At 62.5% G+C, this 57480-nt stretch carries 47 protein-coding genes, 2 rRNA genes and 1 pseudogene (1 of these 50 only partly in view); 31 read left to right on the forward strand and 19 right to left on the reverse strand.

Translation table 11 applies throughout. The annotated features are described in order from the left end of the window. From JFT44_RS17665 to JFT44_RS17700, 8 genes are all read left to right on the forward strand, one after another. Positions 1 to 224, forward strand: a 23S ribosomal RNA gene (locus JFT44_RS17665); the annotation flags it as partial. A 172-nt stretch (positions 225 to 396) separates the two neighbouring features. Next, a 5S ribosomal RNA gene (rrf, locus tag JFT44_RS17670) occupies positions 397 to 512 on the forward strand. A 155-nt stretch (positions 513 to 667) separates the two neighbouring features. Continuing rightward, on the forward strand, positions 668 to 4117 hold the full coding sequence (gene recC / locus JFT44_RS17675; protein WP_198830969.1) for an exodeoxyribonuclease V subunit gamma: 3450 nt from the start codon (positions 668 to 670) through the stop codon (positions 4115 to 4117). Further along, positions 4114 to 7791: an exodeoxyribonuclease V subunit beta gene (recB, locus tag JFT44_RS17680; protein WP_198830970.1), complete on the forward strand. Its 3678-nt coding sequence runs from the start codon at positions 4114 to 4116 to the stop codon at positions 7789 to 7791. The genes recC and recB overlap by 4 nt, the downstream gene beginning before the upstream one ends. Beyond that, the gene (gene recD / locus JFT44_RS17685; protein ID WP_057960633.1) at positions 7788 to 9836 is read left to right on the forward strand and encodes an exodeoxyribonuclease V subunit alpha; all 2049 of its coding nucleotides are present in this window, start codon (positions 7788 to 7790) and stop codon (positions 9834 to 9836) included. The genes recB and recD overlap by 4 nt, the downstream gene beginning before the upstream one ends. Positions 9837 to 9975: 139 nt before the next feature. Further along, positions 9976 to 10548, forward strand: a complete 573-nt coding sequence (locus JFT44_RS17690) for a YfiR family protein (protein WP_057960632.1) — start codon at positions 9976 to 9978, stop codon at positions 10546 to 10548. Next, positions 10545 to 11813, forward strand: coding sequence for a diguanylate cyclase domain-containing protein (locus JFT44_RS17695; protein WP_198830971.1), 1269 nt, complete (start codon positions 10545 to 10547; stop codon positions 11811 to 11813). Before JFT44_RS17690 ends, JFT44_RS17695 begins: the two co-directional genes overlap by 4 nt. Then, positions 11794 to 12309, forward strand: a complete 516-nt coding sequence (locus JFT44_RS17700; protein WP_374068249.1) for an OmpA family protein — start codon at positions 11794 to 11796, stop codon at positions 12307 to 12309. The genes JFT44_RS17695 and JFT44_RS17700 overlap by 20 nt, the downstream gene beginning before the upstream one ends. A gap of 106 nt (positions 12310 to 12415) precedes the next feature. Here JFT44_RS17700 and JFT44_RS17705 read toward each other — a convergent pair whose 3' ends face one another. Beyond that, positions 12416 to 13363, reverse strand: coding sequence for a LysR family transcriptional regulator (locus JFT44_RS17705; protein WP_057439324.1), 948 nt, complete (start codon positions 13361 to 13363; stop codon positions 12416 to 12418). A gap of 131 nt (positions 13364 to 13494) precedes the next feature. Here JFT44_RS17705 and JFT44_RS17710 point away from each other — a divergent pair, with 131 nt between their 5' ends. Further along, a complete protein-coding gene (locus tag JFT44_RS17710; protein WP_057439323.1) occupies positions 13495 to 15021 on the forward strand; it encodes a CoA-acylating methylmalonate-semialdehyde dehydrogenase in 1527 nt (508 codons plus the stop codon). Between the two features lie 14 nt (positions 15022 to 15035). Beyond that, entirely contained in the window at positions 15036 to 15923 is an 888-nt protein-coding gene (gene mmsB, locus JFT44_RS17715) for a 3-hydroxyisobutyrate dehydrogenase (RefSeq protein ID WP_198830972.1), read from the forward strand. A 48-nt stretch (positions 15924 to 15971) separates the two neighbouring features. On the opposite strand, the gene JFT44_RS17720 is transcribed toward mmsB, so the two are convergent. Then, the gene (locus tag JFT44_RS17720) at positions 15972 to 16316 is read right to left on the reverse strand and encodes a cupin domain-containing protein (protein ID WP_057439321.1); all 345 of its coding nucleotides are present in this window, start codon (positions 16314 to 16316) and stop codon (positions 15972 to 15974) included. Positions 16317 to 16679: 363 nt separating this feature from the next. Here JFT44_RS17720 and kynB point away from each other — a divergent pair, with 363 nt between their 5' ends. Beyond that, positions 16680 to 17330 (forward strand): arylformamidase, encoded by a 651-nt coding sequence (gene kynB / locus JFT44_RS17725; protein WP_057439320.1) that lies wholly within the window; start codon positions 16680 to 16682, stop codon positions 17328 to 17330. Continuing rightward, positions 17327 to 18184 carry a tryptophan 2,3-dioxygenase gene (gene kynA, locus JFT44_RS17730; RefSeq protein ID WP_057960627.1) on the forward strand — a complete coding sequence of 286 codons (858 nt, stop codon included), beginning with the start codon at positions 17327 to 17329 and terminating at the stop codon, positions 18182 to 18184. Before kynB ends, kynA begins: the two co-directional genes overlap by 4 nt. Before the next feature lie 206 nt (positions 18185 to 18390). Here the strand turns inward: kynA and JFT44_RS17735 are convergent, their stop codons facing one another. The 4 genes from JFT44_RS17735 to antA all read right to left on the reverse strand — a co-directional run bounded on the left by JFT44_RS17735 (position 18391) and on the right by antA (position 22819). Beyond that, a complete protein-coding gene (locus JFT44_RS17735) occupies positions 18391 to 19794 on the reverse strand; it encodes an amino acid permease (protein ID WP_057439319.1) in 1404 nt (467 codons plus the stop codon). 71 nt (positions 19795 to 19865) lie between these two features. Next, positions 19866 to 20873 carry an anthranilate 1,2-dioxygenase electron transfer component AntC gene (antC, locus tag JFT44_RS17740; protein ID WP_057960626.1) on the reverse strand — a complete coding sequence of 336 codons (1008 nt, stop codon included), beginning with the start codon at positions 20871 to 20873 and terminating at the stop codon, positions 19866 to 19868. A 63-nt stretch (positions 20874 to 20936) separates the two neighbouring features. Then, a complete protein-coding gene (gene antB, locus JFT44_RS17745) occupies positions 20937 to 21428 on the reverse strand; it encodes an anthranilate 1,2-dioxygenase small subunit (RefSeq protein ID WP_128593733.1) in 492 nt (163 codons plus the stop codon). Beyond that, positions 21428 to 22819: an anthranilate 1,2-dioxygenase large subunit gene (gene antA / locus JFT44_RS17750; RefSeq protein WP_057960625.1), complete on the reverse strand. Its 1392-nt coding sequence runs from the start codon at positions 22817 to 22819 to the stop codon at positions 21428 to 21430. Before antA ends, antB begins: the two co-directional genes overlap by 1 nt. A 309-nt stretch (positions 22820 to 23128) precedes the next feature. Between antA and JFT44_RS17755 the strand changes: the two genes are divergently transcribed. Continuing rightward, positions 23129 to 24130 (forward strand): helix-turn-helix domain-containing protein, encoded by a 1002-nt coding sequence (locus JFT44_RS17755; RefSeq protein ID WP_057439316.1) that lies wholly within the window; start codon positions 23129 to 23131, stop codon positions 24128 to 24130. 44 nt (positions 24131 to 24174) lie between these two features. On the opposite strand, the gene JFT44_RS17760 is transcribed toward JFT44_RS17755, so the two are convergent. Beyond that, on the reverse strand, positions 24175 to 25050 hold the full coding sequence (locus JFT44_RS17760; protein ID WP_057960624.1) for a LysR family transcriptional regulator: 876 nt from the start codon (positions 25048 to 25050) through the stop codon (positions 24175 to 24177). A gap of 114 nt (positions 25051 to 25164) precedes the next feature. Between JFT44_RS17760 and JFT44_RS17765 the strand changes: the two genes are divergently transcribed. The 3 genes from JFT44_RS17765 to catA are packed head-to-tail and all read left to right on the forward strand — an operon-like array spanning position 25165 to position 27568. Continuing rightward, positions 25165 to 26292: a muconate cycloisomerase family protein gene (locus JFT44_RS17765; protein WP_057439315.1), complete on the forward strand. Its 1128-nt coding sequence runs from the start codon at positions 25165 to 25167 to the stop codon at positions 26290 to 26292. Between the two features lie 13 nt (positions 26293 to 26305). Further along, a complete protein-coding gene (gene catC / locus JFT44_RS17770; RefSeq protein WP_029299901.1) occupies positions 26306 to 26596 on the forward strand; it encodes a muconolactone Delta-isomerase in 291 nt (96 codons plus the stop codon). A 42-nt stretch (positions 26597 to 26638) separates the two neighbouring features. Next, positions 26639 to 27568 (forward strand): catechol 1,2-dioxygenase, encoded by a 930-nt coding sequence (catA, locus tag JFT44_RS17775; RefSeq protein WP_057439314.1) that lies wholly within the window; start codon positions 26639 to 26641, stop codon positions 27566 to 27568. 153 nt (positions 27569 to 27721) lie between these two features. Here catA and JFT44_RS17780 read toward each other — a convergent pair whose 3' ends face one another. Continuing rightward, the gene (locus tag JFT44_RS17780; RefSeq protein ID WP_029299899.1) at positions 27722 to 28195 is read right to left on the reverse strand and encodes an Lrp/AsnC family transcriptional regulator; all 474 of its coding nucleotides are present in this window, start codon (positions 28193 to 28195) and stop codon (positions 27722 to 27724) included. A gap of 143 nt (positions 28196 to 28338) precedes the next feature. On the opposite strand from JFT44_RS17780, the gene kynU reads away from it, so the two are divergent. Both kynU and JFT44_RS17790 read left to right on the forward strand, forming a co-directional pair. Continuing rightward, positions 28339 to 29589: a kynureninase gene (gene kynU, locus JFT44_RS17785; protein ID WP_169989847.1), complete on the forward strand. Its 1251-nt coding sequence runs from the start codon at positions 28339 to 28341 to the stop codon at positions 29587 to 29589. A gap of 178 nt (positions 29590 to 29767) precedes the next feature. Further along, positions 29768 to 31174, forward strand: coding sequence for an amino acid permease (locus tag JFT44_RS17790; protein ID WP_057439312.1), 1407 nt, complete (start codon positions 29768 to 29770; stop codon positions 31172 to 31174). Here JFT44_RS17790 and JFT44_RS17795 read toward each other — a convergent pair. Further along, positions 31120 to 32016 carry a LysR substrate-binding domain-containing protein gene (locus JFT44_RS17795; RefSeq protein WP_057960621.1) on the reverse strand — a complete coding sequence of 299 codons (897 nt, stop codon included), beginning with the start codon at positions 32014 to 32016 and terminating at the stop codon, positions 31120 to 31122. The two genes, JFT44_RS17790 and JFT44_RS17795, sit on opposite strands and share 55 nt — an antisense overlap. A 191-nt stretch (positions 32017 to 32207) precedes the next feature. Here JFT44_RS17795 and JFT44_RS17800 point away from each other — a divergent pair, with 191 nt between their 5' ends. The 4 genes from JFT44_RS17800 (at position 32208) to JFT44_RS17815 (ending at position 36146) form a co-directional block, all read left to right on the forward strand. Then, a complete protein-coding gene (locus JFT44_RS17800; protein ID WP_198830973.1) occupies positions 32208 to 32972 on the forward strand; it encodes a sulfite exporter TauE/SafE family protein in 765 nt (254 codons plus the stop codon). Positions 32973 to 33095: 123 nt separating this feature from the next. Then, entirely contained in the window at positions 33096 to 33686 is a 591-nt protein-coding gene (locus JFT44_RS17805; RefSeq protein ID WP_115127335.1) for an NAD(P)H-dependent oxidoreductase, read from the forward strand. A gap of 41 nt (positions 33687 to 33727) precedes the next feature. Further along, complete coding sequence (locus JFT44_RS17810) at positions 33728 to 34624, forward strand: LysR family transcriptional regulator (protein WP_057960618.1); 897 nt, start codon at positions 33728 to 33730, stop codon at positions 34622 to 34624. A gap of 76 nt (positions 34625 to 34700) precedes the next feature. Then, positions 34701 to 36146: a SulP family inorganic anion transporter gene (locus JFT44_RS17815; protein ID WP_057960617.1), complete on the forward strand. Its 1446-nt coding sequence runs from the start codon at positions 34701 to 34703 to the stop codon at positions 36144 to 36146. 24 nt (positions 36147 to 36170) lie between these two features. On the opposite strand, the gene JFT44_RS17820 is transcribed toward JFT44_RS17815, so the two are convergent. Continuing rightward, positions 36171 to 36554, reverse strand: a complete 384-nt coding sequence (locus tag JFT44_RS17820; RefSeq protein ID WP_198830974.1) for a lysozyme inhibitor LprI family protein — start codon at positions 36552 to 36554, stop codon at positions 36171 to 36173. Between the two features lie 195 nt (positions 36555 to 36749). On the opposite strand from JFT44_RS17820, the gene JFT44_RS17825 reads away from it, so the two are divergent. The 5 genes from JFT44_RS17825 to JFT44_RS17845 all read left to right on the forward strand — a co-directional run bounded on the left by JFT44_RS17825 (position 36750) and on the right by JFT44_RS17845 (position 41441). Then, positions 36750 to 38153, forward strand: coding sequence for a gluconate:H+ symporter (locus JFT44_RS17825; RefSeq protein WP_057440211.1), 1404 nt, complete (start codon positions 36750 to 36752; stop codon positions 38151 to 38153). Between the two features lie 26 nt (positions 38154 to 38179). After that, positions 38180 to 39040 (forward strand): MurR/RpiR family transcriptional regulator, encoded by an 861-nt coding sequence (locus JFT44_RS17830; protein WP_057960615.1) that lies wholly within the window; start codon positions 38180 to 38182, stop codon positions 39038 to 39040. A gap of 1 nt (position 39041) precedes the next feature. Next, positions 39042 to 40505 carry an amidohydrolase family protein gene (locus JFT44_RS17835; RefSeq protein WP_198830975.1) on the forward strand — a complete coding sequence of 488 codons (1464 nt, stop codon included), beginning with the start codon at positions 39042 to 39044 and terminating at the stop codon, positions 40503 to 40505. A gap of 106 nt (positions 40506 to 40611) precedes the next feature. Beyond that, entirely contained in the window at positions 40612 to 40983 is a 372-nt protein-coding gene (locus tag JFT44_RS17840; RefSeq protein ID WP_198830976.1) for a dermonecrotic toxin domain-containing protein, read from the forward strand. Positions 40984 to 41072: 89 nt separating this feature from the next. Then, a complete protein-coding gene (locus JFT44_RS17845; protein ID WP_057960612.1) occupies positions 41073 to 41441 on the forward strand; it encodes a glyoxalase superfamily protein in 369 nt (122 codons plus the stop codon). Between the two features lie 155 nt (positions 41442 to 41596). Here JFT44_RS17845 and JFT44_RS29195 read toward each other — a convergent pair whose 3' ends face one another. From JFT44_RS29195 to JFT44_RS17865, 5 genes and pseudogenes are all read right to left on the reverse strand, one after another. Then, positions 41597 to 42460, reverse strand: a complete 864-nt coding sequence (locus tag JFT44_RS29195; RefSeq protein WP_370694600.1) for a methyl-accepting chemotaxis protein — start codon at positions 42458 to 42460, stop codon at positions 41597 to 41599. A gap of 39 nt (positions 42461 to 42499) precedes the next feature. Next, positions 42500 to 43516 (reverse strand): annotated as a pseudogene (locus JFT44_RS29200) (methyl-accepting chemotaxis protein); the annotation flags it as partial. A 327-nt stretch (positions 43517 to 43843) separates the two neighbouring features. Continuing rightward, positions 43844 to 45664 (reverse strand): CocE/NonD family hydrolase, encoded by a 1821-nt coding sequence (locus JFT44_RS17855; RefSeq protein ID WP_198831008.1) that lies wholly within the window; start codon positions 45662 to 45664, stop codon positions 43844 to 43846. A 19-nt stretch (positions 45665 to 45683) separates the two neighbouring features. Then, positions 45684 to 47123, reverse strand: a complete 1440-nt coding sequence (locus tag JFT44_RS17860; RefSeq protein ID WP_198830977.1) for an AbgT family transporter — start codon at positions 47121 to 47123, stop codon at positions 45684 to 45686. A gap of 197 nt (positions 47124 to 47320) precedes the next feature. Beyond that, entirely contained in the window at positions 47321 to 48223 is a 903-nt protein-coding gene (locus JFT44_RS17865) for a LysR family transcriptional regulator (RefSeq protein ID WP_198818185.1), read from the reverse strand. A gap of 172 nt (positions 48224 to 48395) precedes the next feature. Here JFT44_RS17865 and JFT44_RS17870 point away from each other — a divergent pair, with 172 nt between their 5' ends. Beyond that, a complete protein-coding gene (locus tag JFT44_RS17870) occupies positions 48396 to 49619 on the forward strand; it encodes an OprD family porin (RefSeq protein ID WP_170045357.1) in 1224 nt (407 codons plus the stop codon). Positions 49620 to 49622: 3 nt separating this feature from the next. Here JFT44_RS17870 and JFT44_RS17875 read toward each other — a convergent pair whose 3' ends face one another. After that, on the reverse strand, positions 49623 to 51035 hold the full coding sequence (locus tag JFT44_RS17875; protein WP_198830978.1) for a glycosyltransferase family 39 protein: 1413 nt from the start codon (positions 51033 to 51035) through the stop codon (positions 49623 to 49625). A gap of 193 nt (positions 51036 to 51228) precedes the next feature. Here JFT44_RS17875 and JFT44_RS17880 point away from each other — a divergent pair, with 193 nt between their 5' ends. From JFT44_RS17880 to JFT44_RS17890, 3 genes are all read left to right on the forward strand, one after another. Next, the gene (locus JFT44_RS17880; protein WP_128593725.1) at positions 51229 to 51687 is read left to right on the forward strand and encodes a GNAT family N-acetyltransferase; all 459 of its coding nucleotides are present in this window, start codon (positions 51229 to 51231) and stop codon (positions 51685 to 51687) included. Positions 51688 to 51777: 90 nt separating this feature from the next. After that, positions 51778 to 53280 (forward strand): PLP-dependent aminotransferase family protein, encoded by a 1503-nt coding sequence (locus tag JFT44_RS17885; RefSeq protein WP_198830979.1) that lies wholly within the window; start codon positions 51778 to 51780, stop codon positions 53278 to 53280. A gap of 53 nt (positions 53281 to 53333) precedes the next feature. Next, positions 53334 to 54536, forward strand: coding sequence for a benzoate/H(+) symporter BenE family transporter (locus JFT44_RS17890; protein WP_057960606.1), 1203 nt, complete (start codon positions 53334 to 53336; stop codon positions 54534 to 54536). On the opposite strand, the gene JFT44_RS17895 is transcribed toward JFT44_RS17890, so the two are convergent. The 3 genes from JFT44_RS17895 to JFT44_RS17905 form a co-directional block, all read right to left on the reverse strand. Continuing rightward, positions 54533 to 55036, reverse strand: a complete 504-nt coding sequence (locus JFT44_RS17895; protein WP_057960605.1) for a hypothetical protein — start codon at positions 55034 to 55036, stop codon at positions 54533 to 54535. The two genes, JFT44_RS17890 and JFT44_RS17895, sit on opposite strands and share 4 nt — an antisense overlap. A gap of 177 nt (positions 55037 to 55213) precedes the next feature. Then, a complete protein-coding gene (gene dsdC, locus JFT44_RS17900) occupies positions 55214 to 56149 on the reverse strand; it encodes a DNA-binding transcriptional regulator DsdC (protein WP_198830980.1) in 936 nt (311 codons plus the stop codon). Between the two features lie 33 nt (positions 56150 to 56182). Continuing rightward, positions 56183 to 57480 carry the 3' portion of a D-serine ammonia-lyase gene (locus tag JFT44_RS17905; protein ID WP_198830981.1) on the reverse strand. The gene runs 58 nt beyond the window's last position, so only the last 1298 of its 1356 coding nucleotides appear in the window; its start codon lies off the right edge, out of view; the stop codon is at positions 56183 to 56185.

Raw genomic sequence — 57480 nt, forward strand, 5'->3', positions numbered from 1 at the left:
CTCTGGTGTTCCGGTTGTCACGCCAGTGGCATTGCCGGGTAGCTATGTTCGGAATAGATAACCGCTGAAAGCATCTAAGCGGGAAACTAGCCTCAAGATGAGATCTCACTGGAACCTTGAGTTCCCTAAAGGGCCGTCGAAGACTACGACGTTGATAGGTTGGGTGTGTAAGCGCTGTGAGGCGTTGAGCTAACCAATACTAATTGCCCGTGAGGCTTGACCATATAACACCCAAGCAATTTGACTACTCTTGACTTGGAAACAAGCAAAAGCATCAGATTGCGGTGTGTGAAGACGAAATGAACCGAAAGTTCGAATCTCACAAAACACCGAAAGCTATCACATACCCAATTTGCTGAAGCGAGACCATCTGGTCACGACTCAGTACCCGAATTTCTTGACGACCATAGAGCATTGGAACCACCTGATCCCATCCCGAACTCAGTAGTGAAACGATGCATCGCCGATGGTAGTGTGGGGTTTCCCCATGTGAGAGTAGGTCATCGTCAAGATTAAATTCCGAAACCCCAATTGCGAAAGCAGTTGGGGTTTTGTTTTGGGCGGGCGAAAAGCGCTGAGGCGATTTGGCGCGCAGTCCAACTCCGCCTGTAACGCCCTTCAATGCTAAAGTCGCTCCCTCGATTTTGCTTTTCCCAAGGAAGCCGTTATGCCGGATGCAACGTCCCTCAGTGCTGGATTTATGGTCGTCCACGGCAATCGCCTGGATGAACTGCGCAGCCTGGTCGTCAGTTGGATGCGTCGTTATCCATTGGCTCCCCTGGAAAACGAAATCGCTCTGGTGCAAAGCAACGGCATCGCCCAATGGCTCAAGCTGGCCCTTGCTGAAGACCCGGAAGAGGACGATCTGGGAGGGTGCGGCATAGCCGCGGCAATCGACGTGCAACTGCCCGGCAGCTTTATGTGGCAGCTCTATCGCATGGTCCTGGGCCGCGATGAAATCCCGGCCAAATCCTTGCTGGATAAAGCCCCACTGACGTGGCGCCTGATGCGCCTGTTGCCCGAGCTGATCGACCAGCCGCACTTCGAGCCCCTGCAACGCTTCCTCACCCATGACACTGACCTGCGTAAACGCTACCAACTGGCGGAGCGCCTGGCCGACCTGTTCGATCAATATCAGGTGTACCGTGCCGACTGGCTGGAAGACTGGGCCGCTGGCCGCCACCAGTTGCGCAATGGCCGAGGCGAAGCCAAGCCCTTGAGCCCGGCCAACTGCTGGCAGGCCGAGTTATGGCGCGCGTTGCTGCTGGACGTGGGTGAGGAAGGCATGGCGCAAAGCCGTGCCGGGGTTCACCAGCGTTTTATCGAACGCATTAATAACCTGGACACCGCCCCCCAAGGCCTGCCGTCCCGCGTCATCGTGTTTGGCATTTCTTCCTTGCCCGCCCAGGCCCTTGAAGCCCTGGCCGGCCTGGCCCGTTTCAGCCAGGTGTTGCTCTGCGTGCACAACCCTTGCCGTCACCATTGGTCCGACATCGTCGCCGACAAAGACCTCCTGCGAAACGAATACAAACGCCAGGCGCGCAAGACCGGGATGCCTGTCACCATCGACCCGCAAACTTTGCACCAGCACGCCCACCCCTTGCTGGCCGCCTGGGGCAAGCAAGGTCGCGACTACATCAACCTGCTGGACAGCTACGACGATCCCAACAGCTACCGGTCGGCCTTCCGTGACGGGCGCATCGACCTGTTCAGCGACAGCGAGCCGACCACCGTTCTCAACCAGCTACAGGACGATATCCTCGAACTGCGCCCGCTCCCGGAAACCCGCGAGCGCTGGCCGGCCGTCGATCTGCAGCACGACACCTCGATCCGCTTCCACATCGCCCACAGCGCCCAGCGCGAAGTGGAAATCCTTCACGACCAACTGCTCCAACGCTTCAGCGCGGACCCGACGTTGCGCCCCCGCGACGTTATCGTCATGGTCCCGGACGTTGACAGCTATGCACCGCATATCCGTGCGGTGTTCGGCCAGTTGGACAAGAAAGACCCACGTTTCATCCCCTTCACCCTGACGGACCAGGGCCAACGGGGCCGCGACCCGCTGTTGATCGCCGTCGAACACCTGCTGAAACTCCCGGACAGCCGTTTCCCGGTCAGCGAAATCCTCGACTTGCTGGACGTTCCCGCCTTGCGCGAACGCTTCGCCATCCAGGAGCGCGACCTGCCCACGCTGCACCTTTGGATAGAAGGCGCAGGCATCCGTTGGGGGCTCGATGCTGAACAGCGCGCAGGCCTGGGCCTGCCCAGTGCGCTGGAGCAGAACAGCTGGAGATTCGGCCTGCGCCGCATGCTGCTGGGCTACGCCGTCGGCAGTGGCGCAGCCTGCGCCGGCATTGAGCCCTATGACGAAATCGGCGGCCTCGACGCGGCGCTGATCGGGCCCTTGGTCGCCCTGCTTGACGCATTGCACGATGCCCACCAAGCCCTGTCACAGCCCGCGACCCCGCAAGCCTGGGGCACACGCCTGCAAGACTTGATGCAGCGCTTCTTCCTGCCCAGCAATGAACACGATGACTATCTGCTGGGTCAGTTGGAGCAACTGCGGGAAGACTGGCTGGAGACCTGCGAGTCCGTCGGCCTGTACGACGAATTACCGCTGACTGTCGTGCGTGAGGCCTGGCTCGCCGGTCTCGATCAGGGCCGCTTGTCCCAGCGCTTTCTCGCCGGTGCCGTGAACTTCTGCACCCTGATGCCGATGCGGGCCATCCCCTTCAAGCTGGTGTGCCTGCTGGGCATGAACGACGGCGACTATCCCCGCGCGCAACCGCCGCTGGATTTCGACCTGATGGGCAGCGACTACCGCCCCGGCGACCGCTCCCGGCGTGAAGACGACCGATACCTGCTGCTCGAAGCCCTGCTCTCGGCGCGCGACCAGCTCTACATCAGTTGGGTCGGCCGCAGCATCCGCGATAACAGCGAGCGCCCGGCGTCCGTGCTGATCGGCCAACTGCGCGATCACCTCGCCAGCGGCTGGCAGCATGCCCAGGAGCAACCGTTGCTGGAGGCGATGACCCAGGAGCACCCATTGCAACCCTTCAGTGCGCGTTACTTCCACGAGGGCGATCCACTGTTCAGCTACGCCCGCGAATGGCAACTGTTACACGAAGTTCAAGACCAGCCCCTCGAAACGACCGGTCTGGCACCCCACATCCAGGAAGAACCCCTGAGCCTGGGTCAGTTGCAGGACTTTTTGCGTAACCCTGTCAGGCATTTCTTCAGCCAGCGCCTCAAAGTATTTTTCGAAGCCGCTGAAGTGCCCCTGGCCGATGAAGAACCCTTCGTCCTCGACGCCTTGCAGCGCTACACCTTGAGCGACAGCCTGCTCGCCGCCGCGCTGACCGACCCGGATCATCTCGAACAAGCCCTGCAGGCCCAAGCGCAACGTCTTCAAGGCAGTGGCCTGCTGCCCATGGTCGGTTTCGGCGAATGCCTGCGCAACGAGCTGATCGAACCCTTGCCTGACTTGCTGCAACGCTACCAGCAACTCCTGGCACTCTGGCCCACGCCACACAATACGGCGGAGCCCGTCAGCTTCGCGCACCAGGGTATTCAACTCGACGGCTGGGTCAGCGGCTTGCACCGGCGCAGAGATGGCGGCTTGCTCAGCGTGACCACCATCCCCAACAGCATCGGCTCGATCAAGACCCGCAAGTGGCATCGCCTGATCCGCCCATGGGTCAACCACCTGGTGGCCTGCGCCTGTGGCCTGCCCTTGAGCACCGGCCTGGTGGCGAGTGATGACACGCTCCTACTGGCGCCACTGGAGCAAAACCTTGCCCAGGATGTGCTTGGCAACCTGCTCCTGGCCTGGCGGGCCGGCATGAGCGAACCACTACCGATCGCGGTGAAGACCGCCTTCGCCTGGCTCGGCCAGACTGACCCGGACAAAGCCCAGACCGCCGCCCTTAAAGCCTACGAAGGCGATGGCATCACCAGCGATGGCGAGCGCCGCGAAAGCCCGGCCCTCACCCGGCAATTCCCCGACTACGCGGCCCTGGTCGCCAGTGAAGATTTCGAAGGCTGGTGCGAAACCCTGTACCGCCCACTCATCACCGCCCCCTGGCGATCACTGACCAGCGAGGAGGCCCGCTCATGAGCACCAAACCCCTGGCCCTGGCCTTCCCCCTGCGTGGCAGCCAACTGATCGAAGCCAGCGCCGGTACCGGCAAGACCTTCACCATCTCCGCGTTATACCTGCGCCTGGTTCTGGGCCACGGTGGCGATGAGGCGGGTTTTGGCCGCGAATTGCTGCCGCCGCAAATCCTCGTGGTGACCTTCACCGATGCCGCCACCAAAGAGCTGCGTGAACGCATCCGCACCCGCCTGGCACAAGCGGCGCGTTTCTTTCGTGACGAAATCGAACAGCCCGATGCCCTGATCGCCGAGCTGCGTGATCAGTACAGCGCCGAGCAGTGGCAGGGTTGCGCCAACCGCCTCGACATCGCCGCGCAATGGATGGACGAGGCCGCCGTCTCGACCATCCACAGTTGGTGCCAGCGCATGCTGCGCGAGCACGCTTTCGACAGTGGCAGCCTGTTTACCCAGACCCTGGAAACCGACCACAGCGACTTGCTTGGCGAAGTGTTGCGCGACTACTGGCGGCTGTTCTGCTACCCGATGCACGGCGATGCCCTGAACTGGGTCCGCAGCAACTGGGGTGGCCCTGCGGCGCTGATGCCCCGAGTGCGCGCGTTGTTCGGTAGCGAGCGCCCCGGTGATGAACCCCGTGAGCCCGCCGAGTTGATCGAGGCCTGCTTGCACGAGCGCCGCGAGGCCCTGGTGGCGCTCAAGGCCCCCTGGCAGCAATGGGCCGCCGAGTTGCGCGAGATCTGCCTGCAAGCTGTCGCCGCCAAGGCTGTGGACGGCCGCAAGATGCAGGCCCGTTATTTCGAGTCCTGGTTCGAGAAAATCAGCGCCTGGGCCGCTGACGAAACCCTGGAACAACTGGACATCGGCACCGGCTTCACCCGCCTGACCCCCGAGGGTATGGCCGAAGCCTGGAAGGGCGACGCCCCCCGTCACCCCGGCCTGGATGCCATGGCGGGCCTCAAAGCCAGCCTCGACGCCTTGCCCACGCCCGATGCTGCAGTGTTGCAACACGCGGCGGCCTGGGTCGGCAAACGCTTTGAAGAAGAGAAACGCCGGCGTGCCGAGATGGGTTTCGACGACATGCTCATCCGCCTCGACGCCGCCCTGCAAACCGAGGGTGGCGAACGTCTGGCAAGCGTAATCCGCGAGCAGTTCCCGGTGGCCCTGATCGACGAATTCCAGGACACCGACCCGGTGCAGTACCGGATCTTCGAAAGCATCTACCGCATCGAAGACAACAGCCCGCGCAGCGGCCTGTTCCTGATCGGCGACCCCAAGCAGGCGATTTATGCGTTTCGCGGCGCCGATATCTACACCTACCTGCGCGCCCGCCAGGCCACCGCCGGGCGCTTGCATACCCTGGGCACCAACTTTCGCTCCAGTCATGCGATGGTCGAGGCGGTCAACCACGTGTTCGAGCGTGCGGAGTCCGGGCGTGGGGCGTTTCTGTTTCGTACGCCCGACGGCGACAACCCGGTGCCTTTCCAGCCAGTGTCGTCCCAGGGTCGCAAGGAGCAGTTGCAGGTCGATGGCCACACACTGCCAGCCCTGAATATCTGGCACCTGCCCACCGACCAGCCGATCTCCAATGTGCGGTATCGCCAGCAATTGGCAGGCGCGTGCGCCAGCCAGATTGTCGCGTTGCTCAATGGCGGTCAGCAGGGCACGGCAGGGTTTATCAAGGGGGCAGACTTCACTCCCGTGCAACCGTCGAACATCGCCATCCTTGTGCGTGACGGCAAGGAAGCCCAGGCCGTACGCGGTGAGCTGGCCGCGCGGGGTGTGCGCAGCGTGTACCTGTCCGATAAGGACTCGGTATTCGCCTCCCAGGAAGCCCATGACCTGCTCGCCTGGCTCAAAGCCTGTGCCGAACCGGATGTCGAGCGCCCGCTGCGCGCGGCCCTGGCCTGCGTCACCCTCAACCTGTCGCTGCCCGAGCTGGAACAACTGAACCAGGACGAACTGGTCTGGGAGCAGCGAGTCATGCAGTTCCGCGATTACCGCGTGATCTGGCGCACCCAGGGCGTGCTGCCGATGCTGCGGCGTCTGCTGCATGACTTCAAGTTGCCGCAAACCCTGATTGCCCGCAGCGATGGCGAACGGGTGCTGACGAACCTGCTGCACCTGTGCGAGTTGCTGCAACAGGCCGCCGCAGAGCTGGACGGCGAACAAGCGCTGATCCGCCATCTTGCGGAGCACCTAGCGCTCTCGGGCCAGGCCGGCGAAGAGCAGATCCTGCGCCTGGAAAGCGATGAGCAACTGGTCAAAGTGGTGACTATCCACAAGTCCAAGGGCCTGGAATACGACCTGGTCTTCCTGCCGTTTATCTGCTCGGCCAAGCCGGTCGACGGCAGCCGCCTGCCGCTGCATTACCACGATGCCAACGGCAAGTCCCAGGTCAGCCTGAAACCCACCGTCGAACTGATCGCCCAGGCTGATGACGAGCGCCTGGCCGAAGACCTGCGTCTGTTCTATGTGGCGCTGACTCGGGCCAAGCATGCCTGTTGGCTGGGCGTGGCCGACCTCAAACGCGGCAATAACAACAGTTCGGTGTTGCACCTGTCAGCCCTGGGCTATCTGCTGGGCGGCGGCGCGGCCCTGGGTGAGTCCGCAGCCCTGGCCCGCTGGCTGATGGATTTGCAGGACGGCTGCGCGGCGATTGCCTACGGGCAAATGCCGGAAGCTGACACCAGTACCTACCAACCACCGCGCAATGACGCGACCTTGCTTGCGCCGCTGCTGCCCAAGCGCAAGGCCGCGGAAAACTGGTGGATCGCGTCCTACAGCGCCCTGCGCATCGGCGAAAGCATGAGCGCCGCCAGCCTGGAAGCCCCGGAAAGCCCCCAGGCACAGAAGCTGTTCGACGACGAACGCCTGGACCCGGATGCACCGCGCGAAGTCGCCGCGTCTGGCGGGGATATTCACCGTTTCCCACGGGGCCCCAACCCCGGGACCTTTCTCCACGGCCTGCTGGAGTGGGCCGGTAACGAAGGCTTCAACGTAACGGCCGAAGCCATCGAAGATGCCGTCGCCCGGCGCTGCAACCGACGTGGTTGGGAAGGCTGGATTGGCACCCTCAGCGGCTGGCTCGGGCACCTGTTGCAAGTGCCGTTGGGCCTGGGCCATGGGCAGGCCTCCGTGACCCTGAGCGACCTGCAGCAGTATCAGATTGAAATGGAGTTCTGGTTCGCGAGCCACAAAGTCGATGTGCTCGCCCTCGACCAACTGGTCTGCCAATACACCCATGACGGCGTGTCGCGGGTCGCCGCCGAGCCGGTGTTGCTCAATGGCATGTTCAAGGGCTTTATCGACCTGACCTTCGAACATGACGGCCGCTACTACGTGGCTGACTACAAATCCAACTGGCTCGGCGCCGACGACGCGGCCTACACCCGTGAGGCCATGGAACAGTCGATTCTCGACCATCGCTACGACCTGCAATATGTCCTCTACCTGCTGGCCCTGCATCGCCAACTCAAGGCGCGCCTGCCGGATTACGATTACGACCAGCATGTGGGCGGCGCGCTCTATCTGTTCCTGCGCGGTAGCCAAGCCGTGAGCCAGGGCGCGTATTTCACCCGGCCGCCACGGGAGCTGATCGAACGCCTGGACCTGCTGTTCCAGGGCAAGCCGCAACCGCCCAAGGTCGAACCGGCCTGGGAACAAGGAGTCCTGCTATGAGCCTCTCGACAATGCCGCTGGAGGCACTGGCACCGCTGGATCGCGCTGACGACCTAATGCACCTGCTGGAGCGCTGGGTCGAGCGCGGCTGGCTGCGGGCGCTGGACAAGGCGTTCGTCGGCTTTCTCCACGAACTGGATCCACAGGCCGATCCCCTGGTGCTGCTGGCCGCCGCCCTGACCAGTCACCAACTGGGCCACGGCCATGTGTGCCTGGACCTGTTCGAAACCCTGAAGGCCCCGGATTTCGCTCTGTCGCTGCCCCCAGAAGGGGATCTTTCAAGTGGCGTGATGCTGCTGCCCTCGCAATTGCTCGAGGGCCTGGACGGCGCCCATTGGTGCCATGCCCTGGCCGCAAGCCCGCTGGTGGCGCTGGCCGTCGATGGCAGTGCGGCGGCGCAAAGCCGGCCATTGGTATTGTCGGGCAAGCGCCTGTATCTGCGGCGTTACTGGACCTATGAGCGACGCATCGACAGCGCCTTGCGTCAGCGTCTTGCCGTGCAGGAAGCGGTCTCGGCCGACCTGCCCCAGCGCTTGAATGGCCTGTTCGACCAACCGCCCCCGGACGGCGTGGTCGATTGGCAGAAACTCGCCTGTGCCCTGGCCACGCGCGGTGCGTTCAGCATCGTCACCGGCGGCCCCGGCACCGGCAAGACCACCACGGTGGTGCGCCTGTTGGCCTTGCTGCAGGCACCCGCAGTGGAGCAGGGCACGGCCTTGCGCATCCGCCTGGCGGCGCCTACCGGCAAGGCGGCGGCACGCTTGACCGAATCCATCAGCCAGCAAGTACGCTCGCTGCAAGTGCCCGACGCTGTGCGCGAAAAAATCCCCACCGAGGTCACCACCGTGCACCGCCTGTTGGGTAGCCGCCCCGGCACCCGGCATTTCCGCCATCACGCGGGCAACCTGTTGCCGCTGGATGTGCTGGTGGTGGATGAAGCCTCGATGATCGACCTGGAAATGATGGCCAACCTGCTGGATGCCTTGCCGCCCCATGCGCGCCTGGTACTGTTGGGGGACAAGGACCAATTGGCCTCGGTGGAAGCCGGCGCGGTGCTCGGCGATTTGTGCCGCGATGCCGAAGCGGGTTGGTACAGCCCCGACACCCGCCAATGGCTGGAAAACGTCAGTGGCGAGACCCTGGCGGGCAGCGGCCTGCTGGAGGATCTCGAGGCCAGTCATCCGCTGGCGCAACAAGTGGTCATGCTGCGTTATTCCCGGCGTTTCGGCGAAGGCAGCGGCATCGGCCAACTGGCGCGCTGGGTCAACCAGCAAAACCCCGAGCAGGCTCGCCAACTGCTGGACGCCGGCAGCCACGACCTGTTTTGCCTGCACCTCAAGGGCGAGCATGACCGCGCCCTGGAGCGCCTGGTGCTGGACGGGCAGGGCAGCGATGCCCAGGGCTATCGCTACTACCTGAACCTGTTGCGCACCACGCGCCCGGCAGCCGAGACACCCCGCGACGACTCGCGCTGGACCGACTGGGCGCGCCAGTTGTTGCAAGCCTTCGATGCCTTCCAGTTGCTGTGCGCGGTGCGCAAGGGCCCTTGGGGCGTGGAAGGCCTCAACCAGCGCATCACCGCGGCGCTGCTCAAGGCCCGGCTGATCGACAGCGACCAGCAATGGTACGAAGGCCGCCCGGTGCTGATGACCCGCAACGACTATGGCCTGGGCTTGATGAACGGTGACATTGGTATCGCCTTGAAGCTGCCCGAAAGCGACGGTGGGCCGCAGGTGCTGCGCGTGGCCTTCCCGCGCAACGATGGCCAGGGCGGAGTGCGCTTTGTGCTGCCCAGCCGCCTCAATGATGTGGAAACCGTCTACGCCATGACCGTGCACAAGTCCCAGGGCTCGGAGTTTGCCCACACGGCCTTGATCTTGCCGGATGCACTGAACCCGGTACTGACCAAGGAGCTGATCTACACCGGCATCACCCGCGCCAAGGATCGCTTCAGCTTGATCGAGACCCGTGGCGGGGTTTTCGAAGAGGCGGTGCGGCGCAAGGTAAAACGGTTGAGCGGGCTGATGTTGGAGTTGGGTGCGTGAGAATGTGGGAAAAACCTGACCGATATGTCGGGTTTTTCGTGATGAATGGCAGAATCTACCTAGAGCCCGTCTCGATGGGGTTTCCGCCAATATGCTATCGTTGCGGCATTATCCCGAGAAGATCATAGAGAATCGCTGCATGAACGTGGCTGTCTCGCCCGCAGAGCGTAGTTGGAGCTGGAGACGATTGCTGCTATCGGCCGTTTTGTGTCTCGTCACGCCTCTGGCTTTTGCCCAGGCGCCCACAGCCAGTGCAGCCGACCAGCGGGCCCAGGCCGTCACCCAGGTGGTACTGGGGATTCTCAGCTACGCCCGTTGGCCGGTGGAGCCCGCACAACTGCGGTTGTGCATCGTTGGCCCGACCCAATACACCGACGACCTGGTCAAGGGTACCACCCAGGCCACCGGCCGGCCGGTGGTGGTCCAGCGCTTGCTGGCGGACAACCCCAATATCGTCAATGCGTGCGACGCGCTGTACATCGGCAAGCTCACTCCTGACGAGCGTGGCCGCCTGTTCACCGCGTTGACTGGCCATCCGGTGCTGAGCATCAGCGAAGGCGGCGATCAATGCACTGTGGGTAGCCTGTTTTGCCTGCGGGTCACTGATGAGCAAGTCTCGTTCGAGGTCAACCTCGACTCCGTCGCCCGCAGCGGTGTGCGCATCCATCCCAGCGTCCTGCAGTTATCCCGTCGTCGGGCGCCGGAGCCATGAAGCTGCGTAACGCCAAAACCCGCCCTACATTACGTTCGGTCCTTGGTCGCGGGCACCTGAGTGTGGCGCTGGTGGCCGTAGCCATGGCCAGCGTCTCCCTGACCCTGCTGGGGGTGCTGGCCCTACGGGTATATGCCGACCACAACCTGCACCTGATCGCCCGCTCGATCAACTACACCGTAGGAGCCGCAGTGGTGTTCAAGGACCGCGTGGCGGCCACCGAAGCCCTGGCGCTGATTGCCTCCACTGAAGAAGTCGCTGAAGCCCGGGTGCTGGACCTCAACGGCAACACCCTGGCCCATTGGGTGCGTCCGGAAACGGGGGTGCTGTCCAGGATCGAGCTGGAGTTGGCCCACACGCTGCTGGAAGAGCCCATCAGCCAGCCGATCCTGCATCAAGGCCAGAAAATTGGCACCGTCGAGTTGAGTGGCCACGGCGGTAGCCTGTTGCGCTTTTTGCTCAGTGGCCTGGCGGGGATCATCATCTGTACCGCTATCAGTGGCTGGGTCGCGATTTACCTGGCACGGCGCATGTTGCGCGGCATTATCGGCCCCCTGCACAGCCTGGCCGACGTCGCCCACGCTGCGCGCAGCGAGCGGGCCTTCGACCGCCGTGTGCCGCCGGCGCAGATCGCCGAGCTCGACAGCCTGGGCAACGACTTCAATGCCCTGCTTGACGAGCTGGAAGCTTGGCAAACCCACCTGCAAAGCGAAAACGAAACCCTTGCCCACCAGGCCAGCCATGACAGCCTGACCGGGCTGCCCAACCGCGCCTTCTTTGAGGGCCGCCTGATTCGCGCCTTGCGCAGCGCGGCCAAGCTCAACGAGCGAGTGGCGGTGCTGTTCCTCGACAGTGACCGCTTCAAAGACATCAACGACAATTTCGGGCATGCCGCCGGTGACGCCGTCCTGGTTGCGGTCGCCGCGCGCGTGCGGGCGCAACTGCGCGAGAGCGACCTGGTGGCCCGCCTGGGCGGTGACGAGTTCGCCATCCTGCTCTCGCCCCTGCACAAGCTCGAAGATGCCCAGCGCATCGCCGACAAAATCATCGCCAGCATGGACCAGCCCATCCCGCTGCCGGGCAACACCGAAGTGTTGACCTCACTCAGTATCGGTATCGCGGTATATCCCGATCATGGTGCCACTCCCGGCGCCTTGCTCAATGCCGCCGATGTGGCGATGTACCAGGCCAAACGCCTTTCCCAGGGCGGCCAGCACACGGCGGAGTCGGAGCACTCGGCCGCCAATGTTCAACACAGGAGTTGATCCCTTGTTTGCTAACACACGCGTTCTGTTTATCACCTTGTTTATTGCGCTACTGGCCCTGAGTGGCTGCCAGACTCCCCCCCCCAAAGGCCTGACCCCGGTGCAAGTGGCGGTGCTCAAACAACAAGGCTTCGAACTGACCGACGAAGGCTGGGCGTTTGGCCTGTCGGGCAAAGTGCTGTTTGGCAGCGACGTCGAAAAACTCAACACGCCCAGCACCGAGATCGTCGAACGCATCGGCAAGGCCCTCACCGGCGTGGGCATCGAACGCGTGCGCGTAGACGGCCACACCGATGCCTCGGGCAAGGAAGCCTACAACCAGCAACTGTCCCTGCGCCGGGCGAAAAGCGTGGGCAAGGTCTTGGTGGGCGTGGGTATGAAGGAAGAAAACGTACAACTGCGCGGCCTGGGCAGCAGCGAGCCGGTGGCCTCCAACAGCACCTCCGCGGGCCGTACCGAAAACCGCCGGGTGTCGATTGTAGTGATCGCCGACTGAGCCGACAGGCCGGTCTGAATTTCAAACACGCTCAACTGTGGGAGCGGGCAAGCCCGCTTCCACACTTATTAGTGCCGGCCCAAAGTTCTGTCCCCGCAGCAGCCATTCAGTCGGCAAACACCATCTCCCGCGTTTCCCCCATCAACAACCCCTGGTTCTGCTCCGTCACCTCACGGATGTAATCCCACAACAACGTAATCCGCTTCAACTTGCGCAAATCCTCCCGGCAATACATCCAGAACTGCCGCGTAATATTGATCTCCTCCCCCAACACCGGCAGCAACCGCGAGTCCTGCGCCGCCAGGAAGCACGGCAAGATCGCCAGCGAACGCCCCTGCTGCGCCGCCACGTACTGCGCAATCACGCTGGTGCTGCGCAGGCTGGCGCTGGCGCCCGGGACGACATTGGCCAGGTACAGCAGCTCTGAGCTGAACGCCAGGTCATCCACGTAGCTGATAAACGGATGGTCGGCCAAATCGGCCGGGCGGCGGATGGGTGGGTGCTGGTCGAGGTATTCCTGGGTCGCGTACAGCTGCAACTTGTAGTCGCACAGTTTGCAGCACACGTAGGGCCCGTGTTCCGGGCGTTCCAGGGCGATGACGATGTCGGCTTCGCGCTTGGACAGGCTGATGAAGTGGGGCAGGGGCAGGATGTCGACCGAGATCGCCGGGTAGGTATCGACGAAGTGGCTCAGTTGCGGGGTGACGAAAAAACTACCGAACCCTTCGGTACAGCCCATGCGCACATGCCCCGACAGCGCCACGCCGGAGCCCGATACTTGTTCGCAGGCCATGTGCAGGGTGCTTTCGATGGACTCGGCGTAACCCAGTAAACGCTGGCCTTCATTGGTCAGCACAAACCCGCTGGTCCGGGATTTCTCGAACAGCAGGGTGCCCAGCGAGCCTTCCAGCGAGCTGATGCGCCGCGACACGGTGGTGTAGTCCACCGCCAGGCGCTTGGCAGCGACGCTGGCCTTGCGGGTACGCGCCACTTCGAGGAAAAACTTCAGGTCATCCCAGTTCAGCGAGCCTAAAGACGTGATGTTTTTTTGCATGTTGGACCGGCTTTTATGTGGGTTCTTATTGGAAGTTTGCACATCTATACTCCAAAAATCGTCCGAACGCCTCATCCTCAAGGCGCTTCACGCCTTGGCTCTCTGCATAACTACAAGATCTGGAGACCACAATGAACGCATCGCTTACGTCTGCCGATACCACCGTCAAACAGGCCAAACTGTTGATCAACGGTGAATGGGTCGAGTCCAAGACCACCGAATGGCAAGACATCGTCAACCCGGCGACCCAACAAGTCCTGGCCCGTGTGCCCTTTGCCACGGCCGATGAAGTCAACGCGGCCATCGACGCTGCCCATCGCGCCTTCCAGACCTGGAAGCTGACGCCGATCGGCGCGCGCATGCGCATCATGCTCAAGCTGCAGGCGCTGATTCGTGAACACTCCAAACGCATTGCCGTAGTCCTCAGTGCCGAGCAGGGCAAGACCATTGCCGATGCCGAGGGTGATATTTTCCGTGGCCTGGAAGTGGTCGAGCACGCGTGCTCCATCGGCACCCTGCAAATGGGCGAGTTCGCCGAGAACGTCGCCGGTGGCGTCGACACCTACACCCTGCGCCAACCCATTGGCGTCTGCGCCGGCATCACCCCGTTCAACTTCCCGGCGATGATCCCGCTGTGGATGTTCCCGATGGCCATCGCCTGCGGCAACACCTTCGTGCTCAAGCCTTCGGAACAGGATCCGCTGTCGACCCTGATGCTGGTGGAACTGGCGCTGGAAGCCGGGGTGCCGGCCGGTGTGTTGAACGTGGTCCACGGTGGCAAGGATGTGGTGGATGCTCTGTGCACCCACAAAGATATCAAGGCCGTGTCCTTTGTCGGCTCGACCGCCGTCGGCACCCACGTCTACGACCTGGCGGGCAAGCACGGCAAGCGCGTGCAGTCGATGATGGGCGCGAAGAACCATGCGGTGGTGCTGCCCGATGCCAACCGTGAACAGACGCTTAACGCACTGGTTGGCGCTGGTTTCGGCGCGGCCGGCCAGCGCTGCATGGCCACCTCGGTGGTGGTGCTGGTGGGCGCGGCCAAGCAGTGGCTGCCGGACCTCAAGGCCCTGGCGCTGAAGCTTAAAGTCAACGCCGGCAGCGAAGCCGGGACCGACGTGGGCCCAGTGATTTCCAAGCGCGCCAAGGCGCGTATCCTCGACCTGATCGAAAGCGGCGTGAAAGAAGGCGCCAAGCTGGAACTGGACGGCCGCGACATCCAGGTGCCGGGCTTCGAGCAAGGCAACTTCGTCGGCCCGACCCTGTTCTCGGGCGTGACCACCGATATGCAGATCTACACCCAGGAAATCTTCGGCCCGGTGCTGGTGGTGCTGGAAGTCGATACCCTCGACGAAGCCATCGCCCTGGTCAACGCCAACCCGTTCGGCAACGGCACCGGCCTGTTCACCCAGAGCGGTGCGGCGGCGCGCAAGTTCCAGAGCGAAATCGACGTCGGCCAGGTCGGCATCAACATCCCGATCCCAGTGCCAGTGCCGATCTTCAGCTTCACCGGTTCCCGTGGTTCGAAACTCGGCGACCTGGGCCCGTACGGCAAGCAAGTGGTGCAGTTCTACACCCAGACCAAAACCGTCACCAGCCGCTGGTTTGACGACGACAGCGTCAATGATGGCGTCAACACCACCATCAACCTGCGTTGATCAAGGAGACGACCATGAAGATTGCATTTATCGGCCTGGGCAACATGGGCGCACCCATGGCCCGCAACCTGATCAAGGCTGGCCACGCGCTGAACCTGTTTGACCTGAACCAGACCGTGCTCAAGGAACTGGCCGAATTGGGCGGCACCATCAGTGCCTCACCGCGCGCAGCATCAGAAGGCGCCGAACTGGTGTTGACCATGCTGCCCGCTGCCGCCCATGTGCGCAGCGTCTGGCTGAGTGAAGACGGCGTGCTCGCCGGTATCGGCAAAGGCGTGCCGGCCGTGGATTGCAGCACCATTGACCCTCAGACCGCCCGCGATGTGGCGGCTGCGGCAGCCAAGCACGGCGTGGCGATGGCCGATGCGCCGGTCTCCGGCGGCACGGGCGGGGCGCAGGCGGGGACGCTGACCTTTATGGTCGGCGCCACCCCGGAACTGTTCGCCACCCTGCATCCGGTGCTGGCGCAGATGGGCCGCAACATCGTGCATTGCGGTGAAGTCGGCACCGGGCAAATCGCCAAGATCTGCAACAACCTGCTGCTGGGCATCAGCATGGTCGGCGTCAGCGAGGCCATGGCCCTGGGCGATGCGCTGGGCATCGACACCCAGGTGCTGGCCGGCATCATCAACAGCTCCACCGGGCGCTGCTGGAGCTCCGACACCTACAACCCATGGCCGGGCGTGATCGAGACCGCGCCGTCATCCCGGGGTTATACCGGGGGGTTTGGCGCTGACCTGATGCTCAAGGACCTGGGCCTGGCGACCGAAGCGGCACGCCAGGCGCACCAGCCGGTGATCCTGGGGGCGGTGGCGCAGCAGTTGTATCAAGCGATGAGCCAGCGTGGGGAAGGGGGCAAGGACTTCTCGGCGATCATCAACAGCTATCGCAAGCTCCAATAGGGGATTTTCCGGGAGCCCGCGTCGGGTGGGCTCCCGGGTTTTTCGTGCTCAGGCAAACACGAAGTACTTACGCACCGTCTCGACCACTTCCCACGTGCCCTTCATGCCGGGCTCCACCACAAAGATATCCCCAGCGCGCAAATGGATCGGCTCCAGGCCGTCCGGGGTGATCACGCAGTAGCCTTCCTGGAAATGGCAGTATTCCCACTTCACGTACTCCACGTACCACTTGCCCGGAGTGCAGATCCAGGTGCCCATGATCTTGCTGCCGTCTTCGCTGGTGTAGGCGTTGAGGTTGACGGTGTGCGGGTCACCTTCGAGTTTCTCCCACTTGCAGGCATCCAGGACCGGCAGGGGATGGGTATCGCGCAGTACGGTGATCGGCTGGGACATGATGGCTCCAAGGCAGGGAAATGAAGCCCCACCCTATAGCCCCAGGCCAGATGCCAGTGGTCTGAACTCGACACTGGGATGCCCAGAAGCGCATTGGAATACGATCTTAAAACCTACACCGTCCCTGTGGGAGCGGGCTTGCCCGCGATGGCGGTGTGTCAGGTGACACATTTTTCACTGGTCCACTGCTATCGCGGGCAAGCCCGCTCCCACATTTGATCTGGGGTGGCTGATGGATCCATTCAATAATCAGGCGTTTCTTCGCAGTAACTACGAAAGAAATCAGCCTTCGCGCTGGAATTCGCAAGAATATTTACCGCTGGCCCTCGTATCATTCACCTTAGAAACGACCGAGAGCCTCGTATGAACCCAATAAAAACGTGGTGGGATATCAGCCCACCCTTGAGCACCGCCACCCCGACCTGGCCGGGCGATACGCCCTTCCAGGAAGAGCGCGTCTGGCAGTTCGGCCCCGAATGCCCGGTCAACGTCGGCCGCATTACGCTGTCGCCCCACACCGGCGCCCATGTCGATGCGCCGTTGCACTACAGCGCCGACGGTGCGCCCATCGGCGAAGTTTCGCTGGATGTGTACCTGGGGCCGTGCCGGGTGCTGTATTGCCTGGACAGCGGCGCGCTGGTGCAGCCCGAGCAGTTGCAAGGTCGCCTGGATAACCTGCCGGAGCGCGTGCTGCTGCGCACTTATCAACAGGCACCGTTGACCACCTGGGACGCGAACTTCACCGCCGTCGCCAAGGAAACAATCGAGCTGCTGGCCAGCCTCGGTGTGCGCCTGATCGGCATCGACACGCCGTCCCTGGACCCGCAGCAGTCCAAGACCATGGATGCCCACAACGCCGTCGCCCGTCATGGCATGGCGATTCTCGAAGGCATCGTGCTCGATGACGTCCCGCAGGGCGATTACGAGTTGATCGCCCTGCCGCTGCGTTTTGCCAACCTCGATGCCAGCCCGGTACGAGCAATCCTGCGCCCGCTCAAGGAGCCCACGCGATGAGCCAGTGTCCTTTCTCCCCTGATTACCAGCCGCCGGAAGAATGGCATAACGCCGAGCTGAATTTTTCTGAGTCCATGAGCTATGGCGACTACCTGGACCTGGGCAAAGTGCTCACGGCCCAGCACCCGCTGTCGCCGGACCACAACGAAATGCTGTTTATCATCCAGCACCAGACCTCCGAGCTGTGGATGAAGCTGATGCTCCACGAACTCAAGGCTGCCCGCGAACATGTGCGCCTGGGTGAGCTGGCGCCGGCGTTCAAGATGCTGGCGCGGGTCTCGCGGATTTTCGATCAACTGGTGCACGCCTGGGCGGTCCTGGCGACCATGACGCCGTCGGAATACAAGGCGATCCGCCCGTACCTGGGGCAGTCGTCGGGCTTCCAGTCGTTCCAGTACCGGGAAATCGAGTTCATCCTCGGCAATAAAAGCGCGGCGCTGTTGCGGCCCCACGCCCATCGCCCGGAGTTGCTCAAGGAGCTGCAAGTGGCGATCGCCACGCCGTCGCTGTATGACGAAGCGATCAACCTGATGATCAAGGCGGGCCTGGCGATTGACCCGCAGCGTGCGCAACGCGATCCGACGGCGCCTACGGTTCATGACGAATCCGTGGAGGCGGCGTGGCGCGAGGTGTACCGCGATCCGACCCGTTACTGGGACCTGTATCAGTTGGCCGAGAAGTTTATCGACCTGGAAGACTCGTTCCGCCAATGGCGCTTCCGCCATGTGACCACGGTGGAGCGGATCATTGGCTTCCAGCCGGGCACCGGTGGTACTGAGGGCGTGGGTTACCTGCGCAAGATGCTCGACACCGTGCTGTTCCCCGAGCTGTGGCGGGTGCGTTCGACGCTCTGATTGAAACCCAACAAAAAGCCCCGGCACTCATTGAGTACCGGGGCTTTTTGTTGGTAATGCATTCCTATTGTGGCCCCGTTCATGTGGGAGCCGGGCTTGCCCGCGATGCAGGCGGCTCGGTCATTCAGTTAGACCGAGTCGATGCCATCGCAGGCAAGCCAGCTCCCACATAAGCCAGCTCCTACACAAGCCGGCTTCTACACAGGTTATTGCGCGACAGCCAAGGCCTTGTTCTTCCTGGAGCGCAACCAGTACGCCAGGAAGAGAATCCCCACCCACACCGGCATCGCATACACCGATGGGCGCATGTCCGGGATTGCCAGCATCACGCCAACGATCACCAGCATGAACGCCAGGCACAGGTAGTTGCTGAACGGGAACCAGAAGGTCTTGAACGACGGCACCACGCCTTGCTCGCCCATGGCCTTGCGGAACTTGATGTGCGTCAGGCTGATCAGCGCCCAGTTGATCATCAGCGAAGCAACCACCAGGGCAAACAACAGCACCAGTGCATCCTTGGGTGCCACGTAGTTGATCACCACGCACAGCAACGTCACCAGGGCCGAAATGCCCAGGGCGCGCAACGGTACGCCTTGCTTGTTGAGCTTCATCAGCGCCTTGGGCGCGTCGCCTTGCTCGGCCAGGCCGAACAGCATGCGGCTGTTGCAGTACACGCCGCTGTTGTACACGGACAGTGCCGCGGTCAGCACCACGAAGTTGAGGATGTGCGCGGCGGTGTCGTTACCGATCAACGAGAAGATCTGCACGAACGGGCTGGCACTGTAGGCATCGCCGGACGCGCCGAGGGTTTGCAGCAGTTGATCCCATGGGTACAGCGACAGCAGCACGGTCAGGGCGCCGACGTAGAAAATCAGGATCCGGTACACCACCTGGTTGATCGCCTTGGGGATCACCTTGCGCGGCTCGCTGGCTTCGGCGGCGGTAATACCCACCAGCTCCAGGCCGCCGAACGAGAACATGATGAACGCCATCGCCATCAGCAGGCCCATGCCGCCGTTGGGGAAGAAACCGCCGTGGTCCCACAGGTTGCTGATCGAGGCTTGCGGGCCACCGGTACCGCTGAACAGCAGGTAGCAGCCGAGCACGATCATGCCGATGATCGCCACCACCTTGATGATCGCGAACCAGAACTCGGTCTCACCGAAGAACTTCACGTTCAGGGTGTTGATCAGGTTCACCGCAACGAAGAACACCACTGCGCTGACCCAGGTCGGCACTTCAGGCCACCAGAACTGGATGTACTTGCCCACCGCTGTCAGCTCGGCCATGCCCACCAGTACATACAGCACCCAGTAGTTCCAGCCGGCGAGGAAGCCGGCATAGCCGCCCCAGTACTTGTGGGCGAAGTGGCTGAAGGAACCGGCGACCGGTTCCTCGACGATCATCTCGCCCAACTGGCGCATGATCAGGAACGCGATAAACCCGGCTATCGCATAGCCCAGGATCATCGACGGCCCCGCCGATTTCAGCACCCCGGCCGAACCGAGGAACAAACCCGTACCAATCGCCCCGCCCAGGGCAATCAGCTGAATATGCCGGTTTTTCAGGCCACGCTTGAGGCCAACCGGGTTAACCATGTCATCCGCCATTAACATTCCCTTCTACTTGTTTTTTTCAGGGTTGATCCTGCACGCCAGATCCGCCCCTCACTGCTGAGGGGTCAGATATTACTCTCGGTAAACTTTTCGTAATACAGCTGAACGCCATCAAGTGCCTGATCTTGCAGCCAGTTCTTGATGGATTCGACCATTGGAGGGGGGCCGCACACGTACATATCGGCCGATCTATCCCGCAATTCGGCCACGTCGAAATGTTCGGTCAGATAACCGCGCTTGCCGGACCACTGCGGCGATGGGTCGCTGAGCACTTCGGTGTAGCGAAAACCACGGATCGTTTGTGCATACGCCTTGATGCGCTCGGCCTCGCACAAATCCTCGGCCCCGCGCACCCCGTAGTACAGATGCACCGGTTGCTCGCAGCCGCGCTCGGCCAATTCATCGAGCATCCCCAACAGTGCCGACAACCCGGTGCCGCCGGCCACCAGCACCAGGGGCTGGGTGACGTGTCGCAGATAAAACGCGCCCAGCGGTGCCTGCAGCTTGATTTCATCGCCGACCTGGCAGCGCTCGCGCACGTAATTGCTCATCACCCCGTCCGGCAGCAAGCGGATCAGGAACTGCAAGCGGTTGCCCGGGCGGTTGGCGAAGGAGTAGGAACGCTGATGCTCGGTACCGGGGATCGACAGCCGCGCATATTGCCCCGGCAGAAAGTCCAGGGCGCGCTCCAGTTGCACCGACAGGATCGCGGTGCTGGCCGACACCTGCTGCACCTCGCACACCGTGGCGCTGAGTTGTTCCGGGCCCGGTGCGTTGCACAGGCTTGAGTCGAAATCGAAGTAAAACGCCGCGTCGGATTGGACCCGGGTCTGGCAACTGAGCATCTTGCGTTGTTGCAGGTCGAGGCTGGACAGGGCCTCGTCATCCACATAGTCCTGGCTGTAGTCGCCGGACTCGCAGCGTCCCTGGCAGGTGCCGCACACGCCTTCGCGGCAATCCAGGGGGATCTTGATGCCGTTGCGCAACGCCGCGTCCAGCAGGATTTCATTGCTGGCCACCGGAAAGAACAAGGTTTTGCCGTCGGCAAAACTGAAGGCCACTTTGTGATTCATCCACCGCACTCCGCGTAGATACATTGATGACTGGCGAGGTTGCCCCTCGCCACAGGGGCACGGTCAGAGGTGATAGAAGTCCAGCACCGAGTTGATGGTGTCGTTGAGCAGCAGCGCATGCTTGCGCGTGATCAGCCAACTGTCGCCTTGGGGCTTGAGGCTGTAGGTGGCGTGGCCATAGAACTGCTCCGACATCGCCAGCCGATAAAACAGCGTGTGCCAGTTCAACCGCACCTCCAGGCAGCCATCAGCCTGCTCGGCAATCCGTACGTTATTGATCAGGTGCAAGGTGCGCGGCATCGGCGTGGCGGACGCGGCCTTGCCGGTGCGCAGGCGGAACACCCGGTCTTCCAGGCCCGAGCGGTTGGCGTAGTAGATCAGCGACATCTCGCGCTTGGGGTCGCGGGTGTAGACGTGCTCGGAGTCCCATTGCGGCAGGTGGAACTCACTCTGCGGGTCGAACAACTGCACGTAGGCGTCCCAGTCCTGGGCGTCGCACAGCTCGGACTTGCGGTAGAAAAACTGCTCGATCTGATACTGCAATTGCGCGTTCATCATTTCACCTCGTGCAGTTTCAACGATTGCGCCTCAAGCCCGTCCAGCAGGAATGTCTGCCAGTTGCGGTGCTGGTTGACGTACAACCCTTCGTGGGTGAATTCGGTACCGGTCATGGCCGGTTGGATGCCGATGGCCTCGCTGTTGGGCGTCGGCCCGGTTTCCCAGCGATGGCTGCCCCGGGAGATATCGCTCCAGCGTTCCAGGCGGCCCTGGAAGCCGCGCTGGGCTTCGCGAAATTCCACCAGGTCATCCGGGGTGCCCATGCCGGACACGTTGAAAAAGTCTTCAAACTGGCGGATACGGTTTTCGCGGTCGGCGTCGGACTCGTGCTTGACCCCCAGGCACTGGCTGATGATCTCGGTCTTGTTCCACGCCACCGGGCGGATGATGCGCAGTTGCGAGCTGATCTGGTCGAGAAAGAACAGGCTGGGGTACACGTTGAGGTTGCGCAGGCGGTGCATCATCCACTCGGCCTTTTGCTGGCCGTGTTCTGCCACCAGGCGCGGCATGATGGTGGCGTAGCCGGAGCGCACGCTGGGGTTGGGCATGTCGCTGAACAACACGCTGTGGCCGTTGTTGAAGGCAAACCAGCCGTCATCGGTATTGGCATCGCCGGCGCCGAGTTTGCTGTAGTCCAGGGTGCTGCCGGAGGCGCTGCCGTTTTCCGTATTGACCTGCTGGCGATGCTGCACCGTGGCCACGTAGTTATAGTGCACGGTGCTGACATGGTAGCCGTCCAGGCCGTTTTCGTTCTGCAGCTTCCAGTTGCCGTCGTAGGTGTAGGCCGACTTGCCGGGCAGCACTTCCAGCTCGCCGGTGGCGGACTGCGCGACCATCATGTCGAAGAACACTTTGGAGTCGCCGAGGAAGTCTTGCAGGCTGTTGCTGCCGTGCACGTCGAGGCTGATAAACACAAAGCCCTTGTAGCTTTCGATGCGCGCCTTCTTCAGGCCGCGGGTGGCCTTGTCGAAACCTTCCGGGTATTCCCCCGGCGCCTTGACCTTCACCAGGCGGCCGTCGCTCTTGTAGCACCAGGCGTGGAACGGGCAGGTAAAGGTCGACTGGTTGCCCTTGCCGACCCGGGTCAGGGTGGTGCCGCGATGCTGGCAGGCGTTGATCAGGGCGTTGAGCTGGCCTTCACCGTCACGGGTGATGATCATCGGCTGGCGCCCGGCGCGCATGGTTACGAAGTCGTGGTTATTGGCCAGTTCGCTTTCGTGGCAGGCGTAGATCCAGTTCTTTTCGAAGATCAGTTCCATCTCCAGGTCGAACAGCTCAGGTTCGGTGAACATGTCCCGGGCGATGCGGAACACACCCTCGGCCGGACGGAAATCCAGGCAGCTTTCGATAAACGTTTTCCATTGCTCGACGCTTCTTGCACCACTCATGGGAGGCACCTTTTATTGGGTAGCTAATCGGTGGTTCATTAGAGGCGGGCAGGGGGGCGGCCAGCTATCCGCTTAATGGGGGAAGATGGGCCGCATAGTTGGGGCGCAAATACCCACATCCGTGCAACGACGCCGGGGAATGCGCTACTGTCAGGCTAGGCAATTGTCGAAAAAGCCGGCTTCTTATCCACATAGTCGACGCTCACTATCCACCCAGTGGCCAAGTGCGCGACGTGGCGCAGAACTTGCCTTGATCCACCGGACGCGCCGTCAGAGCGCGCTGGCCACAACCGCCGTGAGTGCACCCTGATGAGTAGCCATACACGCGATATCCGTATTGAACGTTTCGACCTTGAAGGCGCCCGCAGCTGGATGTCCGGCATCTGCGGGCCCCACCGGCTGGAAACCGCCACCCCGGAGCGCCTGCGCTTCCACCACAGTGCCAATGTGTTCAAGTCCCGCGCCACCACCCTGGGGGTGATCGAATACGGCACCGACGTGACCATCGATATCGAAGACGCCGAGCACTTCAGCAGCTACAGTCTGAGCCTGCCGCTGGTGGGCGAGCAGGAGCTGAGCAAGGGTGGCCAGCGCCTGAGTTCCAATCGCGACCAGGGCGTGATCATTTCGCCCAATGAACACCAGGTGCTGGCGATCTCCGGCGACTGCCGCAAGCTGCAAGTGGTGATCACCCGTGCGGCGATGAGCGAAACCCTGGAGGGCTTGTTGCAGCGGCCGATTGATGCGCCGCTGCGCTTTGAGTCGGTGATGGATGCGGTGCAGGGCGCGCCGGCAGCGTGGTGGCGTATGGCAAGGCACTTCATCGCGGAGCTGGAGCACAGCAGCGAACTGTATGACCAGGCCGCGTTTACCCGCGACCTGGAAAGCTCGCTGATCAAGGGCCTGATCCTGGCCCAGCCGAACAACTATTCCGAAGAACTGCGCGACGTGCTGGGGGTCAAGCTGCCCCACTACCTGATCCGCGCCCGCCAGTACATCCACGCCAACGCCCGCGAAGCGCTGCACCTGGAAGACCTCGAGGCGGCCACCGGGGTGTCGCGGTTCAAGCTGTTCGATGCGTTTCGCAAATACTTCGCGCTGTCGCCCATGGCCTACTTGAAGAAGTACCGCTTGAGCGCGGTGCGCCAGGAAATTCTCGAGCATGGCGCCACCCGCACCATCTCCGAAATCGCCCTGGGCTGGGGCTTTACCCACCTGGGAAGGTTTTCGGCGGAGTACCGCAAGCTGTTCGACGAATCCCCCAGCCAGACGCTGCAGCGCAACGATGCGCGGCGCATGCGGGGTGCCTGAACACAATGCAGCTCCCACAGGGTATTGGAGGTGACTGGGAGATTTCAGATCAGTTCTTCTACCAGTTGCAGGCAATGACCCAGCCCCGGCGACTGATCATTGATCCGCCGGCTGAGAATGATCGGCGAGGTCGCCGTAACCTCGACAATCGGCGTATAGCCGATATCCGCCCGATGCAGTATCTGCACCGACGCCGGCACCAGCGTCACCCCCATGCCGGCCCCGACCAGGCCGATGGCGGTCTGCAACTCATTGGTCCATTGCGCGACCTTGATCGCCAGGCCATGGGTGTCGAACAGTGCGATCACATGGTCGGCATAGCTGGGGCGCGGGTTGCCGGGGTACAGCACCAGCGGTTCGGCGGCCAACTGCGCAAGGGTCACCGGTGCGCCCAGCAGCGGGTGCCCGGCCGGCAACACCGCCACCAGCCGATCCTCGACCAACACCCGCTGGACAATGGCCGGGTCATCAATGCGAATCCGCCCGAAGCCCACATCAATGCGCCCGGCCTTGAGCGCTTCGACCTGTTGCAGGGTGGTCATCTCCGACAGCCCCAGCTCCAGCTCCAGCGCGTCATGGCTGCGCAGGCGGCGGATCAGTTCCGGCAGCACGCCATACAGGGTCGAGGGGGCAAAGCCGATGCCCAGCCAGGTCTTCTGCCCCAGGCCGATGCGCCGGGTGTTGTCGCAGGTCTTGGCCAACTGCTCCAGCAGCACATTGGCGTGTTCATAGAAGTACCGCCCGGCCTCGGTCAGCCGCAACGGCCGGCCACGCTCCAGCAGCACCACACCCAACTCATCTTCCAATTGCTGGATCTGCCGGCTCAACGGCGGCTGGGCGATGTGCAGGCGTTCGGCGGCGCGGGTGAAGTTCAGGGTTTCCCCCAGCACCTGGAAATAACGCAGGTGGCGCAGTTCCATACGGATTCCTCTCATACCTTGAGGGTATTGTTCGAGACCAATTCTATATTGGAAGCCAGCAACAATGGGCGACAGAATCGGGCAAGACCTATAAAGAACCCAACGGGTATTGCCATGCCGATTTGCGCCATCGAGTCGATCGAGACCATCATCGTCGATCTCCCCACCATCCGCCCGCACAAGCTGGCGATGCACACCATGCAAAACCAGACCCTGGTGATCATCCGCGTGCGGTGCGCCGACGGTATCGAAGGGATCGGCGAGTCCACCACCATCGGTGGCCTGAGCTACGGCAACGAAAGCCCCGACAGCATCAAAATCAATATCGACCAACACTTTGCGCCGCTGTTGATTGGCCAGGATGCCAGCAACATCAACGCCGCCATGTTGCGCCTGGAGCGCAGCATCCGTGGCAACACCTTTGCCAAGTCCGGCATCGAAAGCGCCTTGCTCGATGCCCTCGGCAAGCGCCTGAACCTGCCGGTCAGCGAGCTGCTCGGCGGCCGTGTGCGCGATGCCCTGCCGGTGGCCTGGACGTTGGCCAGCGGCAATACGCAAAAGGACATCGACGAAGCCGAAAAAATGCTCGACCTGCGCCGTCACCGCATCTTCAAGTTGAAGATCGGCGCCGGTGAAGTCAGCCAGGACCTGGCCCATGTGATTGCGATCAAAAAAGCCCTGGGCGAGCGCGCCAGCGTGCGCGTCGACGTCAACCAGGCCTGGGACGAAGCCGTGGCCCTGCGCGCTTGCAAGGTGCTGGGCGATAACGCTATCGACCTGATCGAGCAGCCGATCTCGCGCAATAACCGTGGCGGCATGGCCCGGCTCAACCTCTCGAGCCCGGCGCCGATCATGGCCGACGAGTCCATCGAGTGTGTCGAAGATGCCTTCAACCTGGCCCGCGAAGGCGCGGCCTCGGTGTTCGCCTTGAAGATCGCGAAAAACGGCGGCCCGCGCGCCGTACTGCGCACGGCGGCGATTGCCGAGGCGGCGGGTATTGGCCTGTATGGCGGCACCATGCTTGAAGGCGGTATCGGCACCCTGGCCTCGGCCCACGCGTTTCTCACCCTCAATAAACTGGCGTGGGACACCGAGCTGTTCGGGCCGCTGCTGCTCACCGAAGACATTCTTACCGAGCCGCTGCTGTATCGCGATTTCCACCTGCATGTCTCGACCGCCCCGGGCCTGGGCCTGGCCATTGATGAGGAGCGCCTGGCGTTCTTCCGTCGCGACAAACATTAAGAGGACGCCTGCGATGTTGTTCCACGTAAAGATGACCGTAAACCTGCCTGTCGATATGAACCCCGAGCGCGCAGCGGCCCTCAAGGCCGACGAAAAAGCCCTGGCCCAACGCCTGCAGGCGCAAGGCAAGTGGCGCCACCTGTGGCGCATCGCCGGGCTGTACGCCAACTACAGCGTGTTCGATGTCGACAGCGTGCAGGAACTGCATGACCTGCTGATGCAACTGCCGCTCTATCCCTACATGGCTATTGAAGTGAATGCCCTGTGCCGGCATCCGTCGTCGATCCATGAGGATGACCGCTGAGCCTGTCTAGCCCCCTAATAATTACAAGATGAGGATTGCACCATGTCCATTCGACTGTCCCAGACTGCCCACGCCCAGCGCTTCCTCGAAGAAGCCAGCGGCAACCTCAATGACGCCGGCAACCCACGGGCCAAGGCGCTGATCTACCGGATCCTGCGCGATACGGTGAATATCATCGAAGACCTGGAAGTGACCCCGGAAGAGTTCTGGAAGGCGGTCAACTACCTCAACGAACTGGGCAAAAACCAGGAAGCCGGGCTGCTGGCCGCAGGCCTGGGCCTGGAGCATTACCTGGACCTGTTGATGGACGCCGCCGACGAGGAAGCCGGCAAATCCGGCGGCACCCCGCGCACCATCGAAGGGCCGCTGTACGTGGCGGGTGCGCCGCTGTCCAAATACGAAGCACGCCTGGACGATGGCCTGGATGCGGCCGTGCCGCTGTTTATGCGCGGGCAAGTGCGCGACATCAACGGCAAGCCGTTGGCCGGGGCGATTGTGGATGTGTGGCAGGCCAATACCGGCGGCACTTACTCCTGGTTCGACCCATCGCAATCGGAGTTCAACCTGCGTCGCCGGATCGAGACCGATGCCCAGGGCAATTATCGTTTCCGTAGCATCGTGCCGTCAGGCTACGGCTGCCCACCGACCGGCCCGACCCAGCAGTTGCTCGATCAACTGGGGCGTCACGGCCAGCGGCCAGCGCATATCCACTTCTTTATCTCGGCACCGGGGCATCGGCACCTGACCACGCAGATCAACCTGTCGGATGATCCGTACCTGCATGATGACTTTGCCTACGCCACTCGGGATGAGCTGATTGCCGAAATTCGCTTCAGCGAAGACCCGCAACTGGCGCGGGAGTTTGGCGTGGAGGGCAAGTTTGCGCAGATCGACTTTGACTTCGAGTTGCAGCCGGCGGTGGCACCGGTCGAGCAAAAACGCATGCAACGCGTGCGCGCCCTCGAAGACTGAATACGGTCAAAAATGTGGGCGCTGGCTTTTGTGGGAGCTGGCTTGCCTGCGATAGCCTCGCCTCGGTAGTGCAGATAAACCGAGGGGTCTGTATCGCGGGCAAGCCCGGCTCCCACAAAAGCCAGCGCCCACAGTTGATCAGCAGTGCTTTGCCTATTTGCGTACGACCAGGTCCAGCACCTCATCCCGGTCCTTGATCTTCTGCAACACGATCTCCGAACGGATATCCATCACCCCCGCCGTGCGGTTGAGGTGGTTCACGATAAAGTCGGAAAAGTGCTTGAGGTTGCGCGCCTGCACCCGCAGCACGTAGTTGCTGGCGCCGGTGATCACATAGGCACTGGCCACTTCCGGCCAGCCCTGGACCTTCTTGATAAAGGTCTCGTGCCAGTCCTCCATGTCCTGGCGCAACGACAGGTGGACGATGGCTTCCAGCTCGATCCCCAATTGCTCGGCATTGAGCACCGCGCGATACCCGCTGATCACCCCCTCACTCTCCAGCAGGCGCAAGCGGCGCAGGCAGGCGGACGGCGACAGGGCGACTTTCTCCGCCAGTTCCTGGTTGCTGATACGGCCATCCTGTTGCAGGAAATGCAGGAGGCGCAGGTCGGTGGCGTCGAGAATCATGCTTAGAATTAATCCGCGTATTTAGAGGTTAAATTCGAATTTCCTACAGCTTATTAAGCCAGTTGTAGCGCACTTTGCACGAAAATTCTGCAAATCTTCGTTCATTATTTGGTCCATCGTCATCTATAAAAACAGGACTTTCCATGACCAGCCGAACTCATTGCCAGACCCTCGACGCCCAAGACCCGCTGGCGCCCCTGCGCGATCAATTCGCCCTGCCGGAAGGGGTGATCTACCTCGATGGCAACTCCCTCGGCGCACGTCCGGTGGCGGCGCTTGCGCGGGCACAAGCGGTGATTGCCGAGGAGTGGGGCAATGGGTTGATCCGCAGCTGGAACAGCGCCGGCTGGGCCGACCTGTCCCAGCGCCTGGGCAACCGCCTGGCGCCGCTGATCGGCGCGGGTGAGGCTGAAGTGGTGATTACCGATACCACCTCGATCAACCTGTTCAAGGTGCTCAGCGCCGCCTTGAGCGTGCAGCGCCAACGCCAGCCGCAGCGCAAGGTGATTGTCAGCGAGGCAAGCAACTTCCCCACCGACCTGTACATCGCCGAAGGCCTGGCGGCGCTGCTGCAACAGGGCTACAGCCTGCGCCTGGTGAACAGCCCCGACGAACTGCCGGCGGCCATCGACCAGGACACTGCCGTGGTGATGATCACCCACGTCAACTACAAGACCGGCTACATGCACGACATGCAAGCGCTGACCGCCCTGAGCCATGAGTGCGGCGCGCTGGCGATCTGGGACCTGGCGCACTCGGCGGGCGCGGTGCCGATTGACCTGCACCAGGCCGGCGCCGACTACGCCATTGGCTGCACCTACAAATACCTCAACGGCGGCCCAGGTTCCCAGGCGTTTGTCTGGGTCAACCCGGCGCTGGTGGAGTTGGTGACGCAGCCGTTGTCGGGCTGGTTCGGCCATAGCCGCCAGTTCGCCATGGAGTCCAACTACGTGGCCGGCAAGGGCATCACCCGCTACCTGTGCGGCACCCAGCCGATCACCTCGCTGGCGATGGTCGAGTGCGGGCTGGATATCTTCGCCCAGACCGACATGGCCAGCCTGCGCCGCAAATCCCTGGCGCTCACCGACCTGTTTATCGAGCTGGTACAAAGCCGCTGCGCGGCCCATGACCTGACGTTGATCACCCCGCTCGAGCATGCCAAGCGCGGCAGTCATGTGAGCTTTGAACACCCCGAAGGCTACGCCATCGTCCAGGCCCTGATCGCCCGTGGCGTGATCGGTGATTACCGTGAGCCGAAGATCATGCGCTTTGGCTTCACCCCGCTATACACCAGCTTCACCGAGGTGTGGGATGCGGTAGAAATCCTTGGCGAAATCCTCGATGAGAAATCCTGGGACCAGCCGCAATTCAAAGTGCGCCACAGTGTCACCTGAGTAAACACCGAACCCAATGTGGGAGCGGGCTTGCTCGCGATAGCGGTGGGTCAGTCAAAGAATCTGGTGACTGACCCACCGCTATCGCGAGCAAGCCCGCTCCCACAGGGGGACAGTGTTCCCATCGAGATGGATATCGGCCAAAAAAGTGCAATCACAATAATAAAGGGGCACGCACGTGACCACGCCAGACAACGGCTTTGCAGCAATCACCAACCGCGAACTGGGCCTGCGGCGCCAGCTCACTTCCGGGCAGATGAGCATGATCGCCATCGGTGGCGCCATTGGCACCGGGCTGTTTATGGGCAGCGCCTATGCCATCGGCTATGCCGGGCCCAGCGTGCTGGTCAGCTACGCCATCGGCGCGTTGATCACCCTGCTGTTGATGGGCTGCCTGGCGGAAATGACGGTGGCCCATTCCACCTCCGGCTCTTTTGGCGCCTATGCCGAGTTCTATATCAGCCCCCTGGCCGGGTTCCTGGTGCGCTATGCCTATTGGGCGGCGATTGTGCTGGCTGTGGGCGCCGAGGTCACCGCGGTGGCGATGTACATGAAGTACTGGTTCGCCAACGTGCCGGAATGGGTGTGGATCGTCTCGTTCTCCAGCGTGCTGATCGTGCTTAACGCCATCAGCGTCAAGACCTTCGGCAACTTCGAATACTGGTTTTCGACGATCAAGATCAGCGCGATTGTCGGCTTTATCATCCTCGCGGTGTATGTGGTGTTCGGCTCTGGCAACCCGGATTACGGGGTGCAGAACTACACGGCCCACGGCGGGTTTTTCCCCAATGGCCTGAGTGGCATGTGGATCGCGGTGATTGTGTCGATCTTCAGCTACCTGAGCGTGGAGATGATCGCGGTGGCGGCGGGTGAAGCGGCCGACCCGGAGCAGGCGGTGAAAAAAGCCTTCCGCGCGACGATTGTGCGGCTGGTGGTGTTCTACCTGCTGACCCTGGCGCTGATGCTGGCCATCGTGCCGTGGAACCAATCCGGGCAGAGCCAGAGCCCGTTTGTCACGGTGATGCAGACCATCGGCATTCCCGGCGCCACCGGGGTGATGAACTTCGTGATCCTGATTGCCGCGCTGTCGGCCATGAACAGCCAGCTCTACATCACCACGCGCATGATGTTCAGCCTGTCCCGCGCCGGCTTTGCGCCAAAATCCATGGGCGCCCTGAGCAAGAGCGGGATCCCGCTCAATGCCCTGTTGCTGTCCAGTTCGGGCATCGCCTTGGCGACCCTGCTCAACGTGGTGTACCCGGAAAGCTCCTTCACCTTGATGATGGCCATCTCGATGTTTGGCGCGATCTTCACCTGGTTCATGATCTTCCTCACGCACCTGTTCTTCCGCCGCTACCGCAAGCGCCACGGCGGGCCGAAGTTGTCCTTCCAACTGCGGCTGTTTCCCTACAGCACGCTGCTGGGGCTGGTGCTGATGGGCGCGGTGATGATCACCACGTACTTCACCGAGGCGTTCAAGATGACCCTGGTGTTTGGCGTGCCGTTCCTGCTGATTCTCTCGGTGGTGTATTACGTGTTTTTCCGTAAAGGCACGGACAAGGCATCGAGCAAGGCCTTGGCGTAAGCCGGCAATTGCTCGAACGAACGCGCGCACAACAGCAGTCTGCGACAGGCCCAGTCTTCCGTCAGCGGCTGGGCCTGGAATGGCTGCGCGTGGGGCCAGCGTTGTAACGCGGCCAGCGGCACGATTCCCAGGCCCGCGCCACGGGCGACCATGCGCATCACCCCATCAAAGCCATCGGCCCGCACCCGGGTCTGCAAGCGAAAACCCGCGTGCAGCGCCTGTTCCTCCAGGTACACCGCCAACGCGCTGTCGGCGGCCAGGCCTACATAGTCGTAGGGCAGGCTGTCGATAAAACTCACTGCGCCGGCCGTCAGTGGGTGGCCTGTCGGCAGGATCAGCACCAACGGGTCGTCGCGAAACGGCCGGGTCTGCAAGCCGTGGCTGTCCACTGCATCGGAAATAATCCCCAGGTCCGCCGCGCCCTGGCGCAAGGCATGGGTGATGCGCAGGCTGGGCAGTTCCTGCAGGTCGATATCGAGGTTGGGGTGGGTGCAGAGAAAATCCGCCAGCAACTCCGGCAGGTATTCGCTGAGGGCGGTGGTGTTGCACAGCAGGCGCACCTGGCCTTTGACGCCGTTGGCGTACTCCGCCAGCTCCTGTTGCAGACGTTCGGCCTGTTGCAACAGCAGGCGTGCGTGGCGGGCCAGGGCGTTGCCGGCGGCCGTCGGGGTCACGCCTCGGCGGCCGCGCTGCAGGAACTCGACGCCCAGTGAAGCCTCCATTGCGCGAATGCGCGCACTGGCGGCGGCCAGGGATAGGTGGCTGCGGGCGGCGCCGGCGGTGATGTTGCCGGTGTCGAGGATGTGCAGGTAGAGGCGCAGGTCGATCAGGTCAAAGTGCATGGCCGGGGTTCTCGGGTGCCTGGACGGGCCTTATCGCAGGCAAGCCAGCTCCCACATTTGGAGGGGTGATCACATTCAGAATGTGGGAGCTGGCTTGCCTGCGATAGCGGTCTCAGCCTCACGCAAAACAAGAGGCTGCCTCAGTATATGGCGAATTTCCAACCCCACGCCAAACCCGCAAACTCCCCCCCATGACAACCTTCCTCGCGTTCTACCAACACCTCGGCCCAGCCCTGACCCTACTGGTGATCGGCACCTTCCTGCTGGCCGGCACCGTCAAGGGCGTGATTGGCCTGGGCCTGCCCACCGTCGCCATGGGCCTGCTCGGTCTGGCTATGTTGCCGGCGCAGGCTGCGGCCCTGCTGATCATTCCTTCGACCATCACCAACCTCTGGCAACTGAGCTTCGGTGGGCACTTGGGCGCACTGAGCAAACGCCTGTGGCCCATGCTGCTGCTGATTTTTCTGGGGACCGGGCTCGGTTCGCTGTGGCTGGGCATGGACGGCGGTCCCTGGGTGGTGCGGGCCTTGGGCGGGGCGTTGCTGGTGTATGCGCTGTGCGGGCTGTTGCTGCCGACGTTGCGGGTGCCCGCCGGCAGCGAGCGTTGGCTGGGCCCGCTGTGTGGTCTGCTGACGGGGATCGTCACTTCGGCCACCGGCGTCTTCGTGATCCCGGCCGTGCCCTACTTGCAAGCACTGGGCTTGCACCGTGACCAACTGGTGCAGGCGCTGGGCCTGTCCTTCAGCGTGTCCACCCTGGCCCTGGCCGCCGGGCTGTTCTGGCGCGGCAATCTCGGTGCCGGCGAACTGAATGCCTCGCTGCTGGCGTTGGTGCCGGCGCTGCTGGGCATGTGGCTGGGGCAAAAGCTGCGCCAGTGCATCAGTGCTGTGCTGTTCAAGCGCGTGTTTTTTATGGGCATGGCGGCCCTGGGCGGGCACCTGCTGATGGGTGGTTGACGCAATAATCAGATGGTTACTCGTGCCTGAGGGTCAAAAGTGTTTTGCCGGTCCGTGGCTTACTCACCCGAGGGGTTGCCCGTAGCCTGCGCTCATCCATTTTCAACCTTCAGGTACAACCCCATGAAAAAAGTTCTGTTGCTCAACGGCGGCAAGAAATTCGCCCACTCCGATGGCCGCTACAACAACACCCTGCATGATGCGGCGCTGGCCGTGCTGGACCGGGGTGGGCTTGACGTGAAAGTCACCCATATCGACGCCGGCTACGACGTGGCCGAAGAAGTCGCCAAGTTCCTCTGGGCCGACGTGATCATCTACCAGATGCCCGGCTGGTGGATGGGCGCCCCATGGATCGTCAAGAAGTACATCGACGAAGTCTTCACCGAAGGCCACGGCAGCCTGTACGCCAGCGATGGCCGCACCCGTTCCGACGCGTCGCAGAAGTACGGCAGCGGCGGCCTGATCCAGGGCAAGCAGTACATGTTGTCGCTGACCTGGAATGCACCACAGGCAGCATTCGATGACCCGAGCGACTTCTTCGAAGCCAAGGGCGTGGATGCGGTGTACTTCCCGTTCCACAAGGCCAACCAGTTCCTCGGTATGAGTGGTCTGCCGACGTTCCTGTGTGTGGACGTGATGAAGCGCCCCTCCATCGAGGCTGATGTGCTGCGCTATGAGCAGCATCTGGCCCAGGTGTTTAACCTGACGCTGTAATACGGCTAGTATCCACGCAGCCGTATTCACGAGGATTCACGTTGAAAGCCCGATCCGATGAGCTCCAGATCTTCGTCTGCGTGATTGAATGCGGTTCGATTTCCGCTGCCGCCGAACAAGTCGGGCAGACGCCTTCGGCGGTCAGCCGCACTTTGTCGCGGCTCGAAGCCAAGCTCGACACCACCCTGATCAACCGCACCACGCGGCGCATGGACCTGACCGAAGAGGGCAAGTACTTCTTCGAGCAGGCCAAGCTGATCCTGGAGCAGATGGACGAGCTGGAAGAGCGCCTGTCGTCACGGCAGAAAACCCCGTCCGGGCGCTTGCGGATCAACGCCGCCTCGCCGTTCATGCTGCATGCCATCGTGCCGTACGTCGCCGAGTTCCGCCGTCTGTACCCGGATATCCAGCTGGAGCTCAACAGCAACGACCTGATCATCGACTTGCTGGAACAGAGCACCGACATTGCTATCCGCATCGGTGCCCTGGCGGACTCGACCCTGCATGCTCGCTCCCTGGGCTGCAGCCCGCTGCATATCCTCGCCAGCCCGGCGTACCTTGAGCAGCACGGCACGCCAACCACAGTGGCGGACCTGGCCAATCACACCTTGCTCGGCTTTACCCAGACCGAAACCCTCAACCACTGGCCGTTGCGCCATGTGCAGGGCGACCGCTGGCAGATCGAGCCGGGCATTGCCGCGTCCAGCGGGGAAACCCTGCGCCAACTGGCGTTGGAGGGGCAGGGGATTGCCTGCCTGTCGCACTTCATGACCATCGAAGACATCAACGCCGGCCGCCTGCAGTCGATCCTGGCGCCGTTCAACAGTGGTTATCGCCAACCGATCAACGCGGTGTATTACCGCAACTCGCAGTTGGCCCTGCGTATCCAGTGCTTTTTGGACTTTATCCAGGCAAAGCTCGCGCGCTACGCCTGTTGACCGGCTCCTACTGGTCCCGGGTGGTGGTTTTCCGTACCATCGCCCCCTCATTTCCTGCAACGCCCCCGGTAAACCTATGAAACTCTCTCGTCTGCGCGCTGACGCCCTGGCCGGACTCACCACGTCTTTTGCCTTGCTGCCCGAATGCATCGCCTTTGCCCTGGTGGCCCACCTCAACCCGCTGATGGGCCTGTATGGCGCCTTTATCATCTGCACCCTGACCGCGTTGTTCGGCGGCCGGCCGGGGATGGTCTCGGGGGCGGCGGGGTCGATGGCGGTGGTGATCGTCGCGCTGGTGGTGCAACACGGCGTGGAGTACCTGCTGGCGACGGTGTTGCTCGGCGGCCTGATCATGATTGCCTTCGGCCTGCTGCGCCTGGGCAAGCTGGTGCGCATGGTGCCGCACCCGGTGATGCTCGGTTTCGTCAACGGCCTGGCGATCATCATCGCCCTGGCGCAACTGGAGCATTTCAAGAGCGGTGAGACCTGGCTCAGCGGCACGCCGTTGTATGTGATGACGGGGTTGGTGGTGGCGACCATGGCCATCGTCTACCTGCTGCCCCGCCTGACCCGCGCGGTGCCGCCGGCGCTGGTGGCGATTCTAGGTGTGGGGCTGGCGGTGTACCTGCTGGGCTTGCCCACCCGCACGCTGGGCGATATGGCCCATATCGCCGGCGGCCTGCCGACTTTTGCCCTGCCGCAGATCCCCTGGACCCTGGAAACCCTGGGCATCATCGCGCCTTACGCTTTCCTGATGGCCATGGTCGGGCTGCTGGAAACCCTGTTGACCCTCAACCTCACCGACGAAATCACCGAGACCCGTGGTTACCCCGACCGCGAAAGCGTGGCCCTGGGCGCGGCGAATATGGTCAGCGGGGTGTTTGGCGGCATGGGCGGCTGCGCGATGATCGGGCAGACGGTGATCAACCTCAGCTCGGGCGGGCGCGGGCGTTTCTCCGGGGTGTTTGCCGGGGTGATGATCCTGCTGTTTATTTTGTTCCTATCGCCGCTGATCGAGCGCATTCCCCTGGCGGCGCTGGTGGGGGTGATGTTTGTGGTGTCCCAGCAGACCTTTGCCTGGGCGTCGCTGCGGGTGATCAACAAAGTGCCGCTCAATGATGTGCTGGTGATCATCGCGGTGACGGTGATCACGGTGTTCACCGACCTGGCCACGGCGGTGCTGTGCGGGATTGTGATTGCCGCGCTCAACTTTGCCTGGCAGCAGGCGCGGGAGTTGTACGCCGATGAACATCTGGAGGCCGATGGCAGCAAGCTCTACCGGCTGCACGGCACCCTGTTCTTTGCCTCGACCACACCCTTTCTGAACCAGTTCGACCCGGCCAACGATCCGGCCCAGGTAACGCTGGATTGCCGTCACCTGAGTTTTGTCGACTATTCAGCGATTGCCGCGCTGATGACCCTGCGCGAACGCTACAGCAAGGCCGGCAAGCACCTGCGGGTGCTGCATTTGTCGGAGCGCTGCAAGAAGCTGCTCAAGCGCGCGCGAGTGCAGCACGACTGATCCTGCTGGTGTAGGCGAGGGGGGTTATGGGCCGACGAGGTTTTCCAGTTCATCGGCGCGGGTCCGGGTCATGTCCAGCACACAACCCGAGCCGTTGACTTGATCAATGCTGCCGCCGGTCGCGGAGCCGGCGAAGGCGCAATTGGCATCCCGGTATTTGATCCACAGGCGCTGTACATCTTGCAGTTGCTGCTTGCGCGGGCCTTGCTGGGCCTGCAGTGCGGTTTGGTAGGCGCTGTTCAGGCGCTTGTCCTGCACCTTGGTTTCCTGGGCGTTGCAGCCGACCATCGCGGCCGTGGTGTTGGCGGCGTCCAGGCACTTTTGCAGGGCCGGGCTGCTGTCGGCGGCCGTTGCGGTGCCGGACAAGGCCAGCAGTAACGCGCTGAGGGTAAGGGTTCTACGGTTCATGACGGGCTTCCTGAGGATGATTCGGTGTGCAATCTGAGACCGGACAGTGGCCGTTGAGTTTCCCGCATTGGGCCCGGCCTGCATGTAAGAACGATCCCCTGATTTTCATCCTGAGTCTGCGGGCATGTCCCAAAGCGACAGCGCTTATCTGTGGGCGAAAATTACTTTCATAAAATTTGAAAATGCTCCTCGGTAATGATTTATGAGTTTCACAACCAATTCGACGTGACCCTTTCCGAGGAGTACCGCATGGCCGCATCACCGGGCGTCTGGCTGTTGGCATACGCTGCCATCGCCATCATTGCATTGATCGTGCTGATTGCACGTTACCGGCTCAACCCGTTTATCGTCATCACCCTGGTGTCCATCGGCCTGGCGCTGCTGGCCGGGATGCCGGCGGATACGATCATGGGTTCCTACGAGGCGGGGGTTGGCAAGACCCTGGGGCATATCGCGCTGGTGGTGGCCCTGGGCACCATGCTCGGCAAGATGATGGCCGAGTCCGGCGGCGCCGAGCAGGTGGCGCGCACCCTGATCAACCGTTTCGGCGAGCGCAATGCCCACTGGGCCATGGTGTGCATTGCCTTCCTGGTGGGGCTGCCGCTGTTTTTCGAGGTCGGTTTTGTATTGCTGGTGCCGATTGCCTTTACCGTGGCCCGGCGCGTGGGCGTGTCGATCCTGATGGTCGGTTTGCCGATGGTCGCCGGCCTGTCGGTGGTGCATGCCCTGGTGCCGCCACACCCGGCGGCAATGATGGCGGTGCTGGCGTATAACGCCTCGGTCGGGCAAACCGTGTTGTATGCGATTTTGATCGGCATCCCCACCGCGATCATCGCCGGCCCGGTGTACGCCAAGTTCATCGTGCCGCGCATCCACCTGCCCGCCGAAAACCCGCTGGAACGCCAGTTTATCGAGCGCGAACCGCGCACCCGCCTGCCTAGCTTCGGCCTGACCATGGGCACCATCCTGTTGCCAGTGGTGCTGATGATGATCGGCGGTTGGGCCAACCTGATCTCCACGCCCGGCAGCGGCTTCAACCAGTTCCTGTTGTTTATCGGGAACTCGGTGATCGCCTTGCTGTTGGCGACCCTGGTCAGCTTCTGGACCCTGGGCCTGGCCCAGGGCTTCAACCGCGAGTCGATCCTCAAGTTCACCAACGAGTGCCTGGCGCCGACCGCCAGTATCACCCTGCTGGTGGGCGCGGGCGGCGGCTTGAACCGGATCCTGGTGGACGCCGGCGTGACCCATGAAATCCTCGGCATGGCCAACGCCTTCAACCTGTCGCCACTGGTGATGGGCTGGTTGTTTGCCGCGCTGATGCGCATCGCCACCGGCTCGGCCACCGTGGCCATGACCACCGCGTCGGGCGTTGTCGCCCCGGTGGCCCTGGGCCTGGGTTATCCACACCCGGAATTGCTGGTGCTGGCGACCGGTGCCGGTTCGGTGATCTTTTCCCACGTCAACGACGGCGGCTTCTGGCTGATCAAGGAATACTTCAATATGACGGTGATCCAGACCTTCAAGACCTGGACCGTGCTGGAGACTTTGATTTCGCTGGTTGCCTTCGGTCTGACCTACGGCCTGTCTCTTGTTTTATGAGCCTCATCCTGTAACCCGGAGACCCCATGGACATCCTCTACCAGATCCGCGCCCGCCAGGATTCCTTCAGCGCTGGCGAAGGGCGTATCGCCCGGCTGATGCTCGATGATGTGGGTTTTGCCGCATCCGCCAGCCTGGAAGAGTTGTCCCAGCGGGCCGAGGTCAGCACCGCGACCTTGTCGCGCTTTGCCCGCAGCGTCGGCTGCCGTGACTTGCGCGACCTGCGCCTGCAACTGGCCCAGGCCAGCGGTGTGGGCAGTCGTTTTCTCGACCCGGCGGGGTTGCCAGAGCAGTCGGCATTTCATCGGCAGATCCTCGGCGATATCGAAGGGACGCTGCGCCAGCACCTGTCCGGCTTCAATCAGGCTGGTTTTGTCGATGCGGTGAACCTGCTGGGCAAGGCGCGGATGATCCACGCCTTTGGCATGGGCGGCCCGTCGAGCCTGTGCAGCGAAGAGTTGCAAGTGCGTCTGGTGCGCCTGGGCTATTCGATTGCTGCCTGCCGCGATCCGGTGATGATGCGGGTCACGGCCGCCACATTGAGTGCCGAGCACGCCCTGATTGTCTGCTCCCTGACCGGCCTCACGCCCGAGTTGCTGGGCGTGGTGGAACTGGCCCGCAACTACGGCGCACGGATTGTCGCCATCACCCTGGCCGACTCGCCGCTGGCGCAGTTGGCCGACGTGCTGCTGCCGCTGCAACCGGCCGAAACCAGTTTTATCTACAAACCCACGGCGGCGCGCTACGGCATGCTGCTGGCCATTGATTTGCTCGCCACTGAACTGGCCCTGGCTATGCCGGACGACAATCAGGAGCGCCTGCGCCGGATCAAGCTGGCCCTGGACGACTATCGCGGCGGCCCTGACAGCCTGCCGCTGGGAGATTGAGATGAAGTACCACACGCTGATTCGCCAGGCGCTGATCATTGATGGCAGCAACACGCCGGGGTATCTCGCTGACGTGGGGCTGCGCGCGGGGCGTATCGAGAAGATCGGCGACTTGTCGGCGGCCCAGGGCGAGCATGAGATCCAAGCCGATGGCCGTGTACTGGCGCCGGGTTTTATCGACGTCCACACCCACGATGACACGGTGGTGATCCGCCAGCCGCAGATGCTGCCCAAGCTCAGCCAGGGCGTGACCACGGTGATCGTCGGCAACTGCGGCATCAGCGCCTCGCCGGTCAGCCTGCGTGGCGATCCGCCAGACCCGATGAACCTGCTGGGCAATGCCGAGGCGTTTGCCTATCCGCGTTTCATCGATTACCGCGCGGCGGTGGAAAACGCTCACCCGGCCCTCAACGTCGCGGCATTGATTGGCCATACCGCTTTGCGCAGTAACCATATGGACGACCTGCACCGCACCGCTACCGCCACCGAAATCGCGGCGATGCGCGAGCAACTGCAGGAAAGCCTCGCAGCGGGCGCCCTCGGCTTGTCCACCGGCCTGGCCTACGCCAGCGCGTTCAACGCCGACACCGACGAAGTGCTGCAATTGAGTGAAGAACTGACGGCGTTTGGCGCGGTGTACACCACCCATCTGCGCAGTGAATTCGAACCGGTGCTGGAGGCCATGGACGAGGCGTTTCTGATCGGCCGCCATGCCCAGGCACCGGTGATTATTTCCCACCTCAAATGTGCCGGCGCCGGCAACTGGGGGCGCAGCCCGCAATTGCTGGCGTCCCTGGAGCAGGCGGCGAAGACCCATCCGGTGGGCTGCGATTGTTATCCCTATGCCGCCAGTTCCTCGACCCTGGACCTCAAGCAAGTCACCGATGCCTTCCGCATCACCATCACCTGGTCCACGCCGCACCCGGAAGTGGGCGGGCGTGACTTGCAGGACATCGCCGCCGAGTGGGGTGTATCCCTGCTGGACGCTGCCCGTCGCCTGCAACCGGCGGGGGCGGTGTACTACGGAATGGATGAGGCCGATGTGCAACGCATCCTTGCCCATCCGCTGTCGATGGTGGGCTCCGACGGCTTGCCGGAAGACCCGTTCCCCCATCCGCGCTTGTGGGGCGCATTCCCGCGGGTACTCGGACATTTCAGTCGTGACCTGGGACTTTTCCCGCTGCACACAGCGGTACACAAAATGACCGGCTTGTCGGCCGCGCGCTTTGGCCTGGCCGAGCGCGGGGAAATCCGCGAGGGGCATTGGGCCGACCTGGTGCTGTTCGACCCGTTGCGGGTAAGGGATGTGGCGGACTTCAAGGACCCGCAACGTGCCGCTGAGGGCATTGATGGGGTGTGGGTCAATGGTGTGTTGAGCTACTGCGACGGGCAGGCGAACGGCCAGCGGGCGGGGCGCTTCCTGGCGCGCAGTGGTGATTTGCGGCGGGGTTTTGCCCAGGTGTGACAGCCATGAGGTGTGTCAGATTGTGCTCAATGAGGGCTTACAAAACGCAGGTTGTGGCTGTGGGAGCGCTATCTAAGATGGACGGGACTTCTTACGGAGAGCCTGTATGCACAATCAATATGAAAGCGTCAGTCATTTCGGTAACCCATCCATCTTCACTGCCTCGGTGCGCGTCGGTGACCATACGGACGAAGCTAATGTGCCAGCCGCCAACACGCTGGACACCTTTCCTTTTCCCCGGGATACGATCAAAGGCTGGATCCAGGAAAAAGTCTGGAACCTGACCCATCAATGGATCGACCCTGACAAGGTCTACCTGCATAAATTCTCGTCCGCCAACATCACGCACAGCAGTGGCGCGGTGACCGGCTGGGCGCACAGCGGCACGCCCGAGTCCTCCATGACCCTCACCGAGGCGGTCGCCAGCGATTTCTTTTCGGCGCAGCGCTATGGCACCGCCGGCAGGGCCCACGGTTGAATCCTGCCTCGACTGGCGTTCACAGCACGCTCGCCTTGGGGTAGGGTGGTAGCCTGACAACAGGATGTTTTGTGGATTTGGAGAGCCTTATGCAGTTAGGAAAAGTCACCCCCATCCTGCGGATTTTCGACGAGGCCAAGGCGCTGGAGTTCTACGTCGACTTCCTGGGGTTCAAGGTGGATTGGCAGCATCGGTTCGAAGCGAATTTTCCGTTGTACCTGCAAGTGTCGCTGGGCGAGTGCGTGCTGCATCTATCCGAGCACCATGGCGACGCCTCGCCGGGCGCGGCGGTGCGGATCCAGGCACCAGGGGTGGATGGGTTCCAGCAGCAATTGCAGGCCAAGAATTATCGCTTTGCCAAGCCGGGCGTCGAGGAAACACCCTGGGGCTCGCGGGAGATGAGCATCAAGGATCCGTTTGGTAATCGGCTGGTGTTTGTCGAGGAAGGCCAGGCCTGATCGACAAATGGCAGGGCATCAGCCGCTGTTTGTCACACCTCGTGGTGAATGGCCTGCGTGTTTAGCACGTCTGGCGATTCCTGCGAGACAGCTTCGATGACCGTCAAGGCCTGAGAAGTGGAGCCGCCCCGGTTTCGGCCGGGGCGGCTTTTTGTTTACACCCGGAAATGGCTGACCATCTGCTGCAACTGGCTGCCCAGTCGTGCCAGTTCGACGCTGGACTTGGCGGTCTCGTCGCTGGCCGTTGCGGTCTGCTCCGACACATCACGCACATTGACGATGCTGCGGCTGATTTCTTCGGCCACGGCGCTTTGCTGTTCGGCGGCGGCGGCGATCTGTTGGTTCATCGACTGGATGTTCGACACCGTGCGGGTGATGTTCTCCAGGGAGACGCCGGCCTTGCGGGTCAGTTCGACGCTGCTGTCGGTCAGGCTGCGGCTGTTGTTCATCACCGTGGCCACTTGCTGGGTGCCGTTCTGCAAACCGGCGACCAGGCCTTCGATTTCTTCGGTGGACTTCTGCGTGCGCTGGGCCAGGCCGCGGACCTCGTCGGCGACCACGGCAAACCCGCGGCCGGCTTCACCGGCACGTGCGGCTTCGATGGCGGCGTTGAGCGCCAGCAGGTTGGTCTGTTCGGCCACGGCCTTGATCACGTCCATCACACTGCCGATCTTGTTGCTCTCTTGTTGCAGGTGCGCCATGGCGTCGGTGGAACGCGCCACTTCGTCGGCCAGGCGTTCGATCTGGGCGATGGCTTCGGCCACCACCTTGTCGCCTTCGCGGGCCTGGCCATCGGCGGTGGATGCGGCCTGGGAAGCCTGTTCGGCGTTGCGCGCCACTTCCTGCACGGTGGCGGTCATCTCATGCATCGCGGTGGCCACCTGATCGGTCTCGATCTTCTGGCTGTTGACCCCGGCGCTGGTCTGCTCGGTCACGGCCGACAGCTCTTCGGCAGCGCTGGCGATCTGCGTGACGCCGTCGCGGATACCGGAAATCAGCTCGCGCAAGGTGCTGCCCATGCGCTGGATGCCTTGTTGCAGCACGCCCAGCTCATCGCGACGGGTCACCTGGATGTTGTGGCTCAGGTCGCCGGAAGCGATGCGCTCGACCACCGCCAGGGTTTCCTGCAGCGGGCGGGTGATCTGCCGGGTGATGACCAGCGCGGCGATAATCCCCACCAACAGCGCGAGCACGGTGCTGATCAGTTGCAGGCTGCGGGCCTGGACGCTTTCGGCGTCGCGGCGTTGCAGTTGGATGTCATACAGTGCTTCGCTGCGCGACACGATATCGGCGCCCTGCACAGTCATTTCCTGGCGGGCGAGAACGATATTGGCGTTGGCGGCTTTATACGCCTGCAGCGCAGTGCGGTAGGCGCCCAGGGCGTTTTCCAGGGCGGCCAGCTCGGTTTGCTGGGCTTCACCGAACACGTTCTTCAAGCCTTTGAGGCCATTGATCGCCGATTCGATTTGCGCTTCTGCACGGGCTTCGGTGTCTGGGTTGACGTTGCCGGTGTAGCCGCGCACTTCATAGCGCGCCACCTGGAACTCTTCCTTGGCGTGGTTGACGGCTTCGTACTGGGCGAAGCGCTCACTGCTTTCAGGCATCTGCCGCACGCTGCGGTCCAGGGCTGCAATCACCAGGCCGGCTGCGTCGGCGCGTTCGCCCATGGTCTGGCGTGCGGCGTTCCCGTTGCGGTAGGCCTCGCGCATTTTGTTCAGCGACTGCCGGTAGGCGGTGATGGTGTCTTTCTGCTCGTTGAGCAGCTTGAGGTTTTCCGGGCTCTTGAAGCTGTTGACCAACTGTTGCTGCTGCGCGGCAAAACTGTCGAGGGTGGTCTGCACATTCTGCGCCACGGCTTCGTCGCCGTTGGCGAGCATGTACTGCAGGCGCACGATGCGCAGTTTGGTCAGCGATGAATTGAGCTGGGTGATGTCGCTCATCCAGTTGCTGCGGTCGATCAGGCTGCCCAGGCTGGTCCAGCCGGTGAGTGCGAGGATCGAGGTGAGCACGAGCACCAGGCCAAAGCCCAGGCCCAGTTTCAAGTTGACGCTGATGTTGCCAAACCATGTATTCATCGAATTCCTCCAGGAACAGATTGCGTGTACATCAGTTGCTGGAAGGTCGCCCAGCCGATGGATAGTCTGGGGATATCGGCAGGCAGGGCGAGAGCTGAAACGGTTTTTTAATCAATGTGGGATTCGTGGATGAGTGGTCACTTTTAAAAAGCTGACTTCCCTTTGTGGCGAGCGGGCTTGCCCGCGTTGGGGGGGGCGTAGCGCCCTCCCCAGGAGAGGGGACTGCTGCGCAGTCCAACGCGGGCAAGCCCGCTCGCCACAACAAGCCCGCTCGGCACAACACGGCCGCTGGCCACAACACGGCCGCTGGTCAGGGGGATAGGGGGATCAGCTTTTTGGCAGGATGCTCAGGACCAGGCACGACGCCGCATCCCGGCTCAGGTGCAGGCGATTGTGCGCAATGCGCGGATGGCTGGCCTGGCCCTCGTTCTCGCCGCTGTTGGGGTTGACGTCGAAGCGCGGGAAATTGCTACTGGAAATGTCCAAGCGCAGGCGATGGCCCTGTTTGAACAGATTGCAGGTGGCAAATGGCTCGATGTTCACCTTCACCCGCTCACCGGGTGTCAGCGGTCTGGGCTGCTCCCAATCGTCACGATAGCGGCAGCGGCGGATGCCGTCGGTGATGTTCATCGCAAAGCCTTCCGGGTAAGCGGCGCTCGGCGGGTAGACATCCACCAGCTTGGCGGTGAAGTCGGTGTCCGGCGCGTCGCTGTCGATCCACAGCTCGATCTGCACCGTCCCGGCGACGATCAGGTCTTCGCTCAGGGGCGCAGTCTGAAAGCTCAGCACATCGTCGCGCTCGCACAGGGGGCGATTGTCACCCCGGGTGCCAAAAAAGTCCGGGCGTTCGCGCTGGTCGAAGGCGCCGCCGACAAAAATCGGCGCGCCGGATGTCAACGCACCGCCCACGGTCGGCACTGGGTTGGCTGGGTCGGCGTAGTAACCCAACACAGCTTCGTCAGCGCTGGGCGCAACCTCGGTCAATTGCCGTTGCGCATCCAGGTACAAGGTCAGCGACTGGGTGCCAGGCAGCGGCCATTGTTCGCCCTGCAGCCAGCGACCGCCGTGTTGCAGGCGCCCCTGCTCATCCGGCAAACCGCTGCCACCGCCCATCAAGAACACCTGCACCTGGGCTGCCGGTGGCTGCGTCCCGGGCTTGAGGGATTGCTCGAACCATTGCAGGCGGCAACTCAACCAATCCTGCGCCACCTGGCCGTCAAACACGGCCTGGGCGCCGAACTCCACATCGCCGCTATGGCTGATATTGCGGTCACCGTGCAACCACGGCCCCATGATCAATCGTTGCGGCGCGCTGCTGGCGCGGTTGAAGGCGGTGTAGTTGGCCAGGGTCGAGCTGACATAAGCGTCGTACCAACTGGACATGAACAGCACCGGAATATCCGGCAAGCGCCCGTAGTGACCTTCGGCATAAATCCCCGATTTCTGCCAGTAGGGGCCGAAGGTGCCCTGGGCCCACTGCTCCAGCAGATAGGCTTCGTACTCGGGCACATGACGCAACGGCGATTGGCCCGCCTGCCAGGGCATGCGGCGGAACCATTCATGGATGTCTTCGTCTTCCAGCGCCTGGCGCACCTGCGGGTCGGCCAGGGCGAGCGGGCTTTCTTTGGCCTGGCGAAACGCCCAGGTGGCCTGCTTGAGTTCAAACGCACCGCCCTGGCGAATCCCGCATTGGTAGGCGTTGGCGAAGCCGCCGCTGTCGAGCACCATGCTGCTCAGGCCCGGCGGATGCAGGCAGGCCATCGCCAGTTGGGTGTGGGCCGCGTAGGACAGGCCCATGCTGCCGATCTTGCCGTTGCACCATGGCTGGCGAACGATCCAGGCCAGGGTGTCGAAACCGTCTTCGCCCTCGGCGGTGTACTTGGTGAACACCCCTTCGGAGGCGTAGCGCCCGCGACAATCCTGGAAGATCGCGACAAACCCCTGGGCGGTAAAACGCGCCGCCATTTGCTCGCGGGAGATGTGCTGGCCGTCGAGCTGTTTTTCCGAGCGCGACGGTTTGCACTTGTCATAGGGCGTACGTTCGATCACCACCGGATACGGCCCTTCGCCGCCCGCCGGCAGGTAGATATCGGTGGCCAGGTGGATGCCGTCGCGCATGGCGATCATCTGGTTGTGCAGGGTTTGCATAGGTAAAACACTCATCGACTCAGTATCCGGTTTGCACGGCAATGGCCAGCAGCACCATCGCCAGTACCGCATAGATCAGGAACAGCGGCAGGATGTAGCGCGCCCATTGGCCCCAGCCGACGTTGGCGGTGGCCAGCAGCACCAGCAGACCGCTGGAGGTCGGGGTGATCATGTTGGTCAGGCCGTTGCCCATCAAAAAGGCAAACACCGTGGTTTGCGGGCTGACCCCGGACAACTGGCCCAGTGGCCCGAAGATCGGCATGGTCACCGCGGCCTGGCCGGAGGTGGAGGGGATCAGCACGTCCAGCCCCAGTTGCGCGAAGAACATGCCGTAGGCCGAGACCACCGGCCCGTGGTCGCCCACCAGGTTGGCCAGGCTGTTGACGATGGTGTCCAGCACCTGGCCGGTGCTGAGGATGATTTCCACGGCGGTCGCCAGGCCGATCAGGACGCCGGCGATCAGCACCTTCTTCATCCCATCGACAAACGCGCTGGCGGCAGTGCTCGCGGCCAGGCCGGCGATCAAAGCGAAGGCCACGGTCAGCAGCAGGTAGAACGCCGACAGCTCATGGTATTTCCAGCCCCAGCGGTTCGAGGCATACACCAGGAAGCCGATGCCACCGCCCAGCACCAGCAGGTTCAGCAGGTGGCGAATCGGCAGGGGTTTGCTTTCGAAGGTGATCTGCGCGCTGGCATCAAAGCCGTGCTTGCGAATGCTCCACAGCACAAACGCGATACCCACCAACAGGAAGGTGCAATAGGCCGCGACGCGCATGCTCAAGCCGCTGAAGATCGGCAGGCCGACCATCGGCTGGGCCACGGACAAGGCCACCGGGTTGGAGATGGACGCCAGGTAGCCGATCTTCACCGAGATGGTGACGATGGCCAGGCCAATCAGGTTCGACAGCCCCAGGCGGTTGGCCATGGCCACCATCAACGGCACGATCAGGATGAATTCCTTGGCCAACCCCATAAAGGTACTGCCAGCGGAAAACACCAGCATCAGGCTCGGCACCAGCACGTAGATATTGCCTCGTGTCATGCCTAGCAGGCGCTCCAGCCCGGCGTCGATCACCCCGGCCTTGTTCAGCACGCCGAACATGCCGCCGATGAACAGCACCATGAAAATCAACGCCGCACGCTTTTCGATGCCTTGGGGAATGGCCATGAAACCTTCCACCAACGATACCGGGCGGGCCGTTGTGTCGCCGGCCTTGCGGGGTTCCAGGGAGAACAGTTGGCTGAAGGAGTCCTGCTTTTCCAGCACCTGATACGAGCCCGGCACCACCAGGCCATTCTGGCGCTGGAACTTGCCGGCATTCACCGCGTAGGTGAAGGCGACGGCGAGCAGGACGATACTCAGCAGAATGATCGCCGGGTTGATTTGCTTGCGTTGCACGGGTTTGTCTGCGGCCGCCTCGGTGGGCGACGGGGTACGGAGGATCTGCGGTTCGGTCATGCTTGCGGCCCCGGCGCGGTCCCCGTCTGAGCGGGGTGCGTGCGCTGTTATTGTTGTGGGTAGTGACGCTTGGTTGGGCGGACACTAGGGCATCGCGCGCAGGCCCACAACGTTATGCGTCGTGCGGGTTGGGGTATGCGTTTTACGCAGCGCTCGGGATGCCGAGAGGGGATTCTGGTCTCCGACCGCGCAGAGGGTTACGGGATTTTCGCAATGGGATTCAGGCGCTGTTTAAGGTGCTCGGCAAATGCCGTTACCAACTGTGAGCGCGGCTCGTCGGCACGAAATGCCAGGCCAAATTCATAGGGCAATGCGGGGCGAAACGGCCGGCTGACAATCGGCAGGTGCATGAAGTGGCTGGCCAGCAAGCCATTGACGATCGACACCCCCAGGCCTTCGGCGACAAAGCTGCAGGCGGCGCCCACCGAGTGCACTTCGACCCGTACCTGGGGCGTCAGGTTGGCGGCGCGGAACATCTGGTTCAACTCGGTACGTACCGCCCGTTGCCGACCCAGCATCACCAACGGCACATTGCGCAGATGCTGCACCTCGATGAACGCGTGGCGGCTCAGTGGATGGTCGGCCGGCATCACGCACACGCCTTCGGTGTGCAGTACCGGCTCGATATCGAAGTCGGGGATCTCGGTGGGCAGGCGTACAAAACCCAGGTCGGCGGAGCGGTCCAGCACGGCGCGCTCGATCATGTCGTAGGAACCGGTCAGCAGTTCGACCACGGTGTCGTCATGGTCCTTGAGAAAGTCCGCAACAATACGCGGCAACAATTCCTGGGTCATGCTGGTGGGCACGCCGACTTTAAGCAGGCTTTTGCGCGAGCGGCCGACGCGCATTTCGTCCGCCAGACGCTGGATCCGCTGCATGCCGTCCACCAGGCCGGCGACTTCGGTGAGCAGTTCCTCGGCCTCTGGCGTGGCCATCAACCGGCCCTTTTTGCGCAGAAACAGGGCAAACCCCAGGGCGTCTTCCAACTGGCTCAACAGGCGGCTGACCGCAGACTGCGACAAGCCCATACGGGTGGCTGCGCCGATGGTCGAGCCGGTGGACATGATCGCCTTGAAGGCTTCGAGTTGCTTGAGATTCACCGTGGATTTCCTGTCGAAGGGCGGCTTTGCGCATAGCGTCATGCGCTTCTCGCATAACGTTGTGGGGCGTTCGGCAAGCCGTTAGTGTCCGCCCCAATGTGACCTGGCGTCCAGCCTGGCACACGGAGCAACTGCCCATAAAAATCGACAATACGGCATTGAGGAAACAGTTATGCGTGAGCTTTTCACCAGGGGTGGCGTGGTCACCGTCGGGGTGCTGGCGAGTCTGTCGCCTTCGCTGATGGCCCAGGGGTTCTGGGAGGATTCCCATGGCAAGCTGACCCTGCGCAATTACTATTTCAACGACGGTTATCGCGACGGTGGCGAGGACCGCAAGGAATGGGCGCAAGGCTTTTTGCTCAACCTGCAGTCGGGCTACACCGAGGGCACCGTCGGCTTTGGCCTGGATGCCCAGGGGCTGTCGGGGATCAAGCTCGACTCCAGCCGCACCCACGCCGGCACCGGTTTGTTGCCGGTCCACGATGATGGGCGCGCCGCCAATGAATTCTCCAGCCTCGGCGTGACCGCAAAAATGCGCATCGGCGCGGCCGTGGTGAAAACCGGCACCTTGCTGCCCAAGATCCCGGTACTGGTGCATAACGATGGGCGCCTGCTACCCCAGACATTTCGCGGCACCCAGGTCGAATACACGGGCATCCGCAACCTGTACCTGCACAGCGGGCACCTGGATCAATTCAAACTGCGTAACTCCAGCGACAGCGTGGATATTTATCCACAGGGCTACAGCGGCAAAAAGGGCAGCGACTTCGATTTCGCCGGCGCCACCTATGCCTTCACGCCTACGCTCAGTGGCACCTGGTACTACGGGGAAATGCGCGAGTTCTATCGTCAGCAATTCCTCGGCCTGGTGCATAAGCAGCCGTTGGGCGCGGGGAGCCTGACCAGTGACTTGCGCTACTTCATCAGCAATGAGGCCGGCGAGGCGCGTAACGGCAAGGTCAACAGCGACATGTTCAGTGGTCTGTTCACCTATCGGCTGGGGCCGCAGGCGTTGGGTGTGGGCTACCAAAAGGTCAGTGGCGACACCGCGCTGCCCTATGCCAGCGTGTCCACGGTGTACTCGTTCAGCAACGCCGGGGTCGGCAAGTTTATCCAGGCCGGTGAGCAAACCTGGATGCTGCGCTATGACTACGATTTTGCCGCCGTGCTGCCGGGCCTGAGCTTTATGACCCGTTACTACAAGGGCCAGAACGGCGACTTCAAGGGCCGCGAAGCCCGCGAGTGGGAGTCCGACACCCACCTGCGCTACGTGATCCAGGACAGCACCCTCAAAGGCCTGGGCGTGGAGTTGCGCAAGGCCACCTACCGTTCCACCTATGCCAGTGACCGCGATAACTACCGGGTCTACCTGACGTACGATTTGGCGCTCTGGTAGGCCTTACTGTTCGACAAAGGAGTAGGGTCGGCTGCCCACGGTGATCTGCTTGAGAGCGGTGACCGGGGTGGTCAGTTGCTCGATACGGTCCAGCAACGCCAGGTTGCCCGGCCTGGCATCGAGATAGGCACGCAGTTGTGCCTCCGTCTGCAGGATCGGCAAGTTGTTCTGGGTGTAAAACACGGTGGCGCCGGCCACACGCTCGTTGGGCTGGTACAGCACCACCCTGTGGCCTTGGGCCTGAAATGCCTGGATTTGGCGGGTCAGCGGTACAAAGGACTCACGCCGGTCGGCCTTGGGCGCATGCCAGATAGCCGCGCCCAGGTAGCAGGCAATCACCACGGCAAACACGCCGCTGATCAAGCCACGGCGATAGGCGGGCACGCGGCTGAGCAGAACTGCGCCATATTCGGCCGCGAGGACCGCCGCCGCCGGGGTCAGGGCCATCAGATACACGATGCGTTTGCTCGAGGCGAAGGTCAGCAGGGTAAATTGCGCGACCAGCCACAGGCTGAAAAACAGCAGGTAACGATTGCTCGCCAGGCTTTTGCGAAAGTGCCACAGGCCCAGGTACACCAGGATATTCCACGGCAAAAAGGCCTCGGGCAGTTTGGCCAGGTAGTAGTAGATCGGCTCGTAATGCCCGGCTTCGACGAAGGAGCCGCTGAAACGTCCGACACTGTTGGTCCACAACACCTCACCGACCGCCTGCATCCCACCCCGTTGATACAGAAAACCCAGCCAGATAAACAACGGCACCAGCGCCAGTAAGGTGAACATGCCCGGGCGCAGCCATTGGCCGGGCCGCACGCGCTTGTCCAACAGGCTGGTGCAGGCCAGGTAGGCAAAAATCACAATGCCCGGCATCGCCAGGCCCAGCACGCCTTTGCTCAAGGTGGCGATGGCCATCCCCAAGGTAAACAGCAGCCATGTGCCGATATTGGCGCCGGGCTGGGACTCCGGGCGGGTGGCCTGGTAGAAGGCGAGCAGCGCCAGGGTCACGCCGAGGCTGAGCAACGCATCCTCACCCACGCCGCGCACGTTGCTCCAGTAACTGGCCATGGTCGCCAGCACCAGCGCGGCGCCAAACGCCAGGGACGTAGGCCGGCCGAAGCGGCGCAGCATGCCGTACAGCAGCATCACACTGAACAACCCGGCAAACGCCGAGGCCAGTCGTACCGCGCCGGTGCTGGCGCCAAACAGGCGGATCGCCCCGGCATCCAGCCATAGGCTCAGGGGTGGTTTTTCCAGGAAGGGCTCACCGAACAGGCGCGGCACCACCCAGTCGTTATCCAGGTGCATGGCCATGGCAATCCCGGCCACTCGGGCTTCGGTGGAGCCTTGCAACTCGTGATTGCCCAGGGCCACGAAGAACAGCAGACCGGCAAGCAGCAACAGCGGGGCAGGGCGTGTCATGGGGTGAGTTACCGGATGCTAGGGGGCAGCGTTGGAGTATACGAAGGCAATCCTTAACGAATTGTGAACGGAGTGCCCGTTGCGGATTGGCCTGCCAGGTGGTCTGGAAGTGGTCGGTTCGCCGCCGCCTTGGAAACCTACCATTGCCGGGTCCCGATCCATCCCGGAACGGGCTTCCCGATAGGAGAACGCGATGAGTAACGATCCACAGGCAATCGTGGTCAGGGCAGTGCAACCTGAAGACTATGAGCAATGGCTGCAACTGTGGCTGGCCTACCAGGACTTTTATCAAGTCAGCCTGGATGAGGCCACCACCCGCACTGCCTTCAGCCGCTTGCTCGATACCAATGAAGCCATGGCCTGTGCCGTGGCGGTGCATGGCGATGAGTTGGTGGGGCTGGTGCATGCGCTGTTGCATCGTTCGACCTGGGCGGTCGCCGACTTCTGCTACCTCGAAGACCTGTACGTGGCCCCCACGGTACGCGGCGGCGGTACCGGCAAACTGTTGATCGAATGGGTCCAGCGCTATGCGCAACACCACGGCTGCGCCCGGTTGTACTGGCATACCCAGCAGACCAACAAGCGTGCGCAGAAACTCTACAACTGGATCGCCGAGGACTCGGGCTGCATCGAGTATCGGATGGCTCTGTAACACCCGACGGCAAAGCTCGCCGATATTGCTCGTGGACATATCGGCGGCATCGCACAAAGATGCATGCTTTTTTACCCCTTGGCCAAGTCAATGACCCACAACCTTGAACTGGACACGCTGAAGATCCGCCTGACGGACCCCAAGCTGGCCTCCCTGGATTTGCGTGTGCGGGTGCAGCGCGTGCTGCGTCAGCTGATCCTGGAGGGCATTCTTGCGCCCGGCAGTCGGTTGCCCGCCACGCGTACGTTGGGCAAGTCACTGGGCATTTCCCGGGATACCGTAGAAATGGCCTACGTCCAACTGCAACTGGACGGTTACCTGTGCCGGCGTGAAGGTTCGGGTAGCTACGTTTCCGAGAAGATCGGGCCGAGCCTGCTGGGCGCGTGCAAGCGCCAGCCAGTGGTGGCGAACCAGGTCGCGGCGCTGAGTGCCAGGGGCGCGCAGATCCTTGCCAGCGGCGGGGTGACCGACCAACAGGTGGTCAAGGCGTTTGCCACAGGGCTGCCGGAAACGCGGACCTTCCCTGTGGGCATCTGGGAGCGCCTGCACCGCCAGGCATTGAAGGATTACCGCCCGAACCTGCTGTTGCATGGCGACCCGCAAGGCGCCGAACCCCTGCGCCAGGCCATCGCCGACTACCTGAACCTGGAACGCGGGGCGCGGGTCACGCCGGATCAGGTGCTGGTGCTGTCGAGTACGCGTCAGGCCCTGTATTTGTGCGCGCAGGTGTTGGTGGATGAAGGCCAGCCGATCCTGATGGAAGACCCCGGTTACTTCGGCGCCCGCAAGGCGTTTGAAATGTCCCAGCTCAAGGTGGTACCGGTTGCGGTGGACGCCAAAGGCCTGTGTATCGACGCCCTGCGCGCCGACCGCAGCGGCGCCAACGCCGTGTATGTCACGCCGTCCCATCAATACCCCACTGGCGCCACCCTGGCGCTGGAGCGGCGCCTGGACCTGATCGCCTGGGCCGAACAGCGCCAAGGCTGGATTATCGAGGACGACTACGACAGCCAGTTTCACTATGAAGGTTTGCCGACCGCCTGTGTGCAGGGCCTGGACAGCTCCCAGCGCACGATCTACCTCGGCACCTTCAGCAAATCCCTGTACCCCGGCTTGCGCATGGGCTTTATGGTGCTGCCCCGGGAGTTGGTCAAACCCATGACCTACGCCCGCAGCATCCTCGACGGCCATACCCCGCAAATCGCCCAGCTGACCCTGGCGCGGTTTATGAACGACGGGCATTTCGGCAGCCATATCCGCGCAATGCGCAAAATCTACGGCGAGCGACGTGATGCCATGGCCGAGGCGGTGGAGCGCCACTTGAGCCATGTGGTCACCGCCAGCTTGCCGCCCGGTGGCTTGCAATTGCCCTGTGTGCTGCATGAGGGATGGTCGGAGCTGGAGACGATTCGCCAGGCGGCGCGGGTGGGTATCCAGTTGCCGGGCCTGACGCGGCTCTATGCCCGGCCACCGGCACGGGGCGGCTGGCTGCTGGGGTTCTCGGCGCTGACGCCCAGTGAAATCGAGAGTGCCAGCCGGCAGTTGGCCAAGGTGCTCAAGAGTGGTCTGGCGCAAGGCGGCGAAGTGGACTGAAAGGGCGGGCCGGTGCTTGTTAGCCTGTGCGGCCTCAACACAAGGAACGCGCCATGAACCGACCCGCCCCACGCCTACGCCTCGCCGACTACCTGTCCCCCAGCATCAGTGCGCTGATTTCGGTCATCGTCAATTACGCGGGCACCTTTGTCCTGGTGTTCCAGGCTGCCCACCTGGCGCAGTTGAGCGCGGCGCAAACCGCTTCCTGGGTCTGGTCGGTGAGTATCGGCGTGGGCGTGACCGGCGCGTGGTTGAGCTACCGCTACCGCGAGCCGATCATCACCGCGTGGTCGACGCCGGGGGTGGCCTTTCTGGCGACGGTCATGCCGTTTACACCGTATGCCGAAGTGATCGGCGCCTATGTGATGTGTGCCCTCGGTTTTATCGTGCTGGGACTGAGCGGAGCGTTCGAGCGCTTGGTGCGGCTGATCCCCGGTGGCATTGCGGCGGGTTTGCTGGCGGGGATTCTCCTGCAATTTGGTGTGGCGGCGTTTGGTGGCGCCAGCGCGGACCCGCTGCTGGTGATTGTTCTGGTGGTGTCCTACGCGGTGCTGCGCCGCTTCACTTCACGGTATGCGATGGTCGGGATTCTGTTGATTGGTCTAGGGCTGCTGCTCGCCCAACAGCGCCTTGACCTGCACAGCCTGGAGCTGCAACTGGCCGCCCCGGTGTTTGAAATGCCGCACTTTTCCATCGCGGCGTTTTTTGGCGTGGCCTTGCCGCTGTTCGTGATTACCCTGACCGGGCAATACATCCCCGGCATGCTGGTGCTGCGCAACGACGGGTTCAAGACCAGCGCCAACCCGATCATCACCGTCACCGGCCTGGGGTCTTTATTGATGGCACCGTTCGGCGCCCACGCGTTCAATGTCGCAGCGATTACGGCGGCGATCTGCACCGGGCGCGATACCCATCAGGACCCGTCCAAACGCTACATCGCCGGGTTGGTGTGTGGGGCGCTGTACATCCTGGTCGGGGTGTTTGGCGTGACGTTGGCAACCTTGTTCATGGTCCTGCCCCGCGCGTTTATCACCACCTTGGCGGGCCTGGCGCTGCTCGGCGCCATCGGTTCAAGCCTGGCCAATGCGATGGCCGATACACGCACCCGGGAAACCGCGTTGATCACCTTTTTGGCAACGGCGGCCAATGTCACGTTGCTGGGCATTGGCGGCGCGTTCTGGGGGCTGGTGGCGGGGTTGCTGGTGCATGGGGTGATTCACGGTGGGCGCCGGGTTGAGACGCGTGCGGCGGGCTAAAGGAGTTCGGCGCGCTTCACCGTGATACCCAACGGGCCACTGCGCTTTTCGACCCTGACCTTGCCACCCGCCCTAAGCGCATCCGGGTGGCAGATTTTTATATGTTTTTCGAGTTCTCGATCGTAGACCTGCAACCCGCTGCACCGCTTGCCGCCGGAGGTGTATTCGTAGCGGGCGATGTAATCACCCGGTCTTGTGCTGGAAAAAAACACAAGCAATGACAACACGAAAAATTCTGCCACGGCGATAACGGCGAGCGCCGAGATCGCCTCTTCCAGCGAGTCCATTATTGTAAATTTGAGGCGCGGATTCCTGCGCCGCACCCCCAGCACAAATGCCACCGCAGCCAAAAGGGGCGATGTCACCAGGCAGATCATCACGCTCAACGTATTGAAGTACACGATGCGGTCGAGCCAGAACACCCATAACCCGATTGTTGCCACGAAAAGTAGTACGCCCAGACCGACGAGCAGGCGTGTAGAGGTCAGCGGTCTTCTCAATTCAAATGGCTTCCATGCATAACAAAAGGGCGTAAACGCGACAGGTACAGCGCAGGAGTATAAGCATCGCCGGGCCTCTAACAAGGGGCTTGGCATGGACGCTTGCCGTTAGCTGTCAGCCTGAAATCACCGCGATGGCGCGCGCGTTGTTCTCGGGTTTAGCTGCCTTGGCACACCTCAACCCCGGGCTTGTTCGACCAGCCAGTCGATCAGCGCCTTGAGCCGTCTGGGCAGGGTTTTGTGCGCGGGGTGGACCAGATAGTAGCCATAGTTGAACGCCTCCCTGAACCCGCCGAACGGCAGCACCAGTTCGCCATCTTGCACACGCTTGCGCACCAGTTGCTCGCGGCCAATGGCCACGCCCGCATGGTTGATCGCCGCGAGGGTGCTCAAGTCGGAGCGGTCAAAGGTCATGAAGCGGCTTGGCAGTTCGCTGCTGTCGCCCACCGCATCCAGCCATAAACGCCATTCTGCATCGAATGAAATGTTGTCCCATGCCGCCACATCGTGCAGCACCGTGCACTGTGCCAGGCGTTCCGGGTTCCCCATCAGGCCATGGGCCTGGGCATATTGCGGGCTGCACACCGGGGCAATCCGCTCGGGCATCAGGCGCAGGCTTTCCAGGCCCGGATGCTCGCCGTTGGAGTAACACAGCACCAGGTCGATGCGCCGGGTGCGGTAGTCGATCGGTTCGTTGCCGACCCGCACATCCAGTTGAATCCCAGGGTAGCGGGCGGTGAAATCGGCCAGCCTGGGGACCAACCAACATTGCGCGACGGAGGGCCGTGCGTAGAAGCACAGCTGGCCTTCGATCTGGCTGTCGGAGCGTTCTTGCACGGCCTCGGACAGGGTGTCCATGGTGTGCTGCATGACCTTGAAAATACGCTCGCCGTCATCGGTCAGGTCGACCTTGCGCGGCAAGCGATGGAACAGCTTGAGCGACAGTTCTTCTTCCAGGCGCGCTATGCGGTGACTGACCGCACTGGCGGTCAGGCACAGCTCGTCAGCGGCGCGGGCAAAGCTGAGGTGGCGGGCGGCGACCAGGAAGGTATGCAGATTGGACAGGTGGGCGCCGGTGAGCTTCGGCGCTTTGCCCAGGCCAAGTGCTGCCATGTGGGTGTCCCTCTTCGCGTCAACCGCCGGCGATCAACGATGGATTGTGGTTTGCAGAGCGCGCCCCTTATCCAGGTAGGTGGCGAACTCTTCGGCGGGAACCATGCTGCCGCCGGTGCCCCAGATCAAGTGCGTGGCGCTGGCCAACTGTGCCGCCGAGACGCCAATGCGCTGCAAATACTGCGCGTCCTTGAGCACCCGCACAATGCCTGGCGCGCCGGCCAGGGCCGAAGGTTCGAGTTTTACCCCTTCAAGCTCGTGGGCGAGGAACATCAGGCGGTAGAGTTCTTCGTCGGTGACGGTGTAGTAGCCATCGACCAGGCGCTGCATTGCCTTGCCGACGAAGCCGGAGGGGCGGCCCACTGCCAGGCCGTCAGCCGCGGTGACATTGTCAATGCCGAAGTCCTGCACGCTCACCTGGTCATGCAGCCCGGTATACACACCGAGCAGCATGCACGGCGAGTGGGTCGGTTCGGCAAACACACAGTGCACGGCATCGCCAAACGCCAGCTTCAAGCCAAACGCCACGCCACCAGGGCCGCCGCCAACACCACAGGGCAGATACACGAACAGCGGATGCTCGGCGTCCACCCGCACCCCGGCCACTTCAAATTGCCGGGCCAGGCGCTCGGCGGCCACGGCATAGCCGAGGAACAGGTGGGGCGAGTTTTCATCGTCGATGAAATAGCAGGCCGGATCGTTTTGCGCCTGTTGGCGGCCGTTTTCCACGGCAACACTGTAGTCGGAGGCGTATTCCACCACCGTCACGCCGCTGGCGCGCAGTTTGTCCTTCTTCCATTGGCGCGCATCCGAGGACATGTGCACCGTCGCCTGGAAACCCAGCGTGGCGCTGATGATGCCGATGGACAGGCCAAGGTTGCCGGTGGAGCCAACGGCGATTTTGTACTGGCTGAAAAACCCCAGTGCGCGCTCGTCGGCCAAGGCCGCGTAGTTATCGTCGAGGGTAATCAAGCCTGCCTGCAGGGCCAGGTCTTCAGCGTGCTTGAGGACTTCATGAATACCGCCCCGGGCCTTGATCGAGCCGGAGATCGGCAAGTCGCAGTCTTTTTTCAGCCACAGCGCGCCGCAGTCGGGGAGGGCGGCTTCGCTCAACAGCGCGTGCTGCATGGCCTTCAGCGGCTGGATCGCGGACTCGATGATGCCACCCGCCGCCGCCGTCTCCGGGAACACCTTGGCGAGGTAGGGCGCGAAGCGAAGCAGGCGCGCGCTGGCGTCTTGTACATCCTCCAGGGTCAGGCCGACATCCTCAAGCGCTACAGCGGCCGGGGCGATCGCGGGGTTGAACCAACTGAGCGGCTCCAGTGCGACCA

The organism is Pseudomonas sp. MF5691 (assembly GCF_016405645.1).
Taxonomy (GTDB): Bacteria; Pseudomonadota; Gammaproteobacteria; order Pseudomonadales; family Pseudomonadaceae; genus Aquipseudomonas; species Aquipseudomonas shahriarae.

Excerpts from the sequence above, each read along its gene's own strand:
- recC (WP_198830969.1), top strand. The coding sequence starts at position 668 with ATGCCGGATGCAACGTCCCTCAGTGCTGGATTTATGGTCGTCCACGGC.
- recB (WP_198830970.1), top strand. The coding sequence starts at position 4,114 with ATGAGCACCAAACCCCTGGCCCTGGCCTTCCCCCTGCGTGGCAGCCAA.
- recD (WP_057960633.1), top strand. The coding sequence starts at position 7,788 with ATGAGCCTCTCGACAATGCCGCTGGAGGCACTGGCACCGCTGGATCGC.
- JFT44_RS17690 (WP_057960632.1), top strand. The coding sequence starts at position 9,976 with ATGAACGTGGCTGTCTCGCCCGCAGAGCGTAGTTGGAGCTGGAGACGA.
- JFT44_RS17695 (WP_198830971.1), top strand. The coding sequence starts at position 10,545 with ATGAAGCTGCGTAACGCCAAAACCCGCCCTACATTACGTTCGGTCCTT.
- JFT44_RS17700 (WP_374068249.1), top strand. The coding sequence starts at position 11,794 with ATGTTCAACACAGGAGTTGATCCCTTGTTTGCTAACACACGCGTTCTG.
- JFT44_RS17705 (WP_057439324.1), bottom strand. The coding sequence starts at position 13,363 with ATGCAAAAAAACATCACGTCTTTAGGCTCGCTGAACTGGGATGACCTG.
- JFT44_RS17710 (WP_057439323.1), top strand. The coding sequence starts at position 13,495 with ATGAACGCATCGCTTACGTCTGCCGATACCACCGTCAAACAGGCCAAA.
- mmsB (WP_198830972.1), top strand. The coding sequence starts at position 15,036 with ATGAAGATTGCATTTATCGGCCTGGGCAACATGGGCGCACCCATGGCC.
- JFT44_RS17720 (WP_057439321.1), bottom strand. The coding sequence starts at position 16,316 with ATGTCCCAGCCGATCACCGTACTGCGCGATACCCATCCCCTGCCGGTC.
- kynB (WP_057439320.1), top strand. The coding sequence starts at position 16,680 with ATGAACCCAATAAAAACGTGGTGGGATATCAGCCCACCCTTGAGCACC.
- kynA (WP_057960627.1), top strand. The coding sequence starts at position 17,327 with ATGAGCCAGTGTCCTTTCTCCCCTGATTACCAGCCGCCGGAAGAATGG.
- JFT44_RS17735 (WP_057439319.1), bottom strand. The coding sequence starts at position 19,794 with ATGGCGGATGACATGGTTAACCCGGTTGGCCTCAAGCGTGGCCTGAAA.
- antC (WP_057960626.1), bottom strand. The coding sequence starts at position 20,873 with ATGAATCACAAAGTGGCCTTCAGTTTTGCCGACGGCAAAACCTTGTTC.
- antB (WP_128593733.1), bottom strand. The coding sequence starts at position 21,428 with ATGAACGCGCAATTGCAGTATCAGATCGAGCAGTTTTTCTACCGCAAG.
- antA (WP_057960625.1), bottom strand. The coding sequence starts at position 22,819 with ATGAGTGGTGCAAGAAGCGTCGAGCAATGGAAAACGTTTATCGAAAGC.
- JFT44_RS17755 (WP_057439316.1), top strand. The coding sequence starts at position 23,129 with ATGAGTAGCCATACACGCGATATCCGTATTGAACGTTTCGACCTTGAA.
- JFT44_RS17760 (WP_057960624.1), bottom strand. The coding sequence starts at position 25,050 with ATGGAACTGCGCCACCTGCGTTATTTCCAGGTGCTGGGGGAAACCCTG.
- JFT44_RS17765 (WP_057439315.1), top strand. The coding sequence starts at position 25,165 with ATGCCGATTTGCGCCATCGAGTCGATCGAGACCATCATCGTCGATCTC.
- catC (WP_029299901.1), top strand. The coding sequence starts at position 26,306 with ATGTTGTTCCACGTAAAGATGACCGTAAACCTGCCTGTCGATATGAAC.
- catA (WP_057439314.1), top strand. The coding sequence starts at position 26,639 with ATGTCCATTCGACTGTCCCAGACTGCCCACGCCCAGCGCTTCCTCGAA.
- JFT44_RS17780 (WP_029299899.1), bottom strand. The coding sequence starts at position 28,195 with ATGATTCTCGACGCCACCGACCTGCGCCTCCTGCATTTCCTGCAACAG.
- kynU (WP_169989847.1), top strand. The coding sequence starts at position 28,339 with ATGACCAGCCGAACTCATTGCCAGACCCTCGACGCCCAAGACCCGCTG.
- JFT44_RS17795 (WP_057960621.1), bottom strand. The coding sequence starts at position 32,016 with ATGCACTTTGACCTGATCGACCTGCGCCTCTACCTGCACATCCTCGAC.
- JFT44_RS17800 (WP_198830973.1), top strand. The coding sequence starts at position 32,208 with ATGACAACCTTCCTCGCGTTCTACCAACACCTCGGCCCAGCCCTGACC.
- JFT44_RS17805 (WP_115127335.1), top strand. The coding sequence starts at position 33,096 with ATGAAAAAAGTTCTGTTGCTCAACGGCGGCAAGAAATTCGCCCACTCC.
- JFT44_RS17815 (WP_057960617.1), top strand. The coding sequence starts at position 34,701 with ATGAAACTCTCTCGTCTGCGCGCTGACGCCCTGGCCGGACTCACCACG.
- JFT44_RS17820 (WP_198830974.1), bottom strand. The coding sequence starts at position 36,554 with ATGAACCGTAGAACCCTTACCCTCAGCGCGTTACTGCTGGCCTTGTCC.
- JFT44_RS17825 (WP_057440211.1), top strand. The coding sequence starts at position 36,750 with ATGATTTATGAGTTTCACAACCAATTCGACGTGACCCTTTCCGAGGAG.
- JFT44_RS17830 (WP_057960615.1), top strand. The coding sequence starts at position 38,180 with ATGGACATCCTCTACCAGATCCGCGCCCGCCAGGATTCCTTCAGCGCT.
- JFT44_RS17835 (WP_198830975.1), top strand. The coding sequence starts at position 39,042 with ATGAAGTACCACACGCTGATTCGCCAGGCGCTGATCATTGATGGCAGC.
- JFT44_RS17840 (WP_198830976.1), top strand. The coding sequence starts at position 40,612 with ATGCACAATCAATATGAAAGCGTCAGTCATTTCGGTAACCCATCCATC.
- JFT44_RS17845 (WP_057960612.1), top strand. The coding sequence starts at position 41,073 with ATGCAGTTAGGAAAAGTCACCCCCATCCTGCGGATTTTCGACGAGGCC.
- JFT44_RS29195 (WP_370694600.1), bottom strand. The coding sequence starts at position 42,460 with ATGGGCAGCACCTTGCGCGAGCTGATTTCCGGTATCCGCGACGGCGTC.
- JFT44_RS17855 (WP_198831008.1), bottom strand. The coding sequence starts at position 45,664 with ATGCAAACCCTGCACAACCAGATGATCGCCATGCGCGACGGCATCCAC.
- JFT44_RS17860 (WP_198830977.1), bottom strand. The coding sequence starts at position 47,123 with ATGACCGAACCGCAGATCCTCCGTACCCCGTCGCCCACCGAGGCGGCC.
- JFT44_RS17870 (WP_170045357.1), top strand. The coding sequence starts at position 48,396 with ATGCGTGAGCTTTTCACCAGGGGTGGCGTGGTCACCGTCGGGGTGCTG.
- JFT44_RS17875 (WP_198830978.1), bottom strand. The coding sequence starts at position 51,035 with ATGACACGCCCTGCCCCGCTGTTGCTGCTTGCCGGTCTGCTGTTCTTC.
- JFT44_RS17880 (WP_128593725.1), top strand. The coding sequence starts at position 51,229 with ATGAGTAACGATCCACAGGCAATCGTGGTCAGGGCAGTGCAACCTGAA.
- JFT44_RS17885 (WP_198830979.1), top strand. The coding sequence starts at position 51,778 with ATGACCCACAACCTTGAACTGGACACGCTGAAGATCCGCCTGACGGAC.
- JFT44_RS17890 (WP_057960606.1), top strand. The coding sequence starts at position 53,334 with ATGAACCGACCCGCCCCACGCCTACGCCTCGCCGACTACCTGTCCCCC.
- dsdC (WP_198830980.1), bottom strand. The coding sequence starts at position 56,149 with ATGGCAGCACTTGGCCTGGGCAAAGCGCCGAAGCTCACCGGCGCCCAC.